Below are 56909 nucleotides of genomic sequence, written 5' to 3'. Positions count from 1 at the left end.
CAATGGGAAAAAAGACTGTTATGAATTGCTGTTTCTAACCGGAAAGAAACCGCCATATTCTATATTCCTCACAGATGATCAATTTGTCTGTGAAACCCCGCTTAAAAAAGACTGCTGGTACGGCAAAATGGACATTTATGTCGGCGGCTTACACCTCTGCAAAAACTGGTTTGATAATTGCTATTACCGTGAAGAGGATACAATCCCCTGCGATAAACCGGTTGATAATATGCCTGCTTTTACTTACGCATATTCCCTTGATGAATAAGTACTCACTCCGGCGGCAGTTACCACAAAATAGCTTTATGATACTGAAACAATTATTTCTCACTCCCTGAAACTTCATTCCACCTTTGCCGTATCGCGGCTGAAGTTTGCAGCGCGTTGCGGTTACTTTCAAAAAAAAGCCGCAGTTCTTCCAAGAAAATAATTTCGTATTTCCGCGAGTCGGGTTTTCCGGAAAAACCTTCCGCAATGACTGACGCTTCAAAAATGTCCCACGCTTTGGAATAGAAAAGATCTTCGCTTACATAATTGCCGGGAATAATGCTGGAAACCATGCCGGGAACCGCTTTTAACTCTGCGCAAAGGAGGGGGCTTTTTTCTGCAAGGAACGCAAGGAAACTCCACGCTTTATCCGGGTGGGAGGTATTGGCGGAGATGCCGGCATAAATAGAGGAAATGCCGATGTTGTACTTTCCACCGGTTTCCGGGCCGGGAATTGTTGTTACGCCAAACGCGTTGTCTCCCATTTTCGCCCTCAGATACGGAATTGTACGGGTAGAGGCAATAATCATTGCAACTTTTCCACGGATAAACGCGTCAAGGCGTTGATCGCCTGTTGTTTCAAAAACATCCGGCGCTAAAAGCCCCTCACGGTTGAGTACTCCAAAAAATGAAATGTCATTGGTCATCGCCCTTGTTAATGTCGGAGTGATTCCCTCTTCCGGCCAGAAATTGCCGCCTGCCGCCCATATCCATGAAAAAATATCCCTGGACAGAGACTGACTGTCGTTTTGACTCAAACTTAACGCGTATCCCGCCGCGCCGGAATTGCCTCGGGAGACCTTTCTCGCATAAGCGGTAAATTCTTCCCTGTTCTTTGGCGGATGATCAAAACCTGCGGCTGTAAGGATATCAATATTGTAAAAAAGCATATCCATAAAAGAGACAAGGGGGATTGCCATTTGACGCGCGCCTGATTCGTAGTTAGTAAATGAATTTAATTCGATCAAAGCGTTTACGTCGATAAGGGTGCTGTAATCACCTTCGATAAAAAAAAGAACGTCGGGTTCAATATCGGTATCGGTATCGTTGTCGCTATCGCTGTCGCTGTTGCTATCGCACTTGGCAAAAAGAAGCCGAATATCGGGGTTTTTTTCTTGAAATTCCAATATCAATGTTTCCATTAGTTCTTTTCCAAACAGTTCTTCAGCGCTTACAGATAAATAAAGATTCACCTGTTTGGATTCGGCTTCCTTTTTAACTGGCAGTTTTACAATTAACGCGGAAATGGTTAAAATTAACAAAGCTAAAATGATAATAATATCTATACGGTCGATATTGAGTATTGATTCTTTTACCTTAATAATAATATTTTCGCCAATATGACATATCGACTTTTTTAGATTTTTAAGGTACATCTTAACTATGCTTACTTTTTCTAAAAGGCTCATTTACACGCTCTCCAATAAAATTCGGCAAATAAATCCGGGATATATTGACGCGGACGGCGTCGCTTCCGAAGGTAAGTTGATAATAGATTTTGCCAAAACAAAAAAACCTCCTTTTGATATTAAATCAGAATCTTCATATAATTCCTACCTGTCAAACGGGTCTCTTACGCTTGGCTTGAAAAAGGTAAAATGTATCGCGTGGGTAGATATGCCCGGTTATGAATTTCAGGATCATATAATAGAAGCAAAAATCCGGCTGGACAGTCTTGGCGGTTACTCGGCTGCCGGGATTATTTTTCGCATTATGGACGAGGAGTCATATTATATGGCGCTTGTTTCCAGTAAGGGGTATTTCCGCCTTGACGCGGTAAAGGATAACGCGCCCAAAACCCTTATCGCATGGACCGAAATATCTGATTTTGACGGTATAAATTTTACTATGAATATAATCACCTGCGGCGCGTGTTTGATTTTTCTTGTAAACGGCAAATGGTTGGGAGAAGTCGCTGATAGTACCGTCGCCTACGGCAAGCTTGGTTTTGCTTTGGCTTCTTATGAATCTGTTGAAGAAACAGATGAGTATGTTTGTAAGGCAATGCTTGATTATCTTTCTGTTGACACGCGGGTAAAGTCGATAGAAGAATGTTATAAGAAATGGACCGACGATTCCAATATAAATGCCGAGGGGCGTTTAAGGCTTGCTGAAACTTACGCCGTAATGGACGAACCTGTTAAGGCTCTGGATCAAATTAACAGGGCGTGGAAACGCAGGGATGAAGTTATCAGTACTGTTTCCGGAGCGTCTAAAGTAAAGACAAAAAGAGAATTGCTTCTTGCTGCAAGAATGTCATTCCGTCTTAGGGAATACAAAGCGGCGGAAGAATTTATCAACGCAATTATTGATCAATGGCCGGACTCAGCCGAAGGAAAATTAGCGTGTACGGAAAAAATAAAAATATTATACGAGTTAAATAAATTTGCCGAGTTAAAAGAATTTGTAATAAAGCATCCGCATGATATAAATAAAGATATTGATTATTACACATTGTTTGCAAAATGCCTTTGGGAACTAAAAGATTATTCTGACTCAGCCGAAGCGTGGGACAAGGCTTTTAAAATGAACGCGGAAAACGGCATATATGCGGCTAACGCGGCTAACGCGCATGAAATGGCAGGGAATAAAAAAGAAGCGCTGTCGCGTTATGTCAGCGCGGGGAAAATTTTCCTTAATCAAGACAATATGCCGGAACTTGCCGCTCTTATGCCAAAACTGTCCCTGCTTGGAACAGAGAACTGGGAAGCCCGCGCGCTTGCAGGAAAATGGGCGTTCAGTATCGAAGACTATGACAGAAGCGCGAAAGAATTTGAAGCTTCCAACAAACTCAGGTGCGCCATCAGGCCGCGCCCGAAAGCGGATCCGGCTCTTTTATATTTATGGGGGCTTGTTTATTACATTAAAGGAAAAATTAAATCGGCAATACGCCTTATAAAAAGAGCGGTGAGACTTGCCCCGGACTATGAGCTTTTCCGCACGAAACTGGAAGAACTTATGTTAATTGATGACAACGCCAATGATGAAAATAATTGAATGACGGCAGTTTTTGGAAGACGGATTTTCACATAACGGGAAATCTTCTTCTATGACTGTAGGAATTTTTGACGGCGTACATATAGGTCATCAGGCGCTGTTAAAGTTGATTGTTTCGCATGGTACTGATAAAACGCCAGTTGTTGTCACATTTAGGCATAACCATAAAATTGAAAGCGGTAATATTTTAACTTTTAAACAAAGACTGGATATATTTGAAAGTATGGGAATACAGATGACGGTTGTTATTGATTTTACTGAAGAATTTAAAAAAATGCCGGGGATTGAGTTTTTAAAAATTTTGTTAAAGCGCGGCAATGTCGGTTTCTTCGCTGTTGGAAGTGGTTTTAAGTGTGGTTATCAGCAGGATACTGACGCGCAGATGATTCAAGAATTTTTCGCTTTGCATAATATTACGGCGGAGATTTTGCCAAAAGTTATGGAAGGGTCTCTGCCTGTCAGCTCAAGCCGTATCAGAAGCGCGATAAGCGCGGGAGATATTGAGTTGGCGCAAAAAATGCTGGGAAGAGCGTATCCGTAATACGCATGGAAAGCGCGTCATTACTAAAGTCCGATACGGACTTTAGTCCGAACAACTCTATTCTTCTTTTTCTGTCCATGTCCATTCATCACTGTAAATATCAGATCGCGTATATACTCCCGCCGCTTTTTCGTAAATAATATTATAGGCGTTTTCAAAACCGCCGCCAAAAGATAAATCACTAAGCGTTACATTTTCCCCAATGGTAATACTGGTTATTTGGTTGTGAAAAAACGCATGAACGCCGATTGTTTTAACGCTGTCAGGGATTGTGACTTCGCCCAAGTTATTGTATTCAAAAGCGCTGTTTCCAATAGATGCGGCTTTTTCAGAAATTGTGACATTTGTTAATTGATTATTAAAAAACGTATTAGCCCCAATAGTTACAACTTCGTTTGGAATGGTAATTTCGCCTATATTATTATTTGCAAACGCGCTGTTTCCAATAGTGGTAACGCTATTTGGAATAGTAACTTCGGACAATAAATTATAAGAAAAAGCGTTTTCCCCGATGTGTTCGACTCCTTCTGAAATAGTAATATTAGTTAATCTGTTATATGCAAACGCGATATTTCCAATAGTGATAACATTTTTCGGTATGGTTATGGCAGATAACTTGTTATATGCAAACGCTCCGTTTCCAATAGAGGTAATATTTTCCGGTATAATAATACTGGATAACTGATTATATGCAAATACGCCGTTTCCAATAGTAGTTATTTTTTTAGGAATAGCAAAAGTGGACAATTGGTTACGATAAAACGCGTTATCTCCAATGTATGAAACATTTTCTGAAATAGTGATATCAATAATTTCATTATAGGCAAAAACCGCATTTCCAATGCTGGTAACGCTTTTTGGAATATCAACTGTAGTCAGATAATTATTTGCAAATGCGTTATTTCTGATAACGGTAATATTTTCCGAAAAGACAACATTGGTCAGTTGTTTATTATTAAACGCGTCAATTCCAATTGATGTGATAGGCACTTCGGCTATTGAAGGCGGTATTATTATAGAACTTTCCAATATATCTTTTCCCGTAATTGACAATTCTGAAATTCCGCTAAAGTGCCAGTCTGCGTAAACAATCGCGGTTTTTGCATCCCACCTCGTGAAACCGCGATACGGATCAAGACCTACCCTAATCAAGCCTGTTTTTCCTGATGTTATGGGTAGTTCATAAGTCATCGTATCTGTCTTTGTTAAAGAGCCTTTTATCACGGAAAAGCCGGCGTTTATTTTTATGTCATCGGTGGTAAGGGCAAAATTGTCATCGTTTACTGTAAAGAGCAGTGTGGTTGTTGGATTGTCAGGAGAACCGTCGGCAGAAAGTAAAATGATAGCGTAATTATTTTCACTGGAATCGGCCTGTTCATCACAAGTAATAAAAAAAATTAACGCAGAGACGGTAATAGCAAATAATTTTATAATTACGCTTTTTTTCATTTTGCGTTTACCGCTAATTCAATAGCATAATCAAGCTGCTCATCGCCGGTTTTATTTGCTATTATGTGCTCTTCATAGGGAGATATTCCGATTCCTTCATAATAATTCCCGTCCATATCTGTCACTCTTTCCGGTGAAATAGAATAATACCACCCGTTTATCATGGAGCGATCTTTCCGTGAAGACAACGCCCCGCATGTCGGAGTTCCCGTATGCGTTACATTGCTCTGGGTACGCAACGCCATAGCAAACCATTCCGCGGCGGAAACTGAATTTCTGTTTGTCAACAGCACAACAGGTTTTGTGTAATTGTACATGTTCCCGGAAACTGTTGAAAAAGGCCTTATGGTGTAAATTTTAGGGGCGGATAAATCATTTGGTCCGGGACCTGTTTTCATTCTTGCTTTCATATAGTCTTTTTGTTCGGACGCAAAATGAGAGGCGATATATTCCATTATAAAAATTTCTCCTCCCCTGTTATTGCGAACATCCAAAACAATAGCATTAACACTTGCAAGACTGTGTAAAATATTGTCAATTGCCCTTCCCCATTCATGGTCATCTTGTTCAAATTCTTCATCTGTAAACAATGCAATATAAATATAACCTATGTCAGGCTTCTTTAAAAATCTGCCGTATAAGAAATTTTTATATTCACTATTTCCGTTTTCTATCAAATAACTTTTTACCGTGGAAAGATTAAAATCTTCATTATAGCTGTCATAATAACTGCCGACAAATTTACCCGGGGCAAATAAGCCAACATGGGGATCATTTAGTTCTTTTAACATATTTGCACATACATTAAATAATGATTCATCAGACATATTAGGATTTATTTTATAAGCATATCCGTTCGGTTCATTATAATATACGTCGTACCAACTGTTATACTTGGTGTTACTGCACATTCTAAAATCTAAATTTGCATGGATAGTATTAAAATCATTCCAGAGGCTTTTTATTACTTCTTTAGGACTGATATCGGGGTCTTGTCCTAAAAACAACTGACATGCGGACAGTATTGCAAATAACGGTAAAATTAAAAATTTAAAAATTATTTTCAATTTCTTCTCCTAAAAAGAAAACGCAATTCCCGCATTTACGCTGAACAACGCGTCTTTTCTTGGCTGTGGAAATGTTATGTGTGAAAATTCAAATCCAATGCCCAGATAAAAAGAAAATAATCCGCTTATTTTATAATGGTATTTTAAATCGCCAAAAACAGCTTGGTAATTATGAAGGCTTGTTATACTTTGCTCCATATCAAGAGGCGCGTAAAGTAATCCAAAATAAGGCGGTCTTAATCCATAACCAAAAACAGGAAGACTTACCGAGAAAACAAGTTTGTTATTTTCGTTGATGATCCATTTTTGAGTCACATGAATATTAAGCGATAATAATATTGTTAAGCTGTAATAATTTGACTGCTGTAAAACAGAGTAATAAATATCGCCCCGAATGGCTCCGCCAAGGTATCCGGGAAAAACCCGGTTTCCCCAAAGTCTGTAATCCAGCGCGTTTTCCAAATATGTCCTAAGAAAAACAGATTCCCTCTGGTAGTATGTATAAAAATCTTCATGATATTCCATTTCTACCGCTTTATTTTCACCCGATAAAAATCCAAAATTAAGCGAATAATAAAAATTATTTTTTTCGACATTACAATTTAAATTAAAATTCAGAGCGTTAACGTATCTGTTAAGAGGCAAATCCGTTTCTTCCCGGTATCCGGTAAACGAATAACCAAGACCCGTTCCTATCCTAAAAGGCTTATCAGCTTCCGGCGTTTGCGCGGCAGTTTGACCAATATTAATCAAAATAAAAAAAATGAACGCCAAGTGGGGTTTTTCTAATCGCATCTTTATTAAATAATGGTTATCTTTCCATATAATGTCAATGGTACATGACAAACGTCTTTATTTATGGTATAATATCTTATTCATTAAAGGAGATTAGCATGGATAAAGAAACTGAAAATTATCTAAAAGCACAGGCAAAAGAAATCCGTAAAATGACAATCGAAGAAATCGGAAATCTTGGGACAGGCCATATCGGTGGGGCAATGTCAATCGTAGACCTTTTGGCTCTATTATACTTTCACCGTATGAAAGTTGATCCGCAAAACCCACGCTGGGAAGAACGCGATCAACTTGTTGTTTCCAAGGGACACTCAGGTCCCGCCGTTTACGCGACTTTGGCGCTCAAGGGATTTTTTCCTAAAGATTGGCTTACTACTCTGAACAAGGGCGGAACAAGCCTCCCCAGCCATTGCGACCGTAACAAGACCCCCGGCATCGACATGACCACAGGGTCTTTAGGGCAGGGTTTTTCAGCCGCCATCGGCATAGCCCTCGGTTTAAAGATGGATAAAAAAACATCGACCGTGTACACGATTATCGGCGACGGTGAATCCAACGAAGGGCAGATTTGGGAAGGCGCGTTATTCGCCGGTTTCCAAAAACTTCCTAACTTAATTGCTTTTACCGATAATAACAAACAACAGCTTGACGGCTTTTCCAAAGACATTTTGGATATGGGAAATCTTGCCGCAAAGTGGGAACAATTCGGATGGTTCACCCAGGAAGTTGACGGTCACGACGTTGCCGCTTTGGACGCCGCGATTGAAAAGGCTCTTGCGGAAAAAGAAAGAGCTTCAATGATCGTCATGCACACGATCAAGGGAAAGGGCTGTTCCTTTGCGGAAGGCGTAGAAAAAAATCACAGCATGGCTTTTGACATGGAAAAAGCGAGAGAAGCCATTGCCGCGTTAGATAAGGAGTAAATCATGGCAGAACAACAAAAAGAAATGCGAATGGCGTATGTCGATACAGTAATGGAGTTAGCTGCAAATAATAAAAACATTGTAGTACTGGAAGCGGATTTAATGAGTTGTACAAATACGGGTATTTTTAAGAAAACATATCCCGACCGTTTTTTTAACTGCGGTATCGCGGAAGCCAACATGATTGGCGTTGCCGCTGGTCTTTCCACTCTGGGTAAAATTCCGTTTGCGTCAGGCTTCGGCTGTTTTTCATCAAGGCGCGTATACGATCAATTTTTTCTTTCAGCTAACTATGCAAGGTTAAATGTAAAATTGATAGGCACGGACCCGGGCGTAACCGCCGCTTATAACGGCGGAACCCACATGCCCTTTGAAGAACTTGCCCTGATGAGGGTTGTTCCGAAGCTTACAATGCTCGAACCGTCAGACCCCGTGTCCTGCGCCGCCTTCGTCCGCTTAATGGCGGAAGAATACGGCTGTCATTACCTGCGTATTCCTCGCAAACCCGTACCTTATCTGTACTCAGAAAATGAAACATTCAAGTTTGGGCAGGCAAAAGTTTTAAAAGAAGGAAAAGATGTTTGTTTTATAGCGCTTGGCAGCCTCATGGTGAACCAGTCGCTGAAGGCCTGCGAGAAACTTGCCGCAGAGGGAATCAACGCCGGAGTGCTTGACGTACTCACCTTAAAACCAATTGACCGTGACGCTATATTGAACCAGGCCGGCAAAGTACGCGCGGTTATCAGCACGGAGAACGCCCAAATAATGAGCGGTCTTGGCAGCGCGGTAGCGGAAATAATTGCCGAAGAGGGCTGCCGTTGCAAGTTCGCGCGCATCGGTATTCGCGATGAATTTGGCGAAGTGGGAACACAGGATTACCTTGTAAACCGCTTCGGGCTTGATGTTGACAGTCTTGTGAAGAAAGCGAAAGAGTTGTTGAAATAATTTTTCACAAGCGAGAGATGGGAAAGGACACAGGGGTTACCTCTGTGTCCTTTTTATTTTTTTCTGTCCTCATACCCGGTTTTTCCGCAATTTGTGCGGAAGCCGTCTTTTTTAATCATCGTTGCCCGAGCCGCCCAACGGGCGGCGAAGTTTTAACAGACCGTTATGTGAAGTTGGGGCGTATACCATATTCTATTTTTTACCGACCATTTTGCGAGAATACATAAAATAATTCTCCTAGTCTCACATAATGTTCCGGCGTACAGTTACCATTTGTTAAGTGCCGTTTTTGTTTATTTCAGTTCTTTATTTTTGAAATATTTACCTTGCCACATCGATTTTTTTATCTTTTCAAAAGTTTCCTTATCTACTTCTTTAATCAAGTGTCGTATTTTCTTTTCTTTTGTATCCAAGAAATACGTCAGCAAATAAATTTTACCTTGTTCAAAGTATCCAGTTACTATTATATTATCAGCCTTCCAGTCATTGTCACTAAAGTCAACAAGAAATGTATATTCACCAGTTGGCAATTCTATAGAAGCTGATCTTGATAATCCAGAACGCCAAGAAATTGTATGATCATTAATTTTTTTTACATTAAAGTTGTTGTGAAAAACAAATATTGCCGCATTTTCACTTGCAATAGAAGGATTATAAGGTTCTAATACTTTAGTTTTTGGCGCAATTAACCAAGCAATACCAAAAACAACCATTGCAATACAACCTATAATACCCAATACCAAAGAAAATCCTTCCTTAAATTTTGTAAACCATGCCATTTTATTTCCTCCGATTAAATTTTTAGTACTTTTAACCAAATTTGTCAATACATATTTTCAACAATTTATGAAAATATTATTTTTACGCCAGCAAAAATGGCGCATAACGTTCCGGATTAGCCTAGCCCCGAAGGGGTGTACTTTTACCGACTTGTTATGCGATGCTTTTTTGTTCCACACTACCGAATCACCCCCCGACAAGGACGGCGGAGGCGATTCATTAATTGTTTTATATAATATTTTAATATAAATGTAACTCATAGTCTGTAGACTTATAGTCTATATATAGACAAAATTAAACTAAATTATGGAATACAATCTTACTAACCTTGGGATCATTTTGCAAAAGGAACGCAAAAAGAAAGGATTATCTCAAGAAAAATTGGCAGAAATAGCAAATTTGCACAGAACATATATAAGTGATATTGAAAGAGGTGTCAGAAATCCTACTATAACAACTATTTTTACACTTTGCAAGGCTCTTAATATAACTCCTACAGAATTGTTAAAAGGATTTGAAAATGGAAAATAATTTCTCTGATAAATCTCAATTTGAAACAATATCTAATATATTAATAGGATACATAAAAGTCCCATTTGCGTTGGACACTATACCTGGTTCATTTATGGAAAATGTCCTTTCCCATGTCAGAAAAGGAAAAGTGCTAAATACTTACGATTTTGTTGATGTAATAAATACCGAAAAGCATATTGGATGGCAAATTAAATCAACTAAAGATACTACACCAGTAACATGGAAAAGAGCAAAAATAAAAAATTCTGATAATTTGATTAAGGGGTCGCAAAAATCAGAACAGGGACTTGTAGCGTTGGGAAATGCTATTATTGATTTTTGCAATGAACATGCCCTTGAAAGCATAAAAAAGTATGATTTAAAAGAAATATACTATTCGCGCCTTATTGTATCTGAAAATCGTGAGGTGATGTATTTTGAAAAATTACTTTGTACAAAAGATAACCCTATTATTTTTGATAAAACCAATTTTTATTGGAAATGGTCTACGCAAAAAAATACTGTACGAAAAGAGCAACTTCCAGCATTACACGGTTTTAATAAAAAAACAAATGAAAAATGGTTTGCATGGCACGGACTTGGAGAAAATCAGTTGCACTTTAGCGGAGAAAAAAACTGGTGGCCAAATGAGACTAACCCGCATCATATCCGTTTTTTATTTCCACAAGCCGATGAAAGATTATCGCAAGACCAATTCATGGCTTTGTTACAGAGCGTTTCGAAGCAGAAAAAAAACTCATTGAGATTTGTTTTGCCAGAATAGGTGGGACAGAGTTACCTATTTGACCAGCTTGTTCATTGTAAGAGCCGATAAATCTAAAGTCATCATTATATCCGTGAAGTCGTGCTGCTTCTCTGATAGTAATTAATCTTTTATCTACCGGATGTCCCCATCTACCAGAACCAGGATGAAAAACCCATCGGGTGATTGTGGGGCAAATCATATCCTTTTCTAATATCCCATATGCTCCACTATATCCACCTTTTGGCTTTAATTCATCAGGGAGATTTTTTATTCCTTCACCTGGTTTAAGTTTTTGAAGGCGTTCATTTTGTATTGGCTGTAATTTCCGTGCAACGTGATTATAAAAAGTTCCTTGTTTTGAACGCATTGATTCTTGATATTTACTTCTTGGATTGCATCTATAAGTTCCCGGCTCAATTCCTTCCCCCTGTTTTATACTTGGTAAGTCACTTATTGCCTCCCATACTGTAACATAATTGTTTTCTTCAAAACCTAATCCTACTTCTTTCTTAAAAGAAATTGGCTTTGGCAGTTCTGGCTCAACTCCGTCTCTACGGGCAAGAAAAAAAGCCCTTCGCCTATTTTGTGGCACTCCAAAATCAACGGAATTATAAACATTATCAATAATTTTATATCCAAGTGAAATAAGTTTTTCATTTATTATTTGAGTATATTTTGTGTTAAAACCATTCCGCATTTCAGCAACATTTTCAATTAAAATCCAGAATGGGTATATTTTTTCACAAAAATCTAAATATGTTTCTATTAAAAGATTATTTGCACTATCTGCTTCCCTTTTTGAACGCGGAACGTTTTTACTAAAGCCCTGACAAGGTGGCCCCCCTACCAATAATTCAAGTTCGCCTCTTTTAATTCCTAAAGATGACAATAAATTTTCTGTTTTAATTTTACGAAGGTCTTCACAAATGGCTTGAGCATTTGGAAAATTATATTCAAAAGTCTTTAGATACTTTTTCTCGACATCTATTCCAGCCAATACAGAAAAACCAGCCATCTCAAGTCCAAGTGAAATACCCCCACAACCACAAAAAAGGTCTATGGCTCTATAGTTTTTGTTCTCCATGTAACTTATAGTATTCGTTTTTTCATGTTTGTCAAGTAGGTTTATATTGGAAATTTTACTATTTTTTATTCAATTTTATTGATTTTTAAGTGCCACGCATGGCACCTGTGAAGATAAATTTGGGACAAAATAGTTTCGCATAACGTTCTGGCGGTATATGACGTTTTTTGCGCCCGATAAGGAAAACCGCGAAGCGGTTTTACGGGCGCAAAAAAATGTGGCGGAGCAAAACCCCACAAAGGGCGTAAGCCCGACTGGTGCTTTGCGTAGCCCGAGCCGCCGACAGGCGGCGATGCGTTTACCGACCTGTTAAGCGAAGCACCACCACACGCTGCCTTATTTGACTACGCCGATTTATTACACATTTTATTTTATTATACTATTCTTTCTGAACCAATACCCTTCTAAATTTGTCTTTGTTTTTTATTTTTGGAACATAGCAATCAATAATTTTATATCCTTTTTCTAATAAACCATTAAATAAAGGATGATTTGATACTGCAAAAGGTTTTTTATAATCACTTGGAATATAACAATTATCAACCTGCAAATATCCGCTGTCGTCATATTTTATATATTTTTCAGGTATTTCTTTTAACGGAACAATTTTTAAATGTTTGTATCTAGGTCTGTTTTTAATTTTTATATTGGTATACCAGAAACAAGGGTTGCTTACAATTTCTTTTTTGGGATTTAAAAACCAATCTACTCTATTATATCCTCCCCATGCTTTTTTTTCCTTAAAATATGACATATATGCCATTGTTACATAATTAGTTTGTGCCGATATTATTAAAAAACGTTTTCCACTTTTAATTATAAGTTCCCAATAATCTATAGCTTTTGAAAATGGCGGATTTGTGCAAACTATATCCGCTTCTTCTTTTAATATTTTTATTGATAGTGGGTGATCAAAACTCCCATTATAACCTTCCGGGAATTCTTTTTTACCAAATTCTTTATAACCTGTTTTTGTAAATATATACCCTTTAACACCTTGATTAAATAAATCAACCGGACCGCTGTAATGCGTACAAATAAGTTTTTTTAATCCAAGTTCTCTGAAATTTTGTATAAAATAAATTGAAAAAGCAGACGTGTTTTTTTCATTGTCATCAACCGCATCATCACAATTACAAAATACAGTTTTATTATTCCAAATATTTTTATTATACATTGATAATTCTTTTTCTACATCCTCTAATCTCGTATAAAATTCATCATTATTTATTTTTTGTGCTTTTTGAAGTAATTCCTTTCTTGTAACCCCTCTTTCTTCAAGAGACGGTGTTGTTCTTTTTACTATTTTTACAATTTGTTTTTTATCTTCTGTTTTAAGATATGTTTCTTTTATAAATAACGGATGAGATTTAATAAATTTGACATATTGATTAAACCAATGTGTATTAAAAAAATATATTTCTTTACTTTTTTCTTCACGTAAGGTAATGAATTCGTATTTTAAATCATTCTCCACAGTTGCCATATCTTTTACTTCGCATGTTAATAAATACTGGTAAATGTTTTCTTTTGATTTTCCAGTCATGCTATTATATTCTTTTAACCGCCGATTAAGGTCGTTTGTCTTACCAATTTTACATTTTGAGGGTTCTAACAATGCTTGAACGATGTGAATATACTGCCTGCTTTCAGTAGGCGATTTTTCCTTGTTTTTAGCCAAAATTAAGCCCCTTTTACCACTAAACTAATACATTTATATTTATATCATATTCTAAAATGTGATACAAGTATCTATTTTCGCCTTTTCTTATTGAAAATATGTATTCTGGAGACAATAAACCCTTTATTATTTTACATTAAATTTAATATCGCTGGTTATGTTTTGCTCTTATATATCTTTGTGGTTGTGTTTCGCATAACGTTCCGGCTGTAACTGACGGACGCTACAAAATAAGTCCTTATAACATAAGGCTTAAAAAAAGCGTGGTCACTAAGTCGTATCACTAATCAACAAAAAAATCCATCTCACCTGAGTAAGTTTCGGCGACCAGGATGGAAATAGGGGCGCGTTCTTGCGATCCCAAATACGGATACTGCACGGCTGTGCCAGTTACGCTTTTGATCTGCCCTTCTAAAAACACAACCCATCGGTTGCGCAAAGACGGACAGTCAATAGGTCACTTGCATGACCAGTCCCGGTAGTAACTGGCACAGCCGTGCAGTATCAAATAAAAAAAATTAAGGAAAAACACATGGAAAATAAAATATCTGATGCCGGAGACATCGCAAAAAAGCGCCTCTATGATTTTTTGGAAGAGAAACTTAACAAGGAATGGGATACCACAAAATGGGAATTTTGTAATTTTTTATTAGAACAAGCAAAAGGCCATAAGCTTGATAATTCCGGATATGGGTCTTTTGAATACCAGAAAGACAGAGACGAGGCGAAACGTATATATCGGATTGAAAAAGAAAAACAAGAAGAAGGGAGGACTATAAGACGTTAGTTTTTTGAAATTTATTACCTCATAAGAGGGATAAATAATAAATTTGGAGGGAAAAAATGCAAGGAATTAGAAAATGCCGCGTTTGCGGCGCAGTCAGTCGTCCATGCGACGACAACGTGGAAACGACAGGCAAGCCCTGTTATTTTATTCAAGACGATTTATGCAGCGCGTGTAAAACGACTGTCATATCTTTTACGTCTATTAAAGGTGGCACGGGGAAGACGCATATAGCCATTCTTCTGGCCAAAGCGCTCGCCGCCGCCGGTAAAAAGGTGCTGATGATAGACAGCGACCTTAACAATTCGCTCACTAATTTTTCTTTAACTGAAGAAATGTGGGAGCGCACCAAAAAACAGAACATCGCGAAAGCCTTGAGCGATGAAAAAAACAATTTGTGCGATTACGCGGTTCCGACAATAACGGAAGGCGTCGATTTAATCGCATCAACCCCGTATTTAGCGGATTTACGCACGTTAAACGAAAAAAGGCTTAAAAGAATGATCCCGACGCTCTACGGCAAATATAACGTCTGCATCATCGACTGCCCGCCCACTTACGACAACATAGTCCTTAACGCGGTCAACGCTTCCGATTACACCATAACGCCGGTTTTAAAAGACTTATTCAGTTACAACGCCGCGTCCTTTTTTTCGCGCGTTCTGCCGAGGGACGTGGAAGACATTAGAAACTGGTATATCCTGATTAACGGTTATGACAAGCGGTTTGAAGAATCAAAAACAGGCCGTCAAAATGATTTTATCAAATTATACCAAAGGGACGAACTGCCCCTTACTCCGGCGGAAACATGGTTTCCTTGGACAACAATGATACATCTTATCGTTGATTATCACAAAGATTTATCTTGTACAAAAGGCATTCCAAATACCGTTTACAACCCGGATTTACACAAATCCGTTTCAGAGCTTGCCGGTTGCTTCTTCAATGAAGAATTGCGAATCCCGGAGGCGTTCTGATGGCTAAACTTCCAACGCCTTCCAAGCCGGGCTTTAACGCCGGAGACAGTTACAACGTCAAATACATTCAGATTGATAAGATTATTATTGATCCGGAAATATCAAAAATATTTAAGCCGTCTGAAAAAGTCATTGATGAAATATGCGAGGGCATTAAAAAAGACGGCTTTCACAAAGAAGAACCTGTTACCCTATGGGAAAAAATTCTTGTAGACGGACACCAGCGTTACGCTGCTGCAAAAAAAGCGGGATTAGCTGAAATTCCGTATATCGAGAAAAACTTTGAAAACCGTGAAGACGCCATTTTTTACACCTATGAAAGACAGGTTATCCGCCGGAATTTGGATGGAGCTGACATACTTGTCATTGCGGAAATGATTCCAGACACAAGATCAAGAAACGGAGATGGACGTGCTGCTGTTGAATTGGCAAAACGTGTTGGCATAGGCGGAACGACAATGTATCAAGCCAAATCTGTTTTGAAAAACGCTTCAGAAGAAGATTTACAAGATATTAAGGAAGGCAAAACGTCAATAAAGAAAGTTTACAACAAAAGCAAAGGTAAACAACCGCAGGAAGTCAATTTTACAGTAAATGATGCGCAAACCCTTCCTCCCGTTGTTTCGTTTCTTAAAGGAGCTATTATTTTGTTGGTCGATTCTAAACAAATACCATCTGCAGAATTGCTTATTAATCATTTTCTCAAAAAGAACGAGAAACGTGGTTTCTATGACTTGTTGCCGAAGACTGTTTCAGAACAATTGCCAAGGCTTGCGCTGATTTCTCGAAACGCTACGCCGGTGTAGCGTTGTCCCGAAGTCGGCAAGATAAAGGATGTATATGCGTGTTATGCAAGCCCCCGATACATCGGGTACTTAAATGTATATTGAACGCACTTGCCGTATATACACCCACTGCTTATGTTGTCGATATATCGGGTACTTATACGCATATAGTCTCGATGTATCGGGTACTTACAAGGCACGAAAAAGGCATTAGTCGTCCAGCGGTAGAGCGATTAAAGGGCATTAGTCGCCTAACGCTCGTCCAAAACGGCTATTAGTCGTCTAACGCTCGTCTAAACTGGCTATTAGTCGTCCGCTTTTGGGCGGTAGAGCGATTATATCACCCGTCAGACGAGCGATTGTAAAGCCAGACGAGCGATTTATTTTAACAAATACTGGGGGATATTAATATGAATAAAGCCGCATTGTTAAGAGAAATTAAAAAGACCACCGGCGTACCCCTTCGGGAAGCTTCCGTATGTATCGACACGATCTTTGAAGCCATCTCCGCTGCCGTCGCCAGAGGCGAACGAATCGAACTGAGAGGGTTTGGCTCGTTCTTCATCAGGGAAGTAGCGAAAAGAAAAGCCGCCTTCGCCAACATACCGGCCCACGGCAGAATAATATTCCGCCCATGCCAAAAACTCAGGCTATCGGTTTGGAACAAGGTTGCTCGTCAAAACGAACAACCCTGATTTAGAGAAAATTAGCGATGAACAGAATAAATAAAATATTTTATGAAATTGCATGTCATCCAATCCCTTTTATTTTTGGATGGCTCTCGGGACTGTTCGGAGCGATTGCCCTTTTTATTTTTAAAATAAAAACCCAATTTTAAAATTTGTGTGGAAGCCAGGAACCGGGCCAGCGGAATCGTTGAAACAACCGGTACATGTTCTCACAAATAATACAGGTGTTTCTACACGCAATCAGAATTACGCTTTGCGTGACAATCCGGAGAGACGGATAATTTTAATCCAATGAAAAAACTTATTAAAATATCAAAAAACTTTTCACTTAATCTTTTATGGATATTAATGTTTATCTGTATATGGCCTTTAAATCATTTCTGTGTGTTAAGATTATCAGCCTCTTTTTTAGCGGCATTATTATTAGCTGTTTTTCAGGTTTTATTTGAAGGAAACTAATGCGACATTTCCTATTTGAAGACAAAGAATACCGCATAAAGCCATATTTCAAGCGGCGCAAGAAAGAAATGGACTCCGCCGTCGCTCTCGCCAAACTTATTAAAAGGCTCACGCCCCGCTCATCACGCGGCAGCTCAGGCGGCTACAAAAGCTCAGGTTTCTCAGGCGGCGGCTTTACAAAACGCGGCGTTGACACCCGCCAGAAATGCGTCGCTAAAATGCAATACTCAAAAAGCGGCGAAGCCCACCGCAAGCAGTTGGAAGAATACCTTGTCCGGGAAGGAACGGACATTGACGGAAGCCGCGCGAAACTGTACGGAACCGATCTTGATGAATACCGCCAGAATATGACAGACAAGAATTTCCGTATCTTTTTAAGCCCACAATCTGATAAAATCGATCTTAAAGACTTGACGGAAAAATTCATAAATAAACTTGAACAGCAAACAGGATATTCTTTTTACTGGCAAGCCGCGAACCATTACAACACGGCGCATCCGCACGCGCATATTTTAATTAACGGCAAGGACAAAAACGGCAAAGAAGTTGAAATTCCCCGCGACGTTGTAAAAACCTTCATGCGCGAATACGCCAGGGACATTTGCACCTCACAAATCGGTTACAGGACTTCGCAGGAAATCGCGATTGAAAAGGAGAAAGAACTCGAAGCTCCGCGCTTTACAAAACTCGACCAAACCATTAAAGAATTAGGCGGAGAGACAGGCAAAGTTTATTCCAATCAAATTTATTCCGACCGGCAAAGAATACTCACCCGCCTTGAAAATTTACGCAAGCTGGGAATGTGTTCATACGACAAAGGCGTTTATCACTTCTCCAAACAATGGGAAGAAAATCTCAGGGCAAACGCCCGGTATAACACTTTCCTTGCGGCGCGTTCAGAATTGAAATTTGCCGATCCTTCAAAGCTGAAAGTTTATACAGGCGAACACGGAACCATATCGGGAAAAATTACCAAAATATACCGTCTTGAAGACGACGCCAGCGACAACCACGCCGTAGTCATTGAAAGTTTGGACGGAAAAGAGGCTTTTTTCGTCCCGCTGTTTAAAGCTCCCGAAATGCTCACGGGCAAATCAAAACCATTATTGGAAGACGGCAAACCGGTCTTAAAAGACGGAAAGCCGGTCATTGTAAGGGAAAAAACAAGATTGAGGGAAGGCGAGACCGTCAGCATAAAAACTTATGAAAGCCAGAAGGGCAGATTAACGCCGGTCATATTCAAGCAAGAATCAAGGACATCTTTTAACCGGCAGGCGCAAAAATAATTATGAATAATGAAAATAATCTTGAAAACATCAAAACCAAAATAAAGAAGCTGCTCGCCCTTTCAAAAAGCGACAATGAAAATGAAGCTTACATCGCCTTGAAAAAAGCGAATGATCTTATCAATGAATATAAATTGGACGAAAATTCTTTACGATTTGAATCCCTTATGGTAAAATCAACAAAAACTTATATACCTTATAGGGCAGTAATATCAAATGCCGTCGCATGGTTATACGGTTGTCATACGTATAGATGCGTTGACAAAAAGTCTTTTGTATTTACCGGAGAAAGCCTTTATGTTTTTTTAGCCGGAGAAATGTTTACTTATTTAATTAATTCCATTAATCGTTGCGCTAAAAAATCTATTCATAAAAACGCAAAAAGAAAATACCGTATAAGTTTTAAGTATGGAATGGCTGACCGTATTTATGATCGGATTATGGAATTGGGAAAGTCTTGTTCATGGGCTCCATACCGTGATGATAATATTAAAGACGCTGAAAAATTTATTGTACAATCAACAACTCTTTATTCAGAACTTAAAGTCAAAGAAATATTATTTAAATTAGATGAAAAGGCAATTACCAAAGGAATTTTATACGGAGACGGCGTTTCATTAGAAAGGCAAGCCGGATATACGCCAGTTTTACAGCTTCAATAAAAACAAATGAACTATTACGCGATACAGGCAAGAACGCGCTCTGAAAACAAATACATAAAGCTTTTTAAAAGCCGTCATCCTGAAATTAACCTGCCCATATATTTCCCGCAGAGGGAATTAACCGTAAGCAAGAAAGGCAAACTTAAAAAATCTTTACACGCGATCTTTCCGGGATACATATTCATAGAAGCGGAATATAAAGAAGATGTTTTATCCAAACAAGTTTTTTTTAAAGAAATTGAAGGGTTTTTCCGTTTCTTAAAATCAAACCAAGACATTACCCCGTTGTCGGGTCATAGTTTGGATATTGTCCTTCACTTCATAAAAAGAACCGGCCAAATTGCGGGCAGCTCAAAAGTTTACTTTGACGAAAACTCCCGCATCGTCGTATTGGAAGGCCCCTTAAAAGGTCTTGAGGGAAAAATAATAAAAGTTGACAAACGGAAGGGCAGGGCGAAAATAAGCCTTGACTTATACAGCGATTCATTTTCAATTGATCTCGCTTTTGAAGTGATCGAGCCGGTTAAGTGACAATACAAAATCTTTATGACAAAAGAAGAACAAAAAGAAGCTTTATTTATTCCTTCTTTGGATATTGAGAGAAAGTACAAAGAACAATTAAAGACTTTTTTGGAATCTAACTGTTCTAAAACAAATTTGATTGATATGGGGCCTTTGCCGCCAATTTATACAACACTCGGATTGTCTGACAAACAATTAAAAACAAGCAGCAAAACAATATTAAAAGCTCTTGGCATTGAAGGTAAAAATAAACATCATGTTCCGAAGGAAATTATTGAAAACCTGCTTTCCCTTACCTATGATCCAGAAGCCGTATTTAAATCTTTATCAATGTCCGATAACCCTGATGCGTACATAGCGGTTCTTAACGCCAAAACTGAAAAACAGGAACAGATCATAGCTATTCTTTCCCCATCTCATGATGGACATGGTTTTACGTTTATTCCGACGGTTTATGAAAAACATAATTTTGAAAGGTTTCTTAGTAAAATTAATGACGAACAAAAAATACTATACATAAAAAACGAAGGTTCCGAACTATGGGGCCAGCTCCAATCGCTTCCTCGCCATAATTCGAAACCTTCTACTAAAAATATACTTACAAAAAACGATATTGTCAAGCAATTTAACAAAAATATATTAAACAAGGAGAAAAATATGTCAGATGAATTAGAAGGCATTTGGACAAAAGACGACAAAGTTTCATGGTACAGAGAATCATTAAAACATACTTTTGGGGAACCAGAAACAAATATTGAATTTTTACTTTCCCGCCGGGGTTTGAATAAAAATGACGATCCTCTGCTTATAACAATACATGACGGATTTAAAAGCAGATTCGGAGACGATTCATTAACAATCCGTTTTGAAGGAGACGTGGATGCCGCGAAAAAAATGATAGATGACGCGATTAAAGTTTTTGACAAAAAACAAAACGTAAACATTTATCAAATTAAAGATTATTTCAGTTTCCATATGGAAGCATCAAACGACTTGAGAAACGCCGCGTCATTTGTCGATTCTTTCGACCACGACCAATCAAAACAGGAAGCAAATAAATCAACACTTGAAAAAATTAACGACCACTTTGAAAAAAATGCGACAGTTCAACCCGATGGAACTGTAAGAGTGAAAGGGTTTGCGGAACTTAGCCGCGAACTAAACAAAGGAAAGCCGTATCCCGGAAACGCGTTGAGTTTTTTTGTCGCAAACGGACGGCTCCCTACTGATGACGAACTGGCGAAAATGCCAAAACAAGGTGAATCCCCGCCTCTTGAGAGACGGAATTTTAATAGCAAGGAGAATATTATGTCAGACGAAAGACAAAAAATTTCAGATCAGGTAGACGCTTACCTGGCTGAATTGAAGGGAACCCAGCCCTTATCAAACGAAGAGGAAGAAAAACTTTCACCCAACGAACTGGCGTTTAGGAACGCCGTTCATCAGCGCAAGATTGTCGCCGAAGCGATCAAATCCGGAGATTTAGCGTGTCTGCCGGGGAAGGACGGTTATGCCGATACCGCTCCGGCGTATAGCATCATGAACCCTGATAAATTTTATCACGGCTCGACTCTTTTGTATTTAAAGGAAATCCAGAGGCAAAACGGGTTTCCCACAGGAGAATATGTCACGTATCATCAAATTGAAAAAGCTCAAAAAGATGGCCTCGATCTGCACATAGATAAAGGGCAGAAAGGCGTTTCTCTTCATGTCAGCGAAAAAAATGAAGTGACAGACGAATATGAAGACAAGCATATCAGGCTGTTTAACGTCGCCCAATTGAACAAACCCTGGGAAATGAAAAAATGGGCCGATCAAAAAATTCAAGAGGACGAGCAGAAAAAAATTGAGTACATGAAAACTCAAAAAGGCGCGAACTGGGAACCTGAGAAAAAAAAGCCGAAAGAACCGGGTCCTGAAATAGCCTGTTCTTCAACAGAACCTGAAAAGTATCTTGGCCAATATTTCGCCGCCGTTTCAATGGGAAGCAAATTTAAAGCAACCCCCGAACAAGCAGCCGAATTCTCCGAGAAAATGATCAATAAGCTGTACGAGCCGATGAAAGAGAAGATAAACAAAGAAACAGGCGAAATAATACCTCCCCCTGTCAGCAAAACGACAGGACAAGTTGTCACTAATCCGTTCAGTCTTGAAAAGATTTCCATAAACGCAAACGCGGAATGCAAAAATTTTATGAGGGACTTGCGAATGCAAACTCAAAAACAAAACCAGCCTGAACGAAAACAGGAACAGGAACAGTCCATAGGGCGCGGAATGTAAGGACGCGTAAAAGCCGCCATGCGTAAAATGACTTGGCGGCCTTATTCAAACATCATAACAAGGAATATTCTATGTCAGATAACAACGATAATAAAAAAACTTCTAAAAATAACGGCTGGGCTTTGCACTTGAATTACGATGGGGAATACGAAGAAAAAACATTTTTACTCAGTAATATGGCCGTCATATTCACGGTAACCCCTTACAAACGCTCTGAAACCCTTCTCAGCTTCACGCTGTCTTCCCCTTCCGAAAATGCCCGTAACGGCGCATTGCAAAGTTATAAGGTTAAAGGAAGCGCCGATTACGCGAAAAAAATAGCTGAAAACGCCGCCAAGGAGTTTGAAAACATCCCTTGCGACAGCGGCGACATTGACTTATGCCTCAGAAAAGCATTTTCGCTCCGTAAAATAAACGCCCGCAAAGGGAAAGGAGAATAACATGGATAACATTTTTGGAAATTTCATGGCGAAAGAGAAAGAAATATATGGCGATGCCAATTATGAGCGTAACATTGAACAGGCGAAAGAAAACATATTAAAAGCCGGGTCAGCGCAAAATATAATGGAATTTATAAAACAGGATGATCCCAAACATCCTTCGGTAATAAGAGGATATCATCACGAAGCGTTAGTCAGGCTCGTCGCTGATAACATCATGAAACATTTTTCTCATGAAGAAATAGCCCATGTTGTAAATTTGTCTTCCAACCCCGAGAAACATAACGAATATGTCTCTGAATATGCAAAACTTTCGAAAAAGTTGGGCGATGATACGTCACGCTCGTTTTTTGAAATTACTGCTGTTAACGAATTTGAATCAAACAACGTCATGGATTCCGTTCAAATCACCATATCCAAACATATAAAGAAATATCCTCAAGTAGTTGAAGATATTTATGATGAAGTACTGCCAAATATTCAGCAGGACAAAAAACTTCTTAACACCCAGCAGCTCCTTAAAGCTTTGACGAACGGCGAAAAAGAAAGATACGAATCGCGTTTTTCAAATGACAGCTCAAATGACAACTCAAATGAAATTGAAATTGCGCGTAAAGCCGGATACGTCCAGGGCGTATGCGAATGCGTCGCCGCCATCGGCGAAGATCGCGCTTTAGGCAAAAAACTTTTAACGGAAATGAACGTAAACAGGGACATGGCGAAAAAATTCGCCAATCCGGAAACGTTCAAAACGCTGGAACAGGGGATATTCGCTCAAAAACAGGAACAAACCCTTGAACAAACTCAAAGCTTCACAAGATAAAAATTATGGACGACGAATACAAAAAAAATATCAGGGACGAATTCTTAAAAAGCCGCAACGGCGCCATAGTGCGCTGCGCGTCAATCATGGTCGAGTCAAACAGAAAAGACCTCGCGAAACAAATACTCTCCACGACAAAAATAGACCGGGCGCAGTTTGAAAAAATAAAAACGCAAAACACATAACAGGAGGATAATATGGAAATTAATGACATGGAAGCGTTAATTAAAATTACCAAAGAAATTGAAGCGCAGGGATACACCCTGAAATCCGTTAAGAGCAAGAAAATGTGTATAGGGACGCCCACGCTTGATATAAAGTTAGTATTGTCCCGCGAACGGATTGCGCCGGAGTATGGCAACCCGCCGGAGCATGTGATTTAAAATCCTCTTAAATAAGGTTTTTTAATTCCGGCGCGTAATTTGACACTTCCCGGCAAAGCCCGGCCTCAATGTACTTTTCTACGGCTTTAAGATAAGCGGTTTGCTGTCCGTTAAATTCAATCACGTAATCTTTGCCTTTCAATAATTGAAAAAATGATCCTTCGTTGTTTAACACGGCTATCGCCAAAGCGAACGCCCGTATTTCCTGTTCTTTCGTCATTCTTTGTCCCTCCTTTGGGAATTTAGTTTTGTGGTAATTCTATTGTACCACTGGAGGGGCTTTTATTTTATACATTAAGCGGTTTATGGAAATAAAAACGGAAAACTCTTAAAGAGGAAAACCAAATTTTAAAAATACCCATAGGCAAAGTTGACAAATGGCTCGTTGACGAAGCGAAAAAAATAGGCCTGGACATAGACGGGTTCGAGCATGAAATAACAGACGAATTTGTCGCTCATATAATGAAAGAACATGGAAATGAAAAGTTTGAAAAGGAGAGAGGGCAAATTGCTGTTAATGAAAGCGACTTTGACAAAATACACGAAATAGTAAAATCCCCTGATCATGTTATGGTTGGCGGAAAATATACGGAAGGGCATGATAAGAATAAATCTTTCATTGCGTATGCAAAAAAGATGAAAGACGGCACAACTTTTTATTATGAAGTGGTTTTAGAAGGGAAAAACAATAAAAGCTTGCGTGGTAAAACAATGTACAAATGGAAAAATGCGATAAACGAACAAAAGTTCCATGACACAATATCAAGCGCATCTGGCATAGACACGTCCAAAACAAAAATAATAAGCCTTGCAGCTATCGGAGGCTATCCCGACCTACGTCCGACCATTAAAGAATCGGGGATGGTAGCCAATCCCACCAAAACGCAAGGCTTATCAACTTCAAATATAACAGAATTCATAAAAAAGTCAAGAGAAATAGAGACGGTCCGTAAAGCCGGTTATGTTCAGGGCGTATGCGAATGCGTCGCCGCCATCGGCGATGACCATGCTTTGGGCAAAAAACTATTAACCGAGATGAAAGTAAATAAAGAAATGGCAAAAAAATTCGCAAACCCTGAAACCTTCAAAAAACTGGAACAAGGGATATTCGCTCCGGAACAGAAACAAGAACAAACTAACGCTATAAAAAGATAAAGGAGAAACAAAATGAATAGGGGAATGATTAAAACCGCCGCCGCCTTGATCGACGCTTTAAAGATTGTAAACGATCTTTTGAAAAACCCACAAGAAACAAGGAGATAAATCATGCAAATAATTATAAGCACTCAAGCCGAATACGATCAAATAGTTAAAGCAAGAAAACACGCGGGAAACGAACTTGTTATTCAAAACAACAAGGATTTCATTGTAGTCAAAACCGACGTTACAGTAGGCAAAAACGGAAAATGCGCCTCCGAGGCGGAAATTACAATTACCGCGAAAGAAAACGGCGTCGTCGCCGCCCAGGGAAAAACCACCGTCATCGGACATGACAATGCGAATATCGTCGCGAAGGGCAATTGTAAAGTTACGCTGCATGACTCATCTTTCGGCAATGTTTACGAGCATTGCCAAATAACGCTCAAAGACTCCTCAAAAGTATCAGCGGACGGCAATTGCACGGTCCACGCCCATGATGAAGCCTCCGTATCCGCCTCCGGAAGCAGCAAGGTTTACACATACCAAAAAGCTACCGCCAAAGGAACGGACGTAACCGCCCTTTCAGGAAAAGGCGAATCCACCCTCATCGGCAATAAAAATTGCTCCATCATGGCAAAAGACAACTGCATAGTCTACGCCAGCGAAAATTGCACGGTACAAGCCGCCGACAACTGCCTTGTCGTAGCGGACAGTTTCGCAAAAATTAAATCGCAGGATAATTGCCTAGTCATGTCAAAAGGCAAGCCCAACATTACAATAACCGACAAATGCGAACACCTTAACCTTGACAACGTAACCGACAAAAACATAATGGGAGCGTTAAAGCAAATGGCGCAGTCAAAAGCGGTTGCCGAGCGCCCATACGTCGCAATCCAAATACTTAAAGACAACATACCCCCGCAGTGCAAGAACGCCGTGGACAGGCGGCTCAACATGATGGGAATAAAAGACCAGAAGGCGGCAAAAAATTATTTATACAGTTTAATTGAAGCCGCCCCCGCCGTAAAGAACCATGCGCCCATCCCCGAGCGCCAGCTTGTTGAAGTGATCGCGAACGCCCGGAAAGCCGGATACGTCCAAGGCGTATGCGAATGCGTGGCGGCCGTCGGCAGCGAACAAAACATGGGCAAGAAACTGTTATCTGAAATGAGCGTGACAAAAGACATGGCGAAGAAATACGCGAGCCCTGACACTTACAAAACCCTCGAAAAAGGCATTTTCGCGCAGAAGGAACAGAATATTGAGCAGACGCAGGGTGTGAAAAGGTAAAAGGATGTTTAAAAATACTTTAATAAAAATGACAGTTCAGGAAATGGAAGCTCTTGATATAAACAGACAGAATTATATTAAAGTTTTTGAATTATCAAGAATTTATAAAAAAAGTTTTATTAAGATTGAAATAAAACAATTTAATGATGATTTTTTTTACGGTCTTCATTACCTATTCAAGGATTATTCGTTGTACAATGAACGCTCACGCGCCGCATTGCGAAAATGGGGAACATATACCAGTTTAGTTGAATGTAAGGAAGCCGCAATAAAAGAAGTCAAGAAAGCGGCAAAATCAGAAATAGAAAAAAATATTGTTAAAAATTTTAAATTCTGAAACAAGTGGATAATATCAATAATATTGGAGTAAACTATGAATACAAACTTCATACTAATAGACGAACAATCTTCCAATCCCGGCGATCAGCTCTCATTTGATTTCCAATCCATTGCGGAAATAAATGATAAGGATAAAAACGCCGTAAAACTTAACATACCCAACGGCGATCCCCAGAGAATAAAAATTCCGTATCTTAACACGCCGGATAATTTTCTAAAAAATTTCGCGGAGATTTCCGTGTTTTTTGAAAGCGATACCGTCGAAGCGGCTAGGCATCTTTTGCGAGTCATGACAAAACCTTCCCGCGATTTAACCCTCAGCAATATGCAAAAAGCCGGTTGCTCCGACAGGGAGAGTTATCACAATTATTTAATGAATTATTTGCAAAAAGAGCGTGAAACACCAAAAAAAATTACCGGCGTTGACGATAAAAAAGTAACTTCAATCGTTAATGAATTCAAGTCTGGAAAAATTGACGAAAACACCGCGAAGGTACGCCTGCGGACAGAGGCGAATTATCCCGAATGGGTAGGAACCGATAAGCTACTTCAAACAAAATCATATCTTGAATGGCTGTCAAAATTGGAAAGGCACAATAAAAGAAAATATGACTTTATAAATACGTTACTACCGCAAGAACAGTTTAGAGCCAGAGAATGGCTTGGCGATAAAAAATATCTTTTTAACGGCGAAAGCAAAAGCATAGGCAATTACATCAACGAACAAATGGACGCGGGGACCCTAGCTTTAACAGGCAACGGCGTCAACGGGTATAATCTCGGCAAATACGGCAATTTATTCGCTAAACATTTAATTGACGGCCTTCAAAAAACATTCTTTGGCGGAAAGCTGACTAGGGAACAAGCTCAAGAAGCAATTAATAATTTTGTAGTAGTAGGGACTAATTCTGATGCTGTCGCTGAAGCTATAGACATTGCAACGAATTATGATAAAAAAGGCATATCGAAGGAAGAGGCCATAAAAAAAATAGTCAGTCTTGGATTCCCCGAACATGAGGCTTTAGGAACTATTGAGGAACACTACAAACTAGGCAAATTAAACGAAAAATACAAACAAGAAAAAGCAGATAGATTAAAGAAAATCAAAGCCGATTATAACGCTGGAAAAATAGATTATGATAAAGCAGTTGATCTGGCTGCAAGTATTTATGAAGAATACGATTTAGTAAGTGGTATTGAAAACTTTAAAGAAGAAATTAATAATACTGAAAAAAACAAAGAAGACCCCGCACAAGAACACACCGTTGACCAGTCAGTAAAAGATGACCTCACTTTTTTAGAAAATCAAATAACAGAAATTTATAAAGAAATTGCGGAAACTGGCAAACAAACAAACAACGAAAACTTTGTTGAAACCCCCGCGCAAGTACAAGAAAAAGAGACTGCTCAATTCCGTCCCTTCGGCGCGTGGACGGATTTTAATTCCCGCCTTTCTTTGCAGGAAAGGGAACGCATGAATAAAGAAGCGGTCGCGGTACTTGAAAAAGCTGAGAAAGGCACGATAAGCGACATTGAAAAATCCATCCTCCGCCGTTACAGCGGCTTTGGCGGCATTTCCGCAAACAATGAGCGAGGCGTGTTATACGATTACTACACCTCTCCGCCGGTCGCCCGTCTTGTTTGGCAGCTGCTTGACAAGTCAGGACATATTAATTCAGGCGCGAAAATCCTTGAGCCGTCCTGCGGAACCGGCGTGTTTTTTGAATACGCCCCAAAAGATAAAAACCTGTCCTTTACCGGCGTGGAACTTGATGAAAGAACGGCGCAAGTTGCGAAACATCTTCACTCTTCAGATAACATCGAAATATTTAACCAAAGCTTTGAAGCGTTTAATCTTTCCGGAAAGTCCGGAACGTTTGATCATATTATCGGCAATGCGCCATTCGGAGAACGTGGCGCTTCTTTGTCGGCGCTCGATATGCCTGAAGAAAAATCGCTTGACAATTATTTTGTCAGCCGCTCAATCGACAACTTAAAAGACAACGGCACTATGGCGTTAATTGTCGCTCCCGGAGTACTGGAAAACAAAACCAACGAGGAATTCAGGTTGTCGTTAAATAAAAAAGCGCAGTTTGTCGGAGCGATTAAATTGCCCAACCGCAGTTTTCATCATACCCATACGCAGGTAATGCCGGACATTCTCCTGTTCCGCAAGTACCCTAAAGACATTCAAGACCGGCTTTCCGCAATCGATGACGCAACTTTCAAAACATCGCCGTTATATGACAATGATTTTGTAAGCGGCGCATACTTTGAAAAACACCCCGAACACGTCGCCGGCACATTGAGCGAAGGAACAGGGCAGTGGGGAAATGACGAAATTAAAGGCGATATAACGCCGGAAAGCATAGATCAAATTCTTGCCTCATTCAAACCGGCGAATATAATTTCAGAGGATATTTTTACTCAGACAAGAGACAATTTTGAACTTCCCGAAATTTCAGAAAAAAAAGATAACTTACATTTATCAGCCGATGAAATAGAGCAAATTGAGAATAAAACTCTTACTCGCGGAGCGGTAAAAATCTCTGAATACAACACTTATATTCTTTCAAAAAATAATTCATGGACATTTGTTTCCGATAACAAAAATCTTGCCCGTAAATTAACGGAAATAATAGCTATATCTGAAAGTATTCACAAAATACAAGAAGAAATGAAGGCAGAAAAGGACGTTATTTACATTAAAGAAAAACAGAATAATTGCCGTGAGTTGCTTAATAATTACTTTAAAAGATTCGGCGCTTATCCTGTTGATGACACAGACATAAAACGCTTTACCCGTGAAAATCCCGCCGTGCAAGGAATTTATGAATCATTTTTAAAAACAGATGATCCGCTTTTAACTCAAGACAACGTATACCGCAAACAGGTTGAAATTCTTGACGGGCATAATACCGCCGTGTCGGCGCTCTTGTCGCTCCGTGAAAGAATGAAGGACGCGGACGAAGAAACTATTAAAACGTTCTTCCCGGACACAGCCGATGAACTTATAGCCGAAATGCGAGATCATAAAGACATTTTCTATACAACAGAAGGTTTTTATCAGTTGCGTGAAGATTTTATTTCCGGCGACGCATGGAAAAAAATCGACGAATTAAAAAACAGGGCTGAAAAAGCCGTCCTTATAAGCGATTGGGAAAAACAAAAAATGCTCTACGGAGCCGCAGAGCTTGAAAAAGCCGTAGGCTGGACGCCCATCGAGGAAGCTGATTTTTCCCCGCGTTCTTCTTGGGTTCCTCAGGAAATCGTGCGCGAATGGGCTTCAAGCGAGGAAGCCCTGGGAAACAGCCAGCTTGCAAATCTCGCAAAGAATGACGAAGGCAAATGGGGAATTATTTATATAGGGGAATGGCAGGAATATCCCGATCCGCTCGTCTATTATCTCAACGCCCAAAAGCAGCGCAGTAAATATTACGATACGGACGCTTTCAATAAAGAACATGACGACCTTTTCCGCTCTTTTATCTCCAACCATGAAAATTACCGCACTCAGCTTGAATCTGAATATAACCGTAAATTTAAAACGCATATCACGGCTCCGGTTAAAACATATCCTGTTGAAATCGCCGGATGGAATGACAAAAGCAAAGGTGGAAAAGACGTAAAACCCCACCAATGGCAGTCCGTACATCACCTTTACCGCAACCAATGCGGTATCTCCGCTTTGGGAACCGGCTTTGGCAAAACTGTTACGTCAATAGCCCTCATGTCCCTGTTAAAACAGGAAGATAAAGCGCACCGCGTGTTTCTTCAGGTTCCCAACAATAAAATAAAAGACTGGATAGAAGAAATAAACTCCGTTATGCCGTCCCTTAAAATAGCCTCCATCGATCCGGAAGAGCCTGGCTATTCCAGCCGCGACAAGCGTTACGCAAAATATAACGCTATGGCGAGAAGCGACGCGGATATTATCCTTATGCCGGAAAGCTCCGCAAGCGAAATTCAATTAACCGCCGAAAATGACGCCCGCATCACCTCAAAAGTTTCAATGCTCTACAAAATGGAGAAATCTGGCAATACCGCCCGGCAGCAGGAAATGGCCGCGCTTAAAGGCGAATACAAAGCCGCTTCCGGAAAGGCCAACGTCACGGTTACTTTTGAGGACTTCGGCTGCGACGCCATTTTCGTGGATGAAGCCCACCGGTATAAAAACTTGTTCAGTTCGTCGCTTTCGCGTGAAACCGGCATGAATGACGGCAGACAGTCCGCGAAAGCCATGTCCCTATATAAAAAATGCGATTATATCAGGGAGAAAAACAACGGCAAGAACGCGTATCTTTTAACCGCCACGCCGCTTACCAATTCGCCGCTCGAATACTACAACATGATGCAATACGTCGCTCCGGAGGAGCTGCGGCGCATGGGCGTTACCACCATTGACGGCTTTATCCGCGAGTTTGCCAACATCGAGCAGGGATGGCTCTATGACTGGTCCAACGGGCAGGCTAAACAAGGTAATATTCTTACAGGTTTTAAAAATCTGTCCACGCTTCAAAATTTGTTTTTCGCTTACACCGACTTGCAAAACAATCCCGAAGCCATCGGCCTTGACAAGCCGTTATCTGAAAACCACCCGCATGTCATCGCCGCAGACAAAAAACAAATGGAAGCCGTTAAAGCGGTTTCCGTCGAGCTTGACCGCTATAAATCTCTTGATTTCAAAGACCGCCAGATCGAGTTTCCCGGGCAAAATTTTCTTACGTTCTATTCCCAGATGCGCACGGCGAGCCTTGACTTGGAACTTTACGATCCCGCCAAATACAAAGGCTGGAAAAATCCAAAACTTGAAACTCTTGCGAATAACGTCTTTACAAATTATCAAAATACGAAAGGCGGTCAGGTTATTTTTTGCGACAGGGTTTTTTCTTCAGACGCGAGTTTCAATATTCACGATAAAATCAAAAACGAGTTAATCAACCAGGGATTCAAAGAAAAAGACATTGTCATCGTCAACGGCTTTACAAAAAGCGGGGGAAATAAAAGCGACAGCTCGATTGAAAAAGAAGTTTCAAAAGCCATCGCGGATTATAACGCCGGAAAGTATAAAGTGATAATAGGCTCCACAGCCTGCATCGGCGAAGGCGTTAATTTGCAGAAAAACTCGTCAGCCGTACATCACTTTGACATTCCGTTCAGACCATCGGACTTTATACAGCGCAACGGTCGCGTTGACAGGCAGGGAAACGAACAGGATAAGGTCAGCCTCCACACCTACCTCGCTTCCGGAACAATCGACAATTATTCGGTCAACCTCGTGCAGAGAAAAGCCAACTGGATCGATCAAATGCTCCGCACCAAGTCAGAAGTTTTTACAAACCCCAATGACGAGAACTCAATCGACGCGGACGAATTACTGTTAGCGTTGACGGAAGAATGGGGGGACAAGGACGCGGCGGTAAAACGCAAGGAAGCCCTTGAAAATCAAAAACAGGCAAAAATAAAGGAAGCTCAGGAAAAACAGATGAAAGCCAACCTTAAAAGCCTGTCCCTCGCCCGGGGCGCCCTATTGCCGTTAAAAGAAAACACTGCGGAATACAAAAAACGCATGGCGCAAATCATGTCTCTTGAAACGTCTTTAAAAAATAATCCCGTATTTGCAAAACATGATCTTTTGAACAATCATGATCCGTTCTTATACGACCATAATTCCAATAGAATATACCGCAAAAATGACGTTATTATCATCTGTTCCGGAACATATCTTATTGATAATTTTAATTTTAAAAAACAGAAACTTTTATGCGCGAAAATTGAAAGCGATGAAGAACAGAAAGAACGTATCAGCCAGGCAAGGGCGCGCGGATATGGAAATTCAGAAAAAATTATTAAAAAAGATTTTTCACTTTCCGAATTAAGCGGAAACGCCCATAAATATTCACCTAACGAAGTGTTATATCATTTTCAAAAAACTTCAAAAGAAGAACAGGAAATATTAAAAAATATCGAAAACGAAAAATTTTACAAGTACCCGGACAATGTAAAAGAAAAATATTATGACATACACGCCGCGTTAATAATGCGAGATTACCACGGCAAATTTACCCCGGGCTTTTTTTCAGTCTTAAAAGACGGCGTCCTTGAGGTGAAAGAAAGCCGTTATTTTTCGGTAAGCGACGAAAAACCGTTAAACCCTTTCTCAGCCGAAGGAAAAACGGCCATTCTCGCTGCTGCTAAAAAAGGCGTAAAACTTCCCTATTACGATAATGACGATTTAATTGATACAATTGGCAGCACCGTTCCGGAATTGAAGGATTTAATCGTTCAATCCGTCAATAAGGAGAAAGAACTTATCAACGCAAAAATACAGGAAGAAGCCTTAAAAAAAGAACTAAAGAAACAACAAGCTATGGAAAAAATAAAAACGATGGAAAGCCGTATCCATGTTACCGGCGTCCGCATATAATAAATAAGGAGTAACCATGTATTACACAAACGAATTCATTGACGAACTTGAAACAAAAGTACAGCTTGACAGAGTAATGTACGCCAACATACAGGCGCACAACGTCGCCAAAATGCTCGCTGATAACAAAGCGGCATATAAAATGTTCGGCGTTTACTGGTGGAACGTGAAAGAAGCCCTGCGGAAACACGTCAACAACAAAGAATGGTACTGCCGCCTTCAGGACGATCCGCTCATGAAAGAACGGGGATGGCACGGCAGCGAATTCAGAACCATGTTAGCCGCCATGTACCACATGAACGAACATCATGAAATCACTTCCGACCATGTTTGGTACGACAAAGACGGCAATGCCCATAATTACACCCTCTTTGATCCGGACGCGGAGTGTTAATATCTATGATCTTACCCATATTCTTTGGAATACTATTCTTATCAATAGCCGTACTCTTCTCAGGCGGCTCCATATACCTCACGTTCTTTAAAACGGACATTGACATATAATTTTATTTTATGAAACTGATTGACATAATAATAATTTCCCTATGCGTCATCGGATTGATTTATTTCGCGTTTGACCGCCTCAAATATTCAAATTTAAAAGCGTTCCATAAAAAACTGGAAAGGTTGAACGAATTAAAAAAAACAATCGCCGCCGTTGAAAACGACAATAAAAAAACGGAGGATTTTATTAAATCAATAAACGCGGATACCGTTTACGACGATGAAACCCTTGAAAGGCTCATCAATTACAGGGATAACGAAGAAAAATTGGATGATTTAAAAAACGAACAAAGAAAAATCGAACTGTATATAAAGAACGCGCGTTCTTATTTTAAAAATTATATGTTTTAAATATTTAAGGATTTTATTATGAGCAACGACAACGAATTCCTCCGCGGCAAGCCCCGCGACGTAAAAGACGAACAGGCCTTTAACTTCCTTATGAAAGTAATCACCCTCGCCGCTATCTTCATCGGAATATGGGCTGGAACGCAGCGCTTCTGCCGTTTTGTCGATTATGATCCCGGATGGGTCGGCAAACCTTTTTACACCGTTCACATTGGCGCTAAATTTTCTTACCCTCTTTATAACCCCTTCTTAATATTTTACTGGACGCTCATGTATTTCAGGCGTACCGACATCCACCATCTCCTTTACCGCGCCTATAAAATAATAGGTTACACGTCAATTTCCGCAGTCGCTTTTTATTTCCTTATAGAATTCGTCCTAATGAAATTTATTTCCCAAAACATTTTCGGCACTGCCCGCTGGGGAAATAAAAAAGACTTGAAAAAATCCGGCCTCCTTCAGACGAAAGGCGGCATGGTTTTAGGGCAGCTTTCCGACGCCGATGTTTACTCGGCTTACGACAATAAAAAAGACAGCGTTATTCTACATCTTAAAAAACCGGCCCAGAAAATTATCCAGTCGGGCATTTACAACACGCTCCTCTCGGCTCCCACAAGAAGCGGCAAAGGCGTGTCAAGCGTCATGACGACGCTTTTGTCTTACGCCGGAAGCGTCATCGTCCTCGACTTTAAAGGGGAAAGTTTTAAGTATACGTCAGGATTCAGAAAGAAATTCGGCAAGGTTTACCGGTGGGACCCCACGGGCGACAAAGGACACCATTTTAACCCCCTTATGGAAATCCGCTCCGGCGAAGATGCGTTCAGCGACGCGAATCTTCAGGCGGACATTTTAACGACGCCGGCATCGGGCGGAGGCAACGCCACTTCCGAGCATTTCCAGGTCGGCGCGAAAGATTTTCTTACCGCCGTAATACTTCATTGCCGCTTTTCCGACTGGAAGGACAAAAGCCTCCCCGGCTGCCGCAAATTTTTATCGCAAAGCGATCCGGCTGAACCGGACAACAAGAATTACATATACGACCTTATGATCCATTCAGACCACGGCGATGAATTGATACATCAGGCGGTCGTTGAAGGAGCGATGGCTCAGCGCAACAGGCCGAAAGACGAGGGCGGCTCCATGCTCTCCACCGTCAATAACGCCCTCGCCGTGTTCGGAGACCCGAAAATAGCGCGTAACACTTGGAATTCCGAATTCTATATCGACGAATTTCAGGAAACTAACGTGCCTATCTCCCTTTACCTCACAATACAGTACAACGACGTCGCCCGTATCGCCCCTTTGTTAAGGCTGTTCATCACTTTATTTTCCAGAAAATTCACGGGCGGTGAAACCGACGCGAACGCCAGAAAATTCAAAGTGCCGATTCTTTTCATCCTTGACGAATTTGACAAGCTCGGGCGCATGGACGAGCTTGAAATGAACATGGGCATCCACAACGGATTCGGCATCCATTATTTCCTGATCTTCCAGTCGTTAAACCAGCTTAACAAAATTTATACTAAAGACCATTCTTTCCTCGCCCACGCCCGCAACACGATAATATACGCGCCCGGCACGGGGGAAACTGAGACGGCGGAGCTTGTTTCTAAAATATGCGGAAAGGAATCCATCAGCCGCACCAATATCTCATATTCCGGCGGAAAAGCCCAAGTCGGCTATTCCAATAAAAACATTTCCGCGCAGGATCAGGAGCGCAACCTTATAAACGCCGACGAGGTCATGAAAATGCCCCTTGATCAGCTTATCCTATTATGCCAGGGCCTGCCTCCGTATATGGGCAAAAAGAACGTTTACTACGAAGACCCTGTTTTTAAAGGACGCATATTTCCTCCGGCGTTCACGACGCGGGAAGAAGCCCTTAAACTCGCCGCTTCCACGATTAAAAAAATTAATAAACGTTACTTGTCCGATCATGTGGGAGGCTCCTACCGCTCCGCCGACATGAGCGACGACGAGATAGCCGACATGTGGGATATGGTTGGCGATCTCTATAACGAGCCTGACGAACCCCCCGCGTCCGCGCCGGCGGGAAAATTTTCTGGCAACCATGATTCAAATAACTTTAATTTTTTAAAATAAATATTTTTTATGAAAAACAATAAAAACGCGAAACGCCTAGACGGCAAAAAAATACTCGTCGCCCTCACAAACAGGCTCGAAGCCGACATGCGCTCCTTCCGCCGCGATAAAAACATAGAAAGCGAAAGCGAGCTTATCAGGCAGGCCATCGGCAATTACATATATTCCGACTACGCTGACGAAACCCTCAAACTCCAGGGAATGAATAAAATCCAAGAGCAAATAACCGAATTGCGCGACATGATCGACATCGTTTTCAAATATTTGGTCAGGTTCCATATCAGCATGTTGGCATACCACCCCGAAATTGACGGGCAGTTCGCGGACGCCGCCTACCTGTCCGCCGTTCACAGGCACGACAAATTTTTTAACGCCATACAGGAATCCCTCAGAACGGATCCGCCGCTCTTCGAGCGGCTGCTTCATAAATATTATTCGGAGGACGGCGATGGGAAAAATTGAGGACGAAGCCGAAATCCGCAACCGCCAGATGGAAAACCTGCTCTGCGACCTTGAAACACTTATCCCGTTCTTTGAAACTAAAACAATTACTGACATTTACGTTTACGGCGGGGGAAACGTCTACGTCGAAGATTTTGAAAAAGGCTCTTATGACACGGGTATAGTATTGTCCATCTCCGACCGCATGAGGATCATTTACAGCCTCTCAAGCGTCGTAAACATCCCAATCGACAAATGGGCGAGGCCCACTCTTGAAAGCATCATCCCAAAATACAACATCCGCACCACCGCCATCCTCGACCCCTGGCTCTTGGCGCCCGAAATCACTTTCAGAAGGCCGGCCGAAAAAATATTCACTCTTGAGGAATACCTCCAACAAGGAAAAATCTCCCGGGAGTTATACGACAAAATTATTTCGCACATCGAAAAACGCGGCAACATCGTCATCTCGGGCGCCACGGGAAGCGGCAAGACCACTTTTACAAACGCCTGCATAGAAAAAATGTGCGAACTTACCCCTAATGAGCGCGTGTACATCGTTGAGGACACTCCTGAACTTCAATGCCGCAGCTTCTTTAAAACTCAGCTGTACATCCGAAAGGAACAGGCCGTCACCGCGATTCAGACCGCCCTGCGCTGGACGCCGAAACGCATCATCTTCGGCGAAATCCGCTCCGGCGAAGTCGCGGTAGAACTCCTTGAGGCGTGGAACACCGGGCATCCGGGCAACGTCACCACCATCCACGCTGACAGCGCCGCTTCCACCATACCACGCATCGAGGGGCTTCTCCGCCAGGTCATTAAAGGCCAGTTGCCCGACCTCGCGGAAACCATAGGCCTCATCGTCCATCTTAAAAACAAACGCGTCGTGGAGGCGCTCACCATCAGCGAAATAAGGGAGGGTAAAAACATGCCGTAACTTTTTCAATCTCATTTTTCATTTATTTAAAAACGTTTTATTTTCTTTCAAATCAATTTTTTTAAGGAGTATTTTATGAAAAATTCACAAATGAAAATTATGTTTCTGTTCTTATTGCTCGCCGCGGCTATGCCGCTGTTCGCGGCCGGCGACCTGGGATCCTTGGGTCTGGGGGGCTTGCAAAGTTTTGGGGAAACAGTCCAGGGAATTTTTACGGGCGACCTTACGCGCGTCATTCTTGTCTGCATTCTCGCAGGATGCGGCATAGCTTACGCTTTCAATAAGGACAATGAAAAAATGAAGCGCAACATCATAGCCATCGCCATTGGAATTTTAATTCTAACCGCTGCTTCTTCAATCGTTGGCGCGTTAAAATCCGCGGCTAAATCATCATAAGTAGGCATAAAATTATGATTGACATGAGCGAATACAAACTTCCAGTACACAAATCGCTGTTGCAGCGCGAAATGATCGGCGGCGTCCCCCAGGCGGGAATGCTCATAGTATTCTTGCTCGCCATCGTCTTCTGTTACGGTTTACGCCTCTACTTCGCCGCCGTCCCCATCGCCCTCCTTTACTTCGTTATGCGCCACTTCACGAAACAGGACCAGTGGGGCATCGACATGCTGCTTGAAAACATAATGCAAAAGGACAGGTTAATCCCGTGAGCCGGAGCTTCGAATTTTTCTATCATCACCTCCCCTGGAATTTTATCACCAAATTCCACGAAGGCGTCGTCATCCACAAGGACGGCATCCTCCAGCGCACTTTCGCCTACCGCGCCCCCGACATCGACTCTTCCGGCGCCATGGAAATTAACGCCCTCGCCCTGCGCGTCAACGACTTCGCCAAACGCCTGGGCTCCGGCTGGGCGTTCCAGTTGGAAGCCCAGCGCTTCATGCTCCAAGATTATCCCCGCTCCCGTTTTGACTCGCTCGCCCCCTTCCTCATCGACCGCGAGCGCGACCTCTCCTTCAATTCAGAAGGCAGACATTTCGACTCAAGCTATTACCTCACCTTCATCTGGCGGCCTCCCTCTGAAAGCGTTAAAAAACTCGTTTCCATGTTCATTAACAGCGGCGGCCAGGACGGCGCGAGCGTTAAACAAAACGTCGAATTCTTCGTGAACGAATCCGACTTGGTGGCGAGCCTTCTTTCCAACAACCTTACCCTCGAACCCCTCGATAACGACGAAACCGTGGCTTTCCTTCATTCCTCAATCTCTTTCAAACGGCTTGAAATCTATTACCCCCATACTCAAATTTTCCTCGACCGCGTCCTTCCCGACAGCGAGCTTGACAACGACATTCCCATGAAGCTCGGAGGCTATTATATTCCCATAGTGGGAGTCAACGACTTCCCCGATGAAACCTACCCCGCCATCCTCAACGGCCTCAACCGCGCCCGCATCGAGTACCGCTGGGTTACGCGCTACATCTGCCTCGACAAGGAAGAAGGCGTCAAAGAAGCCAGAAAAAAAGAAAAAGCCCACAGGGGCAGCAGAAAATCCTTCATGCAGACCCTCGCCGAACAGACTTCGGGCGAACCGGCTAAAGCCCTCAACCACGGCGCGGGCGTTAAGGAAAACGACTCCATAGAGGCGGGAATTGATATCGATAACGACGTCGCCGCCCTGGGCTATCTCACAACCTGCGTCATGGTTTGGGACGCTTCCCTTAAAAAAGCGAAAATAAAAGCAGACCTCGTCAAAACCCTGATCAACGCCAAAGGCTTCACTTGCAAAGACGAGAATATAAACGCCTTCGAAGCCTTTAAATCCATGCTCCCAGGCCAAATATACGCCAATTACCGCGCCCTGCCCGTCATGACGAATAACATGGCTCACGTCGTTCCCCTGTCGTCAGTCTGGACCGGCGTCCGGTCAAATAATCACGCGTCAGCCGTCACCGGCGTGGACACGCCACACCTTATATGCGCCACCATCGAAGGCACGCCGTTCTATATGTCGCTTAACGTCGGAGACGTCGGCCATTCCGCCGTCTGGGGGCCCACCGGCGGCGGCAAATCCACCCTGCTCAACCTCCTTGAAATGCAGGCTTTCAAATACCCCGGCTCCCTCGTCATCGTTTTCGACAAAGGCCGCAGCTGCAGGCAGCCCTGCCTGGCGTGCGGAGGCCTGTTCTACGAGCCCGCCGCCGAAAACGCCGACGGCGTCAATTTCCAGCCGTTACGCGCCCTTGAAACCGACAGGGACATGATGGACGCCATCGACTTTATCGAATCCTGCCTAACCGTCAATAAGCTGGACGTTCCGCCTCAAATGCGGGCAGCGATCAAAGAAAGCCTTGAAAAAATGCGCGATGAAAAAGTCGCCCCGCGCCGCCGCACCATAACAACGTTCCTTCAATACGTAAACTACCAGGACCCGGACACCGGCAGGCCGGTCATAAAAGACATGTTAGGCGATTATATGCTCGGAGGCAAATACGGCAGGATTTTTGACGCCGAATCCTCGGAGCTTTCCCTGGACTCCCGCTTCCTCGCCATTGAAATGGAAGCCCTGATGAACCGCGGCGAAAACTGCGTAGTCCCCGCCCTCGTTTACCTTTTCAATTACATTGAAAGAAAATTCGACGGCCGCCTCACCCTCCTGATCCTTGACGAGGCGTGGCTCTTTCTTAAAAACGAAACCTTCTCCGAAAAAATCGCCGAGTGGCTTAAAGTCCTCCGCAAAAAAAACGTCTACGTGGTATTCGCCACCCAGGACGTCGCCGATGTCGCCAACTCACCTTTAAAGACCACAATTATCCAGCAATGCCTCACGAAAATTTATCTCGCGGATCCGTCCGCCCTCACTCCGGGCATGACGAAAGTCTATCAGGAATTCGGCCTTACCGATTCTGAAATCTCCCTCATTGCCTCCGCGACCATGAAAAGGGATTATTTCTACACCAGCCCCCTCGGGCGCAGGCTCTTCCAACTCGACCTCGGACGGCTCACCTTAGCCCTCATCGGCTCCCCCGATCACGCGCTCCTCGACGAACTCGCCTCCGCTTATGAGCCGGGAAGCCCGTTATGCGCTCAAATACTGGCCGCTAAAAATATTAATTATAAATATCTTCTTGACGAATACGCTCCGGCCGACCCGCGGCCCTTGCCGCGCTCAACGCCGGTTCATATAAAAGATAACGCTTTACAGCCTTCGGGGGAAATTACTGAGAAAAATGAAAAACCGGCGCCTGAAGAAAAAACTGAAGTTTCAAAAATCGCCGGACTGCTGGACGCCGTTTCCGCCCTGCCGGAAAGAAAGAAAAACGACGGGTCCGGAAGGGCCGCCGCCGCCGTCGCGAATCAGTTTAACATTTCAGTCTCAGCCGTTTATCAGGCCAGCGCCGTCCTCAAACACGGCGCTCCCGAACTTGTTGAAGCCCTGCGAAACGGAGCCATCCCAATTAAAACCGCCTATAAAAAAACGCTCAAAGAAAGGGACCGCGAGACTGAAAAAGCCGCGGGATAAATATTGGCGAATTTCAACCCGGCAAACCATTCCGCCTTTCTTAACGCCGTTTCCACGCTGCCGGAAAGAAAGAAAAATGACGGATCGGGAAGGGCCGCCGCCGCCGTCGCTGATCAGTTTAACATTTCAGTCTCAGCCGTTTATCAGGCCCGCGCGGTTCTTAAACGCGGCTCCCCCGAACTTATTAACGCGTTACGCGACGGCGACATTCCGGTCAAAACCGCTTATAAAATATTATTAAATAAAAAAAGCCTTCCCCTTATTGGGGAACGCCGTTACGGCAGGGAGAAAATCATGACATTAAACGGTTTTGAGGACATATCCTACCTGAAGGATTCCGCCTCCATTTTAAAGGAAATAAAGAACGTCGAAAAAACGCTTAATGACTCAGGCTACGCTTCGGCCGTCACGCCCCGTTTTTACCTTGAAAAAAACAACATGAGCTTCGACATAAGGGTTTCGTTTGCCATGCCCCAATCCCGCGCTGAGGAGTAAAACCGGCTTTACAATATTGCTTCTCATAAGGTTTTATGAGATAATTATTTTAGAGGGAAAATCATGCGGGAAAATTCTCAAGTTGCGGTATGTCCGTTTTCCGATAAAATTGATTTTATAAAATCTATAATCCTTGACAGCGTTAATGGGGAAGTAATAAAAAAAGTCTATTTATTCGGCTCTTACGCCTACGGAGAACCTGACGAAGACAGCGACATCGACTTATGCGTCGTAATTGGAAACGAATACAAAAAATCGGACGTATATTTTGACATTGCCATGAATTTGTCTAATAATGGCATCAGGCCTTGCGATTTGCTGGTTTATAATGAAAAGTATTTTGTCGGCTCCGAAAGCGGCAGGGGCATTGAGAATATTATTATGAATAAAGGAGTTCTTCTTTATGGGCAATGACTACGTTGAAGACGACCCGTTTGCCTTATTTAAAAGAGCGGAAGAAGACATTGCCGACATAAACGCTCTATTAAAACAGAAAGACGTTCCCGAAGAATATGTTTATGCTTCAATCTGTTTCCACGCCACGCAAGCGGCTGAAAAGTTTATTAAAGGATTTATTGTTGATAACAACGTGCCTGTCAAAAAAAATCATAACCTGGAGTATATTAATGACGTTGCGAACGGCATTGATAAATCCTTTTCTATGATTAAAAAAGAATGTATTAAATTAAACGAATATACTCCAAGCGTCAGATATAACGGCAACCTTAAAATTGAAAAATATGAAATTAATACGGTTTTAAAATCATTAAACGCCGTTTATCATTTTGATCCTATCGTTAAAATGAGGGAGCAATACAAAAAAATAGACGGTTACAGGATATTGCCTGAATTCGATTTTCTAAAATAATACAGAGCGTTTATATGAGCGATGACAAAGACGAATATTATATTTTAAAACATAAAAACATTAATGTCGCTGACATTATTATTAATAACGGCGACATTACGGACGTTTTAAAATTTTATGAACCCGAACATTTGCCTTATAAATACGTTGGTGACAAACCTAAAAATATAAGCCTTTTAAACAGTTGGGTTGAACACAGGGGAATTCCTTTCAGCCGCGAGGATTACGGCGCCATCATGGAAGAATTTAACGTCAGCTCTTCCAAAGAATTAACCGTGCTCTCTTACGGCCTTAACTTGACCGATCATTACTGGTTATGTGAAAAAAACAACGAGAAAAAATGGGAGGACGTTAATTTCTTCGACAATAAATTTTCTGAAAGAATCGGACAAATACTGCCTGAACTCGCGGAAAAATATCAAAACTTCATTAACCCCGACCTTTCAAGCAACGGCAGGCTGAAAAAATTCTGGATCATCAATAACGGAAAAAGAGAACTGTGCAAAGCCGGAAGCGGAGACTTAAAACAGGAGCCTTTTAACGAAGTTATCGCCTCTCAAATCGCGGATCGCCTGAATGTGGATCACGTTAATTACGAATTAAGAAAACATGATGACGAAATCTATTGCAAATGCGGCTGCATGGTTGACAAGAACGTGGAATTTGTTAACGCCTTTATTGTTGCTTTGGAAGTTGAAAAAACAGGCGACAAATATAACGATTATTTGAACGCCTGTTCCAAAATGGGCGTTAATAACGCCAGGGAAGAAGTCGATAAAATGATCGTCATTGACTATCTCATAAGAAATACGGACAGGCACGTAGGCAATTTCGGCATTTTAAGAAATTCGGAAACCTTAAAATGGGAAAAAATCGCGCCCATATTCGACAACGGCAATTCTCTATGGCATAACGCCCAGGGCGTTCAATTTATTAACGCCAATTCAAAAAGCGAATGCAGGTCCTTTGCCGGAGAAAATGAAAAAAATGTTTTACTGGTGGGTAACGCGGCCTGGTTTGACAAAAACAAACTTAATGACGTTGACAAAGTTATATCCGGAGTTTTTAAAAATAATATATATATTGAAAACGAAAGAATTGAAAAAATCATCGTCGAATTTATAAAAAGAGTTAATAATTTAGACATCGCCTTAAACCGCAATTTGGAAAGCCCAAAAATTGAAAACAGCGGCTACAGGCGTTAATTAAAAAGGAAACTGAATCTTGAGCAAACTCAACTGCAGGGAATAGGGAGACAATCATGACAGCCAAACAAATGACGGACATCGCCGAATCATTGGAAAAGCTCGGATACGAGATCATTAAAATTAAAGAAAAAAAGGAAGACCCCGATTTTCCCCATTTTCCGGCGATCACTCAAATTATTATAACTCCCGTCAAAACAAATGCAGAAAAACACGATAAGCCAAATGCTTTTTTAGAGAGTTTTAAAGATCAAATTAATAAATAATTATTCCATGAACAGTACAATAACTGCTCGTTTTCGCTCCGGAACGGGAACAACACCTCGAACAAACCCAAACCCAATCGCGGGGAATAGGGAGATAATAAAAATTACTTTTCAAAAAAAATTGGAAGAAGCCGCCCGATTATTAAAAGAAGCGGGGCAAGAAATAAAAAAAGCCGGCGTTCTGAGACTTGAGTTTAAAATAACCCTCAAACCTCAGAAAACCATTGCCCACTTAGGTATGTTTTCTCACGGGAATGAATTTAGCGACAGAACCGGGGCAAAAACCGCCGCCGCCAAAAAATGAAAGGAAATGGTCTGTCAGTTTTTTCTTTACTTCTTCTTTCACGTAACCATACCCGGGTTCATACTCTTCGTTTCTCGCAACTAGAATTTCATTTTGTATATACAACTCCGTTGTAATACAAGCCAACGCTTTAAGGATTTTTTCATTATCGGTCATTTTCTTTCCCTCCTGTGGAAATGAATATGTTGTGGTAAACCTATTATACCGCGGGAGGGACTTCCTTTTTAATTGTTTCAAACATTTCCCTTGCGGGAAAGTGTTTTTATAGGATGAATATTATGGAATTAAATTTTGACGAAATTGACAAACTTCAAGACGCCGTTATCCTTAAACAAAAAATAAATGAAGTTATGAATTTCTTTCAGGAAAAAGGCTTTGAAGTAAAGACTTTCTGTCGGCCTTTGGTATACCGGGAAGGATGTCTTCGCTTTGATCTCTATGTTTCGATTCCTGTTCATGATAAATAATCTTATACATTATCGTTTCAGCGATCGGATCGTAATTTTCCTTGATGTAGTCTTTTATTGATATTACTTCAGGCGGTATTCCGGCTGGCGCTCCTTTGAGGAGTATCGCCAGTTCTAGGCTTTTGGCGTACAGCCATTGCATTTCTTGTCTGTCTGTCATCTTTTGTCCCTCCTATGGGCTTAATATAGTTGTGGTAACCCTATTATACCACGGGAGGGACTTCCTTTTTTTCCGTTTCTATGCGATAATTCTTGCAGAGGGACAATCATGCAAGAAAATTCTCAAACAACTTCAAGCATTCATGAAATTTGCAGATCACCATTAAAGATCATCCCTAAAAAGGAAGTCTATTATGGCTGATGATTGGCATTATTCTCATAAAAATGACAGTGGCTATGATGTAAATGCGTATGGTTATGATAAATATGGAGTGTTCAGAGGAACAGCCCCATTTAAAAATAATGACAGTAATCAAACATTTACCAAAAAGAAAGTAAATCCTAAAGCCGCTGGTGGCGGCGGTTTAATTGGATTAATGTTGATAATATTCATTATAATAAAACTGCTTCAATTTTTAGAAAAAAATTTTGTTTCTGTTATAGCCATTATAATTACAGTTATTCTTTGTGTAATATTCTGTTTAATAATAAGAAATAAAATCGCAAAAAAAGGTTTTGCGACATTTCTTGCGATTATTATATCTATAGGCATAATAGCAAGCATTATTTATTTAGGACCGGTACAAAATGACGGCAATTTTGAAAGATTGGAAAAAACATTAAATATCGATACCCCTACTGTAGTGTTTCAAAAATATATGGATGCTTATGTAAAAAATGATATTAATACGTTAAAAGAATATACTACAGTCATTGGTGATAATGCGGATAATGATTTATTTCCTGTTTATATTTCTAAATACTTTAATGATTTTGATCCTGGCAAAATAATTGATATTAGAAAACAAATTGAAAAAAATAATGCTACATTATACGTTAGTTATCATGGTTACGGTGTAAATGATTCTGCCAGTAGAAAATTTAACATGACAAAAATAAAAGGAAAATGGAAATTGGTAATTCAATTAAGATAAAATTTATTTTAGGAGGAATTTTTATGAAAAAACCAAATCTTATTTTTATGATCTTTTTGGTTCTTCTACCGTGCTTTAATCTTTATGGGCAAAAAAAGACACCATTATTGGATTACCCTGAACCCGTATTTGACAAACCTTTTTCTTATGTCATTGATACATTTAAAGAGGAAGGAAATCAAAAAGATCGTATAATACTGCATAGTTTTTCTGCTGATAAAAATATTCGTTTTAACATTTATTATCACGAACCAAAAACCAAGGAATGGATCTTTTATGGCACTGGAATTTTAAAAGATGTCGGCGATACCGATAGAATAAGTCCTAGTATAAAAATAGATGTTAATAAAGGTGATAATAAAATATGGCTCTATTCATACCGTTATTTTGCTATTGAGTCATTAGATAATAAAAATTATAAGTATCAATTATATAAAAGCAATAATAATTTGAACATCAATGTTATAGGCCCTACAATGGGTTTTGCGACTACTTTTGAAGACGCTTTTTCTGAAAGGCTTGAAAAAACTGTTATTGGAATGAATATAAAAGAGTTCAAAGAAGTTTGGCCGGAAGCTTCCCTATCTGGCAGAGGCGAAAACAGCGAAACCTATGATATTATTTATTCTCATATGGTAACTATGAGCTCTTTATTTACTAGTGTGTCTGGTTATGATTACCAATTTTTCGTATCTTTCTATTTTGTTAATAATAAACTAATAAAATACGAAAGCCATCGACGTTAAATAAGCTATTAATAAAGTATAACATTTTTAAGTACTTTTCAGCCGTTCTTCAGGACGGCTCTTTTTATATATATGTAGATAGACTGAATATTTTGTTGCAATTTTTTCTTTTCCGATGTATTATCCTTATAGGAGGAATCTTTATGAAAAACAAGTTTTTAATTTTAACCCTGATATGCCTGCTGTTGTCTTTAAGCGCCTTTATGACAAGCTGCGGCACTACTCACCCTAAATGCCCTGGAAATGGTGGCTCCAACATCGGCGAATGCCATATGTCTTCCCCCCCCACTGGTTTGACAAAAAATTGTAATAATATTTGTATTTCAAAACAAATATCAAATGGTGGCGTTTCCACTTTCGAGTATTTCTGTGATTGTGATTAACAACACCAGCACTTTACAGGTTTTAAAGCCGTCCCTTTGGGACGGCTTTTTTTATACATAGGTAAAGAGATTAAATTCTTTAGGAGGATTTTATGAAAAAATTTTTATTGATTTTTCTTTTTCTATTTTTTATCACCTGCTTAAATGTTTATGGTCAAATAGCGATGGTTTTTGATGAGGCTGTAGATGCCTTATTAACTGCTGCTAATATTCAACAGTATATTTATTATGCTCAACAACTTGCTGATAATATAACCCAAATAGATCATTTTGTGACAATGATTGAAAACACAGGCAAACAAATTGACATGGCCGCGCAAAATCTGAGGAGCCTGAAGGACGTCAACAGTTGGGACGACTTCATGGACTTCTACAACAGGCAGCTCTATCTCGAACAGGCCGCCATGGAATCCTTCGACAACATGTCCGTCTCCATAGGCAGAAAACAGTATAAGCTCACCGACATCTACGGCATCGGCGAAGGCCTTCAAGACACCTATATCGACTATTGGAACAAGGAATTCACAGAAGACCAGCGCAGGGAAATGTGGCTCTCCCTCGGACTCACCCCCGCCAACTACGCTTACGTCCAGCCCTTCCGCGCCAAAGCCAGCGAAATCACCAAACAGAACCTCGCCGCCGCCGGCATCCAGAACGAATGGTACATGCGCAACATGAAGAACAACGAGCAGCGCCTGAAAAAAATCGCGGAAGACCAGCTCAAGCCGGACGAAAGCAAAATGGGCTCCAAGGAAATCATGATGATGATGCTCGAAACCCTCCTCGAAACCAACAAAGTCACCAACGACATGGCCATGAACCAGGCTCAGGAAAGGGAGGAAAGAGCCGTCAAAGACGCCCTTGGGAACACCCCCAACACGGACCCTCCGTTAGCTGACTGGTCTGAAAAAGGCTTCGATAAGTTTTAATCAAGGAGTTTCGTATGCTTGAAAACTGGCAAAATCTCGGGGAAGCCGTAAACGGCTCCTTCTTCTTCGTCGTCAATAAAATCATCTTTTTACAGAATTTCTTCATTGATAGGGCTAATGAAATAGGCAGGTTAGTCCTGTTAATCGCCCTTCTTTCCGCCGGCTTAAATTACGCCCTCACCGGAACCGGCCTTAAAGAAAACATGATCAAAATTATGAAGGCGACGCTTTTCTTCTTCATCATTACCGCCGCTTATCCAAAAATTATCGGCTGGATCACCAACTACACCTACAATCTCGCTTATGGCAGCGTCGGCGGGTCAGTTAAAAAATATTTTGAAGCGAAGCGCGACAAAATATTGGAAATAGTCGTCTCAGAAAATACGACGGGCACAACCGTTTATCACCCGCTCTTCAGGGAAACGTATAAAGAAACCCCCGAGCTTTCCAAACTCTTTTCCTCCATGACCGTAAAAAATACGGTTTCTCTGAATGGAAATTCAAAGTTTGAATATACCGCGATCGCCCCCGCCGCCGCCATACAAGTCATTCTCATGGTCGCTTACGACGCTTTCGAATTTGCCGACGGCAAGAAAGATATAAAAGTTGGGGAAATAACCGTCGCCTCAGTTCCTGATTTTTCCCGCGTCTTAAAAGGCCTTGTTTGCGGCTTTTTCCTGATCCTCACCGGCGTTTTCGCCCTCCTTGAATATTTGGTCTGTTTCCTTGAATTTATGCTCGTCGCCTCCGTCGGCATTATCCTCCTCCCTCTCTCCATCTGGGAAGGATCAAAATTCATCAGCGAGGGATATATCAAAGCGATCGCCGGCTTTTTCATGAAGCTTCTTTTTTGCAACCTCGCCATTTTCCTCCTCCTCTACGGCTTCATCAGCATGTTCCACGCGCTCGGAGCGCAAAGGTTCACCGGTTCCCCGGACCAGTTCGCTTTCATCATCTTCACCTGCCTTCTCTTCTTCTACATCTGCAAAAGCGCCCCGGGAATAGCGCAGTCGCTCCTTACAGGCACCCCGTCCCTCAGCGCCACGGGCGCGATATCGGCGGCTGGAGGCGCTCTCGCCGCAGCCGGCGCTGTCGCGGGTGTCGCCCAAAAAGCTGTCGTCGGCACTACTAAATCTATTGCCACTGCGGGAGCCACCGCAAAAACTGTTATGGAAGGCGGCGGTGGATTGGGAAACGCCGCTATCGCTTTTACGGGTTCTCTCGCCAGAGACGCAGGAGGCGCGGTCATAAACAGGGCTTTAGGGCTGACGCGCAGTCTTGGAGGCGGTTCATCGTCAGGCGGCTCAATCGCAGGCGTTATCGGTGAAGGTATAACCGAAGGGGAAAATAGGGGAAATGCTTATCTTGGCAATCCTCCACCACCGCCGCCTCCGCCTCCGCCGCCACCGCCTCCACCGCCTCCTCCGCCGCCACCACCGCCGCCTCCGCCTCCACCGCCGCCACCCTAATAAGAAAATTTTATCATGCCCGCAAAACATAAAAATACGGTTTACAAAACACTCGACGCGCCCAACCCCTTCCAAAACGGACAGGACAAGGCTTACGCCGACATCTTATTGCACGTAACGCGGGAATCGCGGCTGTGGCGCAGGCTCACCGTCGCGCATGTTCTGCTCTTCGCCGTCTCCCTCGTCCTGTTTTTCTCAGCCGTCAGCCGTCAGAACACGGTCCCGGTACTCGTCAACGTCATGCCATCGGGCGAGTCCCAGTACCTCGGCGAAGTCCGCCAGAACGGCCAAATGCAGGTACCTGACGCCGCCATCCTGTTCCAAATACGCGCCTTCATCTCCAACATCAGATCCATCTCGACCGATTACCAAGTCGTCTACAACAACATCGACGACTGCTTCCAAATGGCGGCTTCAAGCTACGCTCCCGTTATGCGCCAGTTCCTCCTTAACGATTCCCCGTTCGACCTCGTCGGCAAAATCCGCCGCTCCGTCGAAATCGAAAGCGTCCTTCACGTGACGGGCAGTTCCTACCAGGTCAACTGGTCGGAAACCGTCATCGATCCTTCTTCCTCCGGCCCGAAAAAAAACAAATACCGCGCCGTCGTCACCGTCCGCCTCATCAGCCCGACGGACGCCACCATAAAGAGAAACCCGCTGGGCATCTATATCGAAAATTTTGAAATGACCGAGCTATGAAATATTTATTTATCATATTATTAATTTCCTTCTGCGCCTCATGCGCCTCATTCGACGTCGATTTAAACGCGAAGGAAAAAAACGAGTCCGGGCCGTCGTTCCCCGTCGCCGGAAAAGCCAAATCGAAAAAAAATCAGGACGCTGATCCGCCCCCGCCGCCTCCGGAAATCATCGTCGTCGAACGCCCGGTCTTCATCCCGGAAAAAGATGCCCAGCGCCAGGCTCCGCCTTCAGGCCTTAACGCCGCTAAAGACGCCAACGCCGCGGGAGCCGCTAAGCCTTCCGATTTTTCCCACGCCGCCGTCGTCTACGACTACAATACCGACTGGGTCTACGAAGCCTACGCCATGCCCCTCCGCGTCTGCGACATCCGCCTCGAACCAGGGGAGCGCGTCCTTGAAGCGCCCTTCGTGTCGGACAGCGAACGCTGGAAAATAGGCGCCGGAGTCAGCGTCGAAAACGGCGCCTCCGTGCAGCACGTCTACGTCAAGCCGGACGCTTCAGGGCAGGAAGCCTCCCTCATCATCAACACCGACAGGCGCGTCTACCACATCATCCTCCGCAGCTACAATTCCGCCTACACCCCGATCGTCCGCTGGCGCTACCTCCCTGGCCTGCCCCAAAATTTCACCTCACAGCCCGGCGGTCATGAACAGGCGGGCAATGACGGCGCCTTCCCGGGAGTCGACCCGCGCTTCATCTCCTTCAACTACCGCGTCACTTACTCGTTTTTCGACAAACCCTCATGGCTCCCGGAACTTGTTTTTGACGACGGCTCCAAAACTTACATAGTCTTTCCGGAAGGAGTCCTCAAAAGGGAACTGCCCTCCGTTTTTGAAAACCGTAAGGACGTCGTCAACTACCGCGTTATTGGAAATTTAATCGTCATAGACAAGCTCCTCGAAAACGCCACGGTTAAAATCGGCAAAAAAGAAATTACAGTCTCAAAAAAAAGAGGTTTATTATGAATGAAAAAATTGAAAATGAAGCGGATGCCTCCGCCGCTCCGGAAGAAGATAATTTTGAACTGTCCCCGGAAGAAGCCACGGCCCTTGACGGCGGCGGCAAACCCTCCGTCATTAACCGCAAAAGAATCTTAATCGCCATCTCCGTCTTCTTCTCCGTCCTCGTTTGCGGCGGCCTGCTCTTCAACATGGCCAGGCAAAAAAATAGAAATAACGCGTCAGAGGAAGGCCTTTACTCAGCCAATTCATCTTCGTCCGATTTCCTCGACTCCCTCCAATCCCGCGCCCTCCGCAACAGAAGCGAGGCCGCGCGGGACGCTCAGCCGCCTGACGCGGCCGCAAAAGAGGAACAGGCCGATGAAAAAGAGCCACTGCTGCCTCAGGCTTCCTTTAATTCAAGATCCCAACCCGAGCCGGCAAGGCAGCAGACCCAGGCCCCGCCGCCTTCCGGATCGGCTCCGCAGCAGCAAGGATCAGGATCGGGCGCCCAGCCTACGCATTTTAAATCGTCCCTCGTACCCCAGGTCGAAGGCCGCCTCTTCTCACAACAGGGGCAATACGCGCAACAGTCTCCCGCCTCAAACGCCGCGGCGCGGCCGCCAGCGGAGGACTATTTGGCCGTCTCCGGCAGGGCCGCCCAAAACCCATACGCCGCTGGCGCTTCCGACTATGACGCGCAAAACAAACAGCAGAATAAAGAGTCCTTCTACTCGTCTTCAGGCGGATCGGGGCAGGACGGTTTCTTCATCGGCGACAACGCGCTCTGGCAGGGAACCGTCATCCCGGGCGTCCTCGAAACCGCCGTCAACACCGACCTCCCGGGAGGCGTTATCGCGCGCGTCACTCAAAATATTTACGATTCCAAAACAGGCCTCAGCCTCCTCATCCCTCAAGGCACCCTGCTCATCGCGAGATACAACAGCTCAGTCTCCTACGCCCAGCGCAGAATCCAAATCGTCTGGGACACCATGATCCGCCCGGACGGCTTCCAAATCGACTTCGGCGGCGCGAACGCCGTCGACAGCGAGGGCATGAGCGGGATGGAAGCCGTTTATCATGAAAACTGGTTCGAGTACCTTAAAGCCGCCGGCATTATCACCCTCTTCTCAATCGCCGACGCCAAAATGGCGGATGCCGCCGCAAAATACGCGTCGGACGAAACCGCTGGCGCGGTCGCCGCTTCCAATTCCGCCTTCGTAAACCAAGTCGGAGGCGGCATCGTCGGACGCGCCATGAACATACAGCCCACGCTCACGCTTGACAACGGCGCCATCGTAAACGTCATGCTCAACAGAACCCTTTACCTCCCCCCGGCGCCGCCGTACCGCCCCTCTAAAAAATACGTCCTGGAGTAACCTTATGAAAATTAATTTTAAAACGATCCTCTTTTCACTGTCCTTGCTCTTTAACGCCGCTTTCATTTCCCTCTTGGCGTTTTCATCCTTATCTAAAAATTCAAAAATATCATGCTCCTTCACGGATGAAAATTCCATCACCGCCGCCTGCGTCGTCAATTTCCCAAAAGGCGGTAAAGCCGTCTTCGATAATTTGGAGCTGTCCTTAAAGCCGGGGCAGAAAGCGCTCCTCCAATATTCCGTCATTTCTTCAGATCAAAAACAGGCCAACTTCCTCGTTAACGCTCTCTTTGACCCCTCGGTCGTTTCCGTCTCCCGCTCCGGATATGGAATTGAAATCATCGCGCTTGCGGAAGGCGAAACTCTGATGCAGGCCGTCACAAACGACGGCGTTAAAAATATCGCCCTTGTAACGGTGGAAAAATAAATGAAAATGAAACTCAGCCTTCCTATCTTTTTATTCGCGCTTCTTATTTCCTCCGCCCGCGCGGGCGCGGCGGATTTTTCCGCCATCTGGAGGCATCCGCAAATCGCGGATAAAAATTCAATCTTCCTCGACGCCGCCCTGCCACCGTTCCTGTTCGACGATTTCCAGTTTAATTTTCTCCCCATTGAATTGCGCCTCGAATATTTTCCGCCCCTCCCTTTCCCCATCGCGATCGGCGTTTTTATGAAAACCCCCAACCCGAACCTTAAAAGCTTCGGCCTCCGCGCGTCTTGGCACTTTAACGTCGCGGACCGTTTCACTGATTTTTACGTCGTTTACTCCTACGACCTCGGCTGGCTCCGCAACGATCTCCTCGCCGAATACAACGATTCCCCGGCTGAAGAATTTTACTTTGATTTCCGCTTCGGCTTCAGGCGCTTCTTCGGAACTTTATTCGGCCTTTCCGTTGAATCAGGTTTCCATTTTGAAAGCCTCATTATCACGCTTTCAATAAAAATAAATTAATTTTGGAGGTCACTTATGAAAATTAAAAAATTATTTCCCTTCATCCTAGCGCTCTTCTTTTCAGCGCTCTCTTTATCTTCCTGCGACATGATCATGATCGGCTCCAAGAACGACTCACAGGACAACCCGCAGAACGACGCGCAGGATCCCCCGGAAGGAGGCGCCGACATTTCCGAAGACGAACGCGACGAGCTTGAAAAAACAGGCCGCTTCCTGAAGCTCTTCAACATGCCCCTCAACACCCAGTCCTCCAATGTCGTTTCCATCTCTATTTCCAATTCATTAGCCCCTGTCGCCGTCTTTGACAGGGAACGCGGCGTGAGAATCTTCAGGGACGAAGGGAAGTGTTCCGTCTACATCCCGCTCGTCTGCGGCGACGGCGGCGAATTCACGGAAACCGGCTTCTTCTACGCCGCGTTCGCCGTCCACGTTGACGCCCTCACCAAATTCGCGGTCGCTCCGTCAGACCTCTTCATCGTCCATTTCACTGACGGACGCGGCCAGGCCGACGCCGCAAGCCTGCCCTCCGCCTTGTCCAATAACGACTCCCCTTGCCTGACAGTTTACAACCTTCCGGCCTCCGTCTCCGCTTTTAACTTTTCCGCTGTCTCCGTCCACAACCAGACCGGCGCCGTCGCTTCCTGCCCGGATCAGTCCCTGATCCAAATCAGCCCGTCGCAAAGCGATAACAAGGCCTCCGCCAAAATCCCTCTGCGCTACTCTTCTATCGACAGTCCGTTCGCGGAAACCGGCGTCTTTTTCGTCTCCTTCGACATCAACGTCGACGCGGAAACCCGCTATACCGTCACAACGGACCAAAAGTTAAAAATCGCCTTCATCAACGGCAACGCTTATCTCGACATCCTTTACATGCCGGACGACCCGGTCCCGCGCCTCGCGGTCAAAGGGCTCCCCATTAACGCCGCCAAACACCACGTCTCCAACGTCAGCGTTTATTCCTCCTCCGCCAACCCTGTCGCCGTCTGCCGGGACTATAACGACATCGCCGTCGTCAAAGGCGCGGACTCCTCTTCCATCCTTATCCCGCTCGCCAGGCAGTCCGACGGCGCCCGCTTTCAGGACTCCGGCAAATTCGCCGTCTCTTTTTCCATTAACATTGACGTAGACACCCAAGTCGCCTTCGCTCGCGCCGACAACCTCTTCCTCAGCTTCACTGAAGGTTCCGCCGACATCGACGTCAGACAATACGCCAATAATTTCAGGAACTCCTCTGACCCACGCGCGGGCGTTGAAATTTCGGAAGCCGAACGCGCAGAACTGGAAAAAACAGGCCATTACCTCAAGCTCTCCAATATGCCGCCTAACACCCAGGCCACTAACATCTTCTCCGCATCAGTCGCCAATTCTTCAACCGCCGTCGCCAAATTCGGCAACTCATCCGTTTTTATTTTCAGGGATAACGGCTCATGCTCCGTCTACCTCCCTCTCGTCTACAACGACGACAACGGCGACTTCCTCGACACCGGCTTCTTTTACGTCTCCTTCACCGTCCACGTCGACGCCCTCACCAAATACGTCGTCGCCCCCTCAGACCGCTTCCTCGTTTATTTCACGGACGGCAGGGGGCAGGCCGACGTCAACGCACTCCCTTCCACCGCCGTAGTCGTCGATTCAAGCAGGGAACTGTCGGAAAAAGAGCGCGACGATCTGGAAACCACTGGCCGCTTCCTTAAACTCACGGGCCTTCCGGACAATTTGCAGGCCCCTAACGTCTTCTCCGCCTCCGTCGCCAATTCTTCTTCTTCGGTCGCGATCCTTGACCCGCTCAACCCCGTTCTTATCTACAAGGAACGTTCTTCCAACACCGCCTACATCCCCCTCGTCCGCCAAGACAATTCCGAATTTCTGGAAACCGGTTTTTTCTTCGCCGCTTTTTCCATCCACGTCGACGCCCTCACCATGTACGTCGTCAGCGCCGACGATCATTTCACGGTCCGCTTCGCGGACGGCAGGGGGCAGACCGACGTCTCCAACATCCCCTCTAAAGCCGTCATCGTAGAAGAGCCCCGTTATCTCACCATCACGAGCCTCCCTCCCAACGTTTCCTTCTACAGTTTCGCCAGCGTTTCAATCCGCGACCAAAAAGGCGAAATCGCCAGATGCGACGACTTCTCTAAAATCCTCATCTCCGCCAATGGCGGCAAAGCGGAGGCTAAAATTCCACTGCTCTACAGCAAAGACGGCTTAAACTTTACCGGCTCCGGATCCTTTTACGTGTCATTTGACATCAGCGTCGACGCCGACACCCGCTACACCCTCGCCTCCGGCGACAAGGTGGCGGTGCGCTTCGTCAGCGGAAACGGCGTCTTCGACATCATGAACATCCCGCCAGTCCCATTCGTCCCAGTCCCGTACCTGACCGTTAAAGGCCTCCCCCTCAACGCCGCTAAACACATGATCTCGGACGTAAGCGTTTACAACATCGAGAGCGAGGTCGCCAGCTGCTCGGACTATGGCGAAGTCATATCCGCCAAAGAAAACGGCCTCTTGACCTTCCTGATCCCGCTCTCATCGTCCAACGGCGGCTGGTTCCTCGATTCGGGCAGGTTCGCGGTATCCTTCACTTTCAACATTGACGTAGACACCAAAATTTCCTACTCTCGCTCGGACAACGTCATCCTGTACTTCACAGAAGGCTCCGCCGAATTTGACGTTAATTCTTTCTTCGGCCACTTTAACGCTTCGCTGGCAAATCCCGACGACTCCTCAAAGCCGGTCATAAAGGCGGGTTCCTCCTTCGACGTAAACGGCCACAGGTGTACCGTCGCCGGCAATTACGCGGTCGCCGCTTTTCCCCCAAACGGCTCCTGCGTCCTGTACCTGTACGTCTTCTATTTCGACGGCGAGTTCTTTTATGAATTCTCCGCCGCCGCTCCGGTTTATAACCAAAGCCGCAAAGGCTGGTACAACGGCTCCAAACGCGCCCTCTGGAAAATGATCTACCTTTTCGGTCCTTCCCAATTCCTCTTTAAAACACCCGTCCATGACAATTTTCCACATCTGAAAACGGCCGCCTTAACCGTCACCAATGATTATGCGCAAATTACCGACACCAAAACAGCGGTTAAATCCATCGACGGCGCCTCCAACCCCGAATCAGACAACTTCACCCTCGAGCCGGGCGTTTACGTCGTCGAGATTAAAGGCGCGGGCGGCGGCGCTGGACGCTCCTATGACGGCGCTTCACAAGGCGGCTCTGGCGGCATCGTAAGGGAAATCTTCACCCTCGGCTCCGCCGCTTCATTCTCCGCCTTCACCGGCTCCGCGGGCGGCGACGCTCCGGCCGTTTCCCCTTCCGGAACGTTTAACATCGTCACCACAAGGAATTATCTTACTCAGGCTGGTAGTACGACTCAATCCACTGTCACATTCGGCAGCCCTGTTCTTACCTCTTCGAATTCATTCATTGCCGCCGTCAACATTTATAACGTCTCTAATATCCATATCTATTCAGACGGACCAATAACAGAATATTTATGGGCGGATGCCTCCATGTCAGGAGGAGGAGGCGGTGGAGGAGGCTCGGCATCCTTCCTATATTCCTCCGGCGCCAACGGCAGTTACTTCCTCGCCGCAGGCGGAGGAGGCGGAGGCTCGGGAGGCTCCTACCTGACTCCGGGCGGCGCTGGAGGCGCGGGAGGCTCGTGCGGCCCGGGCCAACATCATAAACTTAAGCCTCAAAATGAAGGTTTTTGGTTACATTTGTATTTATTGTAATATTTCCATTTCCGGGGAGCGCTTTTCAGCGTCCGTATTGGAACAATGTTTCGTTCCATGTCCGCC

58 protein-coding genes are annotated in these 56909 nt (G+C 43.2%); 48 read left to right on the top strand and 10 right to left on the bottom strand.

From position 1 onward, the window contains the following. Positions 1 to 268, top strand: a 268-nt coding sequence (locus ACYVRA_RS10780) for a hypothetical protein (RefSeq protein WP_461252708.1), incomplete at its 5' end; no start/stop codon positions are given. A gap of 52 nt (positions 269 to 320) precedes the next feature. Here the strand turns inward: ACYVRA_RS10780 and ACYVRA_RS10775 are convergent. Continuing rightward, positions 321 to 1676 (bottom strand): ABC transporter substrate-binding protein, encoded by a 1356-nt coding sequence (locus ACYVRA_RS10775; RefSeq protein ID WP_461252707.1) that lies wholly within the window; start codon positions 1674 to 1676, stop codon positions 321 to 323. On the opposite strand from ACYVRA_RS10775, the gene ACYVRA_RS10770 reads away from it, so the two are divergent. Beyond that, complete coding sequence (locus ACYVRA_RS10770; RefSeq protein WP_461252706.1) at positions 1651 to 3264, top strand: tetratricopeptide repeat protein; 1614 nt, start codon at positions 1651 to 1653, stop codon at positions 3262 to 3264. The two genes, ACYVRA_RS10775 and ACYVRA_RS10770, sit on opposite strands and share 26 nt — an antisense overlap. A 52-nt stretch (positions 3265 to 3316) precedes the next feature. Then, positions 3317 to 3805: a nucleotidyl transferase family protein gene (locus tag ACYVRA_RS10765; protein ID WP_461252705.1), complete on the top strand. Its 489-nt coding sequence runs from the start codon at positions 3317 to 3319 to the stop codon at positions 3803 to 3805. A 57-nt stretch (positions 3806 to 3862) separates the two neighbouring features. Here the strand turns inward: ACYVRA_RS10765 and ACYVRA_RS10760 are convergent, their stop codons facing one another. Genes ACYVRA_RS10760 through ACYVRA_RS10750 form a run of 3 tightly spaced genes read right to left on the bottom strand, consistent with a single transcriptional unit; the run spans position 3863 to position 7116 of the window. Then, positions 3863 to 5254, bottom strand: coding sequence for a leucine-rich repeat domain-containing protein (locus ACYVRA_RS10760; protein ID WP_461252704.1), 1392 nt, complete (start codon positions 5252 to 5254; stop codon positions 3863 to 3865). After that, a complete protein-coding gene (locus ACYVRA_RS10755; RefSeq protein WP_461252703.1) occupies positions 5251 to 6321 on the bottom strand; it encodes a S41 family peptidase in 1071 nt (356 codons plus the stop codon). Before ACYVRA_RS10755 ends, ACYVRA_RS10760 begins: the two co-directional genes overlap by 4 nt. Before the next feature lie 9 nt (positions 6322 to 6330). After that, entirely contained in the window at positions 6331 to 7116 is a 786-nt protein-coding gene (locus ACYVRA_RS10750; protein ID WP_461252702.1) for a hypothetical protein, read from the bottom strand. Between the two features lie 98 nt (positions 7117 to 7214). Between ACYVRA_RS10750 and ACYVRA_RS10745 the strand changes: the two genes are divergently transcribed. Further along, entirely contained in the window at positions 7215 to 8039 is an 825-nt protein-coding gene (locus ACYVRA_RS10745) for a transketolase (protein ID WP_461252701.1), read from the top strand. A 3-nt stretch (positions 8040 to 8042) separates the two neighbouring features. After that, the gene (locus tag ACYVRA_RS10740; protein ID WP_461252700.1) at positions 8043 to 8984 is read left to right on the top strand and encodes a transketolase family protein; all 942 of its coding nucleotides are present in this window, start codon (positions 8043 to 8045) and stop codon (positions 8982 to 8984) included. Positions 8985 to 9277: 293 nt separating this feature from the next. On the opposite strand, the gene ACYVRA_RS10735 is transcribed toward ACYVRA_RS10740, so the two are convergent. Beyond that, on the bottom strand, positions 9278 to 9763 hold the full coding sequence (locus tag ACYVRA_RS10735) for a hypothetical protein (RefSeq protein ID WP_461252699.1): 486 nt from the start codon (positions 9761 to 9763) through the stop codon (positions 9278 to 9280). Between the two features lie 307 nt (positions 9764 to 10070). Here ACYVRA_RS10735 and ACYVRA_RS10730 point away from each other — a divergent pair, with 307 nt between their 5' ends. Together ACYVRA_RS10730 and ACYVRA_RS10725 are read left to right on the top strand one after the other, a co-directional pair. Beyond that, positions 10071 to 10295: a helix-turn-helix domain-containing protein gene (locus tag ACYVRA_RS10730; RefSeq protein ID WP_461252698.1), complete on the top strand. Its 225-nt coding sequence runs from the start codon at positions 10071 to 10073 to the stop codon at positions 10293 to 10295. Next, positions 10285 to 11061, top strand: coding sequence for a hypothetical protein (locus ACYVRA_RS10725; protein ID WP_461252697.1), 777 nt, complete (start codon positions 10285 to 10287; stop codon positions 11059 to 11061). Before ACYVRA_RS10730 ends, ACYVRA_RS10725 begins: the two co-directional genes overlap by 11 nt. On the opposite strand, the gene ACYVRA_RS10720 is transcribed toward ACYVRA_RS10725, so the two are convergent. Further along, positions 10994 to 12127, bottom strand: a complete 1134-nt coding sequence (locus ACYVRA_RS10720) for a DNA cytosine methyltransferase (protein WP_461252696.1) — start codon at positions 12125 to 12127, stop codon at positions 10994 to 10996. The genes ACYVRA_RS10725 and ACYVRA_RS10720 overlap by 68 nt on opposite strands. A 157-nt stretch (positions 12128 to 12284) precedes the next feature. Between ACYVRA_RS10720 and ACYVRA_RS10715 the strand changes: the two genes are divergently transcribed. After that, positions 12285 to 12440 (top strand): hypothetical protein, encoded by a 156-nt coding sequence (locus ACYVRA_RS10715; protein ID WP_461252695.1) that lies wholly within the window; start codon positions 12285 to 12287, stop codon positions 12438 to 12440. A 66-nt stretch (positions 12441 to 12506) separates the two neighbouring features. On the opposite strand, the gene ACYVRA_RS10710 is transcribed toward ACYVRA_RS10715, so the two are convergent. Then, complete coding sequence (locus tag ACYVRA_RS10710; RefSeq protein WP_461252694.1) at positions 12507 to 13808, bottom strand: adenine-specific methyltransferase EcoRI family protein; 1302 nt, start codon at positions 13806 to 13808, stop codon at positions 12507 to 12509. 532 nt (positions 13809 to 14340) lie between these two features. On the opposite strand from ACYVRA_RS10710, the gene ACYVRA_RS10705 reads away from it, so the two are divergent. The 12 genes from ACYVRA_RS10705 to ACYVRA_RS10650 all read left to right on the top strand — a co-directional run bounded on the left by ACYVRA_RS10705 (position 14341) and on the right by ACYVRA_RS10650 (position 23898). Then, positions 14341 to 14595 carry a hypothetical protein gene (locus tag ACYVRA_RS10705; RefSeq protein ID WP_461252693.1) on the top strand — a complete coding sequence of 85 codons (255 nt, stop codon included), beginning with the start codon at positions 14341 to 14343 and terminating at the stop codon, positions 14593 to 14595. A 56-nt stretch (positions 14596 to 14651) separates the two neighbouring features. Further along, positions 14652 to 15569 (top strand): ParA family protein, encoded by a 918-nt coding sequence (locus tag ACYVRA_RS10700; protein ID WP_461252692.1) that lies wholly within the window; start codon positions 14652 to 14654, stop codon positions 15567 to 15569. Then, a complete protein-coding gene (locus ACYVRA_RS10695) occupies positions 15569 to 16375 on the top strand; it encodes a hypothetical protein (protein WP_461252691.1) in 807 nt (268 codons plus the stop codon). Before ACYVRA_RS10700 ends, ACYVRA_RS10695 begins: the two co-directional genes overlap by 1 nt. Before the next feature lie 389 nt (positions 16376 to 16764). Next, positions 16765 to 17049, top strand: coding sequence for an HU family DNA-binding protein (locus ACYVRA_RS10690; RefSeq protein WP_461252690.1), 285 nt, complete (start codon positions 16765 to 16767; stop codon positions 17047 to 17049). A 452-nt stretch (positions 17050 to 17501) separates the two neighbouring features. Next, positions 17502 to 18788, top strand: a complete 1287-nt coding sequence (locus ACYVRA_RS10685; protein WP_461252689.1) for a relaxase/mobilization nuclease domain-containing protein — start codon at positions 17502 to 17504, stop codon at positions 18786 to 18788. Positions 18789 to 18790: 2 nt separating this feature from the next. Next, positions 18791 to 19450, top strand: coding sequence for a DUF2786 domain-containing protein (locus ACYVRA_RS10680; RefSeq protein WP_461252688.1), 660 nt, complete (start codon positions 18791 to 18793; stop codon positions 19448 to 19450). A gap of 6 nt (positions 19451 to 19456) precedes the next feature. Next, on the top strand, positions 19457 to 19981 hold the full coding sequence (loaP, locus tag ACYVRA_RS10675; RefSeq protein ID WP_461252687.1) for an antiterminator LoaP: 525 nt from the start codon (positions 19457 to 19459) through the stop codon (positions 19979 to 19981). A gap of 15 nt (positions 19982 to 19996) precedes the next feature. Then, on the top strand, positions 19997 to 22252 hold the full coding sequence (locus ACYVRA_RS10670) for a MuF-C-terminal domain-containing protein (protein ID WP_461252686.1): 2256 nt from the start codon (positions 19997 to 19999) through the stop codon (positions 22250 to 22252). Between the two features lie 71 nt (positions 22253 to 22323). After that, on the top strand, positions 22324 to 22692 hold the full coding sequence (locus ACYVRA_RS10665) for a hypothetical protein (protein WP_461252685.1): 369 nt from the start codon (positions 22324 to 22326) through the stop codon (positions 22690 to 22692). A gap of 1 nt (position 22693) precedes the next feature. Then, a complete protein-coding gene (locus ACYVRA_RS10660) occupies positions 22694 to 23515 on the top strand; it encodes a hypothetical protein (RefSeq protein WP_461252684.1) in 822 nt (273 codons plus the stop codon). A gap of 5 nt (positions 23516 to 23520) precedes the next feature. Beyond that, a complete protein-coding gene (locus ACYVRA_RS10655; protein ID WP_461252683.1) occupies positions 23521 to 23700 on the top strand; it encodes a hypothetical protein in 180 nt (59 codons plus the stop codon). Between the two features lie 12 nt (positions 23701 to 23712). Then, positions 23713 to 23898 carry a hypothetical protein gene (locus ACYVRA_RS10650; RefSeq protein ID WP_461252682.1) on the top strand — a complete coding sequence of 62 codons (186 nt, stop codon included), beginning with the start codon at positions 23713 to 23715 and terminating at the stop codon, positions 23896 to 23898. A 7-nt stretch (positions 23899 to 23905) separates the two neighbouring features. Here the strand turns inward: ACYVRA_RS10650 and ACYVRA_RS10645 are convergent, their stop codons facing one another. Then, the gene (locus ACYVRA_RS10645; RefSeq protein ID WP_461252681.1) at positions 23906 to 24118 is read right to left on the bottom strand and encodes a hypothetical protein; all 213 of its coding nucleotides are present in this window, start codon (positions 24116 to 24118) and stop codon (positions 23906 to 23908) included. Between the two features lie 125 nt (positions 24119 to 24243). Between ACYVRA_RS10645 and ACYVRA_RS10640 the strand changes: the two genes are divergently transcribed. From ACYVRA_RS10640 to ACYVRA_RS10560, 17 genes are all read left to right on the top strand, one after another. Then, positions 24244 to 25053 (top strand): PBECR3 domain-containing polyvalent protein, encoded by an 810-nt coding sequence (locus ACYVRA_RS10640; RefSeq protein ID WP_461252709.1) that lies wholly within the window; start codon positions 24244 to 24246, stop codon positions 25051 to 25053. Between the two features lie 111 nt (positions 25054 to 25164). Continuing rightward, a complete protein-coding gene (locus tag ACYVRA_RS10635; RefSeq protein ID WP_461252680.1) occupies positions 25165 to 26328 on the top strand; it encodes a hypothetical protein in 1164 nt (387 codons plus the stop codon). Between the two features lie 4 nt (positions 26329 to 26332). Further along, on the top strand, positions 26333 to 26665 hold the full coding sequence (locus tag ACYVRA_RS10630) for a hypothetical protein (RefSeq protein WP_461252679.1): 333 nt from the start codon (positions 26333 to 26335) through the stop codon (positions 26663 to 26665). Between the two features lie 36 nt (positions 26666 to 26701). Further along, positions 26702 to 33094: an SNF2-related protein gene (locus ACYVRA_RS10625; RefSeq protein WP_461252678.1), complete on the top strand. Its 6393-nt coding sequence runs from the start codon at positions 26702 to 26704 to the stop codon at positions 33092 to 33094. 16 nt (positions 33095 to 33110) lie between these two features. Then, a complete protein-coding gene (locus ACYVRA_RS10620) occupies positions 33111 to 33488 on the top strand; it encodes a hypothetical protein (RefSeq protein WP_461252677.1) in 378 nt (125 codons plus the stop codon). A 119-nt stretch (positions 33489 to 33607) separates the two neighbouring features. Beyond that, positions 33608 to 33949, top strand: a complete 342-nt coding sequence (locus ACYVRA_RS10615) for a hypothetical protein (RefSeq protein WP_461252676.1) — start codon at positions 33608 to 33610, stop codon at positions 33947 to 33949. Between the two features lie 18 nt (positions 33950 to 33967). Further along, the gene (locus tag ACYVRA_RS10610) at positions 33968 to 36049 is read left to right on the top strand and encodes a type IV secretory system conjugative DNA transfer family protein (RefSeq protein ID WP_461252675.1); all 2082 of its coding nucleotides are present in this window, start codon (positions 33968 to 33970) and stop codon (positions 36047 to 36049) included. Positions 36050 to 36058: 9 nt separating this feature from the next. After that, on the top strand, positions 36059 to 36511 hold the full coding sequence (locus tag ACYVRA_RS10605; RefSeq protein ID WP_461252674.1) for a hypothetical protein: 453 nt from the start codon (positions 36059 to 36061) through the stop codon (positions 36509 to 36511). Next, positions 36498 to 37430: an ATPase, T2SS/T4P/T4SS family gene (locus ACYVRA_RS10600; RefSeq protein WP_461252673.1), complete on the top strand. Its 933-nt coding sequence runs from the start codon at positions 36498 to 36500 to the stop codon at positions 37428 to 37430. Before ACYVRA_RS10605 ends, ACYVRA_RS10600 begins: the two co-directional genes overlap by 14 nt. 75 nt (positions 37431 to 37505) lie before the next feature. After that, positions 37506 to 37826 (top strand): TrbC/VirB2 family protein, encoded by a 321-nt coding sequence (locus tag ACYVRA_RS10595; protein WP_461252672.1) that lies wholly within the window; start codon positions 37506 to 37508, stop codon positions 37824 to 37826. 14 nt (positions 37827 to 37840) lie between these two features. Next, entirely contained in the window at positions 37841 to 38098 is a 258-nt protein-coding gene (locus ACYVRA_RS10590) for a VirB3 family type IV secretion system protein (protein WP_461252671.1), read from the top strand. After that, complete coding sequence (locus ACYVRA_RS10585; protein ID WP_461252670.1) at positions 38095 to 40908, top strand: TraG/VirB4 family ATPase; 2814 nt, start codon at positions 38095 to 38097, stop codon at positions 40906 to 40908. The genes ACYVRA_RS10590 and ACYVRA_RS10585 overlap by 4 nt, the downstream gene beginning before the upstream one ends. A gap of 3 nt (positions 40909 to 40911) precedes the next feature. Beyond that, the gene (locus tag ACYVRA_RS10580) at positions 40912 to 41403 is read left to right on the top strand and encodes a hypothetical protein (protein WP_461252669.1); all 492 of its coding nucleotides are present in this window, start codon (positions 40912 to 40914) and stop codon (positions 41401 to 41403) included. A gap of 63 nt (positions 41404 to 41466) precedes the next feature. Further along, positions 41467 to 41817, top strand: coding sequence for a nucleotidyltransferase domain-containing protein (locus tag ACYVRA_RS10575; RefSeq protein WP_461252668.1), 351 nt, complete (start codon positions 41467 to 41469; stop codon positions 41815 to 41817). Further along, complete coding sequence (locus tag ACYVRA_RS10570; RefSeq protein ID WP_461252667.1) at positions 41807 to 42271, top strand: HEPN domain-containing protein; 465 nt, start codon at positions 41807 to 41809, stop codon at positions 42269 to 42271. Before ACYVRA_RS10575 ends, ACYVRA_RS10570 begins: the two co-directional genes overlap by 11 nt. Before the next feature lie 14 nt (positions 42272 to 42285). Continuing rightward, positions 42286 to 43476 (top strand): HipA domain-containing protein, encoded by a 1191-nt coding sequence (locus ACYVRA_RS10565; protein WP_461252666.1) that lies wholly within the window; start codon positions 42286 to 42288, stop codon positions 43474 to 43476. Positions 43477 to 43532: 56 nt separating this feature from the next. Then, entirely contained in the window at positions 43533 to 43742 is a 210-nt protein-coding gene (locus ACYVRA_RS10560; protein WP_461252665.1) for a hypothetical protein, read from the top strand. A gap of 232 nt (positions 43743 to 43974) precedes the next feature. Here ACYVRA_RS10560 and ACYVRA_RS10555 read toward each other — a convergent pair whose 3' ends face one another. Both ACYVRA_RS10555 and ACYVRA_RS10550 read right to left on the bottom strand, forming a co-directional pair. Beyond that, positions 43975 to 44202, bottom strand: a complete 228-nt coding sequence (locus ACYVRA_RS10555) for a hypothetical protein (RefSeq protein ID WP_461252664.1) — start codon at positions 44200 to 44202, stop codon at positions 43975 to 43977. A gap of 192 nt (positions 44203 to 44394) precedes the next feature. After that, positions 44395 to 44673 (bottom strand): hypothetical protein, encoded by a 279-nt coding sequence (locus tag ACYVRA_RS10550; RefSeq protein WP_461252663.1) that lies wholly within the window; start codon positions 44671 to 44673, stop codon positions 44395 to 44397. 193 nt (positions 44674 to 44866) lie between these two features. Here ACYVRA_RS10550 and ACYVRA_RS10545 point away from each other — a divergent pair, with 193 nt between their 5' ends. From ACYVRA_RS10545 to ACYVRA_RS10495, 11 genes are all read left to right on the top strand, one after another. Then, complete coding sequence (locus tag ACYVRA_RS10545; protein ID WP_461252662.1) at positions 44867 to 45607, top strand: hypothetical protein; 741 nt, start codon at positions 44867 to 44869, stop codon at positions 45605 to 45607. Between the two features lie 23 nt (positions 45608 to 45630). After that, complete coding sequence (locus ACYVRA_RS10540; protein ID WP_461252661.1) at positions 45631 to 46353, top strand: hypothetical protein; 723 nt, start codon at positions 45631 to 45633, stop codon at positions 46351 to 46353. A 143-nt stretch (positions 46354 to 46496) separates the two neighbouring features. Next, complete coding sequence (locus ACYVRA_RS10535; RefSeq protein ID WP_461252660.1) at positions 46497 to 46736, top strand: hypothetical protein; 240 nt, start codon at positions 46497 to 46499, stop codon at positions 46734 to 46736. 92 nt (positions 46737 to 46828) lie between these two features. Beyond that, the gene (locus tag ACYVRA_RS10530) at positions 46829 to 47665 is read left to right on the top strand and encodes a hypothetical protein (protein ID WP_461252659.1); all 837 of its coding nucleotides are present in this window, start codon (positions 46829 to 46831) and stop codon (positions 47663 to 47665) included. A gap of 14 nt (positions 47666 to 47679) precedes the next feature. Next, positions 47680 to 49134 (top strand): TrbL/VirB6 family protein, encoded by a 1455-nt coding sequence (locus ACYVRA_RS10525; protein WP_461252658.1) that lies wholly within the window; start codon positions 47680 to 47682, stop codon positions 49132 to 49134. 15 nt (positions 49135 to 49149) lie between these two features. Beyond that, positions 49150 to 49833 carry a VirB8/TrbF family protein gene (locus tag ACYVRA_RS10520; RefSeq protein ID WP_461252657.1) on the top strand — a complete coding sequence of 228 codons (684 nt, stop codon included), beginning with the start codon at positions 49150 to 49152 and terminating at the stop codon, positions 49831 to 49833. Next, positions 49830 to 50801 (top strand): TrbG/VirB9 family P-type conjugative transfer protein, encoded by a 972-nt coding sequence (locus ACYVRA_RS10515; protein ID WP_461252656.1) that lies wholly within the window; start codon positions 49830 to 49832, stop codon positions 50799 to 50801. The genes ACYVRA_RS10520 and ACYVRA_RS10515 overlap by 4 nt, the downstream gene beginning before the upstream one ends. After that, on the top strand, positions 50798 to 52153 hold the full coding sequence (locus ACYVRA_RS10510; RefSeq protein WP_461252655.1) for a TrbI/VirB10 family protein: 1356 nt from the start codon (positions 50798 to 50800) through the stop codon (positions 52151 to 52153). Before ACYVRA_RS10515 ends, ACYVRA_RS10510 begins: the two co-directional genes overlap by 4 nt. Before the next feature lie 4 nt (positions 52154 to 52157). Further along, positions 52158 to 52580 (top strand): hypothetical protein, encoded by a 423-nt coding sequence (locus tag ACYVRA_RS10505; protein WP_461252654.1) that lies wholly within the window; start codon positions 52158 to 52160, stop codon positions 52578 to 52580. Continuing rightward, positions 52581 to 53105, top strand: coding sequence for a hypothetical protein (locus ACYVRA_RS10500; RefSeq protein ID WP_461252653.1), 525 nt, complete (start codon positions 52581 to 52583; stop codon positions 53103 to 53105). 15 nt (positions 53106 to 53120) lie between these two features. Then, on the top strand, positions 53121 to 56843 hold the full coding sequence (locus tag ACYVRA_RS10495; RefSeq protein ID WP_461252652.1) for a hypothetical protein: 3723 nt from the start codon (positions 53121 to 53123) through the stop codon (positions 56841 to 56843). The last annotated feature ends 66 nt before the right edge of the window (positions 56844 to 56909 follow it).

The organism is Treponema sp. R8-4-B8 (assembly GCF_054786175.1).
The sequence above is the reverse complement of the archived record's forward strand: the minus strand, read 5'-3'. Positions and strand labels throughout refer to the sequence as shown.

Bases quoted from the DNA above. Each gene is read 5' to 3' on its own strand.
- ACYVRA_RS10770 (WP_461252706.1), top strand. From the start codon at position 1,651: ATGCTTACTTTTTCTAAAAGGCTCATTTACACGCTCTCCAATAAAATT.
- ACYVRA_RS10775 (WP_461252707.1), bottom strand. From the start codon at position 1,676: ATGAGCCTTTTAGAAAAAGTAAGCATAGTTAAGATGTACCTTAAAAAT.
- ACYVRA_RS10765 (WP_461252705.1), top strand. From the start codon at position 3,317: ATGACTGTAGGAATTTTTGACGGCGTACATATAGGTCATCAGGCGCTG.
- ACYVRA_RS10760 (WP_461252704.1), bottom strand. From the start codon at position 5,254: ATGAAAAAAAGCGTAATTATAAAATTATTTGCTATTACCGTCTCTGCG.
- ACYVRA_RS10750 (WP_461252702.1), bottom strand. From the start codon at position 7,116: ATGCGATTAGAAAAACCCCACTTGGCGTTCATTTTTTTTATTTTGATT.
- ACYVRA_RS10745 (WP_461252701.1), top strand. From the start codon at position 7,215: ATGGATAAAGAAACTGAAAATTATCTAAAAGCACAGGCAAAAGAAATC.
- ACYVRA_RS10740 (WP_461252700.1), top strand. From the start codon at position 8,043: ATGGCAGAACAACAAAAAGAAATGCGAATGGCGTATGTCGATACAGTA.
- ACYVRA_RS10735 (WP_461252699.1), bottom strand. From the start codon at position 9,763: ATGGCATGGTTTACAAAATTTAAGGAAGGATTTTCTTTGGTATTGGGT.
- ACYVRA_RS10730 (WP_461252698.1), top strand. From the start codon at position 10,071: ATGGAATACAATCTTACTAACCTTGGGATCATTTTGCAAAAGGAACGC.
- ACYVRA_RS10725 (WP_461252697.1), top strand. From the start codon at position 10,285: ATGGAAAATAATTTCTCTGATAAATCTCAATTTGAAACAATATCTAAT.
- ACYVRA_RS10720 (WP_461252696.1), bottom strand. From the start codon at position 12,127: ATGGAGAACAAAAACTATAGAGCCATAGACCTTTTTTGTGGTTGTGGG.
- ACYVRA_RS10715 (WP_461252695.1), top strand. From the start codon at position 12,285: ATGACGTTTTTTGCGCCCGATAAGGAAAACCGCGAAGCGGTTTTACGG.
- ACYVRA_RS10705 (WP_461252693.1), top strand. From the start codon at position 14,341: ATGGAAAATAAAATATCTGATGCCGGAGACATCGCAAAAAAGCGCCTC.
- ACYVRA_RS10700 (WP_461252692.1), top strand. From the start codon at position 14,652: ATGCAAGGAATTAGAAAATGCCGCGTTTGCGGCGCAGTCAGTCGTCCA.
- ACYVRA_RS10695 (WP_461252691.1), top strand. From the start codon at position 15,569: ATGGCTAAACTTCCAACGCCTTCCAAGCCGGGCTTTAACGCCGGAGAC.
- ACYVRA_RS10690 (WP_461252690.1), top strand. From the start codon at position 16,765: ATGAATAAAGCCGCATTGTTAAGAGAAATTAAAAAGACCACCGGCGTA.
- ACYVRA_RS10685 (WP_461252689.1), top strand. From the start codon at position 17,502: ATGCGACATTTCCTATTTGAAGACAAAGAATACCGCATAAAGCCATAT.
- ACYVRA_RS10680 (WP_461252688.1), top strand. From the start codon at position 18,791: ATGAATAATGAAAATAATCTTGAAAACATCAAAACCAAAATAAAGAAG.
- loaP (WP_461252687.1), top strand. From the start codon at position 19,457: ATGAACTATTACGCGATACAGGCAAGAACGCGCTCTGAAAACAAATAC.
- ACYVRA_RS10670 (WP_461252686.1), top strand. From the start codon at position 19,997: ATGACAAAAGAAGAACAAAAAGAAGCTTTATTTATTCCTTCTTTGGAT.
- ACYVRA_RS10665 (WP_461252685.1), top strand. From the start codon at position 22,324: ATGTCAGATAACAACGATAATAAAAAAACTTCTAAAAATAACGGCTGG.
- ACYVRA_RS10660 (WP_461252684.1), top strand. From the start codon at position 22,694: ATGGATAACATTTTTGGAAATTTCATGGCGAAAGAGAAAGAAATATAT.
- ACYVRA_RS10655 (WP_461252683.1), top strand. From the start codon at position 23,521: ATGGACGACGAATACAAAAAAAATATCAGGGACGAATTCTTAAAAAGC.
- ACYVRA_RS10650 (WP_461252682.1), top strand. From the start codon at position 23,713: ATGGAAATTAATGACATGGAAGCGTTAATTAAAATTACCAAAGAAATT.
- ACYVRA_RS10645 (WP_461252681.1), bottom strand. From the start codon at position 24,118: ATGACGAAAGAACAGGAAATACGGGCGTTCGCTTTGGCGATAGCCGTG.
- ACYVRA_RS10635 (WP_461252680.1), top strand. From the start codon at position 25,165: ATGCAAATAATTATAAGCACTCAAGCCGAATACGATCAAATAGTTAAA.
- ACYVRA_RS10630 (WP_461252679.1), top strand. From the start codon at position 26,333: ATGTTTAAAAATACTTTAATAAAAATGACAGTTCAGGAAATGGAAGCT.
- ACYVRA_RS10625 (WP_461252678.1), top strand. From the start codon at position 26,702: ATGAATACAAACTTCATACTAATAGACGAACAATCTTCCAATCCCGGC.
- ACYVRA_RS10620 (WP_461252677.1), top strand. From the start codon at position 33,111: ATGTATTACACAAACGAATTCATTGACGAACTTGAAACAAAAGTACAG.
- ACYVRA_RS10615 (WP_461252676.1), top strand. From the start codon at position 33,608: ATGAAACTGATTGACATAATAATAATTTCCCTATGCGTCATCGGATTG.
- ACYVRA_RS10610 (WP_461252675.1), top strand. From the start codon at position 33,968: ATGAGCAACGACAACGAATTCCTCCGCGGCAAGCCCCGCGACGTAAAA.
- ACYVRA_RS10605 (WP_461252674.1), top strand. From the start codon at position 36,059: ATGAAAAACAATAAAAACGCGAAACGCCTAGACGGCAAAAAAATACTC.
- ACYVRA_RS10600 (WP_461252673.1), top strand. From the start codon at position 36,498: ATGGGAAAAATTGAGGACGAAGCCGAAATCCGCAACCGCCAGATGGAA.
- ACYVRA_RS10595 (WP_461252672.1), top strand. From the start codon at position 37,506: ATGAAAAATTCACAAATGAAAATTATGTTTCTGTTCTTATTGCTCGCC.
- ACYVRA_RS10590 (WP_461252671.1), top strand. From the start codon at position 37,841: ATGATTGACATGAGCGAATACAAACTTCCAGTACACAAATCGCTGTTG.
- ACYVRA_RS10575 (WP_461252668.1), top strand. From the start codon at position 41,467: ATGCGGGAAAATTCTCAAGTTGCGGTATGTCCGTTTTCCGATAAAATT.
- ACYVRA_RS10570 (WP_461252667.1), top strand. From the start codon at position 41,807: ATGGGCAATGACTACGTTGAAGACGACCCGTTTGCCTTATTTAAAAGA.
- ACYVRA_RS10565 (WP_461252666.1), top strand. From the start codon at position 42,286: ATGAGCGATGACAAAGACGAATATTATATTTTAAAACATAAAAACATT.
- ACYVRA_RS10560 (WP_461252665.1), top strand. From the start codon at position 43,533: ATGACAGCCAAACAAATGACGGACATCGCCGAATCATTGGAAAAGCTC.
- ACYVRA_RS10555 (WP_461252664.1), bottom strand. From the start codon at position 44,202: ATGACCGATAATGAAAAAATCCTTAAAGCGTTGGCTTGTATTACAACG.
- ACYVRA_RS10550 (WP_461252663.1), bottom strand. From the start codon at position 44,673: ATGACAGACAGACAAGAAATGCAATGGCTGTACGCCAAAAGCCTAGAA.
- ACYVRA_RS10545 (WP_461252662.1), top strand. From the start codon at position 44,867: ATGGCTGATGATTGGCATTATTCTCATAAAAATGACAGTGGCTATGAT.
- ACYVRA_RS10540 (WP_461252661.1), top strand. From the start codon at position 45,631: ATGAAAAAACCAAATCTTATTTTTATGATCTTTTTGGTTCTTCTACCG.
- ACYVRA_RS10535 (WP_461252660.1), top strand. From the start codon at position 46,497: ATGAAAAACAAGTTTTTAATTTTAACCCTGATATGCCTGCTGTTGTCT.
- ACYVRA_RS10530 (WP_461252659.1), top strand. From the start codon at position 46,829: ATGAAAAAATTTTTATTGATTTTTCTTTTTCTATTTTTTATCACCTGC.
- ACYVRA_RS10525 (WP_461252658.1), top strand. From the start codon at position 47,680: ATGCTTGAAAACTGGCAAAATCTCGGGGAAGCCGTAAACGGCTCCTTC.
- ACYVRA_RS10520 (WP_461252657.1), top strand. From the start codon at position 49,150: ATGCCCGCAAAACATAAAAATACGGTTTACAAAACACTCGACGCGCCC.
- ACYVRA_RS10515 (WP_461252656.1), top strand. From the start codon at position 49,830: ATGAAATATTTATTTATCATATTATTAATTTCCTTCTGCGCCTCATGC.
- ACYVRA_RS10510 (WP_461252655.1), top strand. From the start codon at position 50,798: ATGAATGAAAAAATTGAAAATGAAGCGGATGCCTCCGCCGCTCCGGAA.
- ACYVRA_RS10505 (WP_461252654.1), top strand. From the start codon at position 52,158: ATGAAAATTAATTTTAAAACGATCCTCTTTTCACTGTCCTTGCTCTTT.
- ACYVRA_RS10500 (WP_461252653.1), top strand. From the start codon at position 52,581: ATGAAAATGAAACTCAGCCTTCCTATCTTTTTATTCGCGCTTCTTATT.
- ACYVRA_RS10495 (WP_461252652.1), top strand. From the start codon at position 53,121: ATGAAAATTAAAAAATTATTTCCCTTCATCCTAGCGCTCTTCTTTTCA.